General features: G+C 54.8%; 52 protein-coding genes, 3 tRNA genes and 1 pseudogene (2 of these 56 cut by a window edge). 37 read left to right on the top strand and 19 right to left on the bottom strand.

The window, feature by feature from the left end; genetic code table 11:
* Positions 1-290 carry the start of a methionine--tRNA ligase gene (gene metG / locus MWU64_RS08930; RefSeq protein WP_247063593.1) on the bottom strand. 1,744 nt of this gene lie to the left of the window's left edge, so the window shows 290 of its 2,034 coding nt (coding positions 1-290); its start codon is at positions 288-290; the stop codon falls past the left edge of the window.
* Between the two features lie 178 nt (positions 291-468).
* Here metG and apbC point away from each other — a divergent pair, with 178 nt between their 5' ends.
* The 4 genes from apbC (at position 469) to MWU64_RS08910 (ending at position 4,382) form a co-directional block, all read left to right on the top strand.
* Entirely contained in the window at positions 469-1,569 is a 1,101-nt protein-coding gene (gene apbC, locus MWU64_RS08925; RefSeq protein ID WP_247063591.1) for an iron-sulfur cluster carrier protein ApbC, read from the top strand.
* A 303-nt stretch (positions 1,570-1,872) separates the two neighbouring features.
* Positions 1,873-2,439, top strand: coding sequence for a dCTP deaminase (gene dcd, locus MWU64_RS08920; protein WP_247063590.1), 567 nt, complete (start codon positions 1,873-1,875; stop codon positions 2,437-2,439).
* Positions 2,436-3,035 (top strand): YjaG family protein, encoded by a 600-nt coding sequence (locus MWU64_RS08915; RefSeq protein WP_247063589.1) that lies wholly within the window; start codon positions 2,436-2,438, stop codon positions 3,033-3,035. The genes dcd and MWU64_RS08915 overlap by 4 nt, the downstream gene beginning before the upstream one ends.
* A gap of 63 nt (positions 3,036-3,098) precedes the next feature.
* Positions 3,099-4,382, top strand: coding sequence for a valine--pyruvate transaminase (locus MWU64_RS08910; RefSeq protein ID WP_247063588.1), 1,284 nt, complete (start codon positions 3,099-3,101; stop codon positions 4,380-4,382).
* Here MWU64_RS08910 and MWU64_RS08905 read toward each other — a convergent pair.
* The 3 genes from MWU64_RS08905 to purM all read right to left on the bottom strand — a co-directional run bounded on the left by MWU64_RS08905 (position 4,373) and on the right by purM (position 6,908).
* Positions 4,373-5,113 (bottom strand): DUF3108 domain-containing protein, encoded by a 741-nt coding sequence (locus MWU64_RS08905; protein WP_247063587.1) that lies wholly within the window; start codon positions 5,111-5,113, stop codon positions 4,373-4,375. The two genes, MWU64_RS08910 and MWU64_RS08905, sit on opposite strands and share 10 nt — an antisense overlap.
* A gap of 71 nt (positions 5,114-5,184) precedes the next feature.
* A complete protein-coding gene (gene purN / locus MWU64_RS08900; protein WP_247063586.1) occupies positions 5,185-5,847 on the bottom strand; it encodes a phosphoribosylglycinamide formyltransferase in 663 nt (220 codons plus the stop codon).
* A complete protein-coding gene (gene purM, locus MWU64_RS08895) occupies positions 5,844-6,908 on the bottom strand; it encodes a phosphoribosylformylglycinamidine cyclo-ligase (protein WP_247063584.1) in 1,065 nt (354 codons plus the stop codon). The genes purN and purM overlap by 4 nt, the downstream gene beginning before the upstream one ends.
* Positions 6,909-7,112: 204 nt before the next feature.
* Between purM and MWU64_RS08890 the strand changes: the two genes are divergently transcribed.
* From MWU64_RS08890 to MWU64_RS08870, 5 genes are read left to right on the top strand one after another with little or no spacing between them, the layout of a single operon-like run.
* Positions 7,113-8,393 (top strand): DUF2066 domain-containing protein, encoded by a 1,281-nt coding sequence (locus MWU64_RS08890; protein WP_247063583.1) that lies wholly within the window; start codon positions 7,113-7,115, stop codon positions 8,391-8,393.
* An 18-nt stretch (positions 8,394-8,411) separates the two neighbouring features.
* Positions 8,412-8,972 carry a CDP-alcohol phosphatidyltransferase family protein gene (locus MWU64_RS08885; RefSeq protein ID WP_247063581.1) on the top strand — a complete coding sequence of 187 codons (561 nt, stop codon included), beginning with the start codon at positions 8,412-8,414 and terminating at the stop codon, positions 8,970-8,972.
* Positions 8,951-9,667: a DnaA regulatory inactivator Hda gene (hda, locus tag MWU64_RS08880; RefSeq protein WP_247063579.1), complete on the top strand. Its 717-nt coding sequence runs from the start codon at positions 8,951-8,953 to the stop codon at positions 9,665-9,667. Before MWU64_RS08885 ends, hda begins: the two co-directional genes overlap by 22 nt.
* A 50-nt stretch (positions 9,668-9,717) precedes the next feature.
* The gene (locus tag MWU64_RS08875) at positions 9,718-10,515 is read left to right on the top strand and encodes a ParA family protein (RefSeq protein WP_247063578.1); all 798 of its coding nucleotides are present in this window, start codon (positions 9,718-9,720) and stop codon (positions 10,513-10,515) included.
* A 14-nt stretch (positions 10,516-10,529) separates the two neighbouring features.
* Positions 10,530-10,865 carry a YqcC family protein gene (locus tag MWU64_RS08870; RefSeq protein ID WP_247063577.1) on the top strand — a complete coding sequence of 112 codons (336 nt, stop codon included), beginning with the start codon at positions 10,530-10,532 and terminating at the stop codon, positions 10,863-10,865.
* Between the two features lie 16 nt (positions 10,866-10,881).
* On the opposite strand, the gene nadC is transcribed toward MWU64_RS08870, so the two are convergent.
* On the bottom strand, positions 10,882-11,721 hold the full coding sequence (gene nadC / locus MWU64_RS08865) for a carboxylating nicotinate-nucleotide diphosphorylase (protein ID WP_247063576.1): 840 nt from the start codon (positions 11,719-11,721) through the stop codon (positions 10,882-10,884).
* Positions 11,722-11,938: 217 nt separating this feature from the next.
* Between nadC and MWU64_RS08860 the strand changes: the two genes are divergently transcribed.
* The 4 genes from MWU64_RS08860 to MWU64_RS08845 all read left to right on the top strand — a co-directional run bounded on the left by MWU64_RS08860 (position 11,939) and on the right by MWU64_RS08845 (position 17,945).
* Positions 11,939-14,215, top strand: coding sequence for a DUF1631 domain-containing protein (locus tag MWU64_RS08860; protein WP_247063575.1), 2,277 nt, complete (start codon positions 11,939-11,941; stop codon positions 14,213-14,215).
* 115 nt (positions 14,216-14,330) lie between these two features.
* Positions 14,331-14,933: a 1,6-anhydro-N-acetylmuramyl-L-alanine amidase AmpD gene (gene ampD / locus MWU64_RS08855; RefSeq protein ID WP_247063685.1), complete on the top strand. Its 603-nt coding sequence runs from the start codon at positions 14,331-14,333 to the stop codon at positions 14,931-14,933.
* Positions 14,934-15,821, top strand: coding sequence for a regulatory signaling modulator protein AmpE (gene ampE, locus MWU64_RS08850; RefSeq protein WP_247063574.1), 888 nt, complete (start codon positions 14,934-14,936; stop codon positions 15,819-15,821).
* Positions 15,822-15,920: 99 nt separating this feature from the next.
* Positions 15,921-17,945, top strand: a complete 2,025-nt coding sequence (locus MWU64_RS08845; protein ID WP_247063573.1) for a methyl-accepting chemotaxis protein — start codon at positions 15,921-15,923, stop codon at positions 17,943-17,945.
* A 36-nt stretch (positions 17,946-17,981) separates the two neighbouring features.
* On the opposite strand, the gene MWU64_RS08840 is transcribed toward MWU64_RS08845, so the two are convergent.
* The 5 genes from MWU64_RS08840 to MWU64_RS08820 form a co-directional block, all read right to left on the bottom strand.
* Positions 17,982-18,539 carry a cob(I)yrinic acid a,c-diamide adenosyltransferase gene (locus tag MWU64_RS08840; RefSeq protein WP_247063683.1) on the bottom strand — a complete coding sequence of 186 codons (558 nt, stop codon included), beginning with the start codon at positions 18,537-18,539 and terminating at the stop codon, positions 17,982-17,984.
* Between the two features lie 27 nt (positions 18,540-18,566).
* Positions 18,567-19,451 carry a 2-dehydropantoate 2-reductase gene (locus tag MWU64_RS08835; protein WP_247063572.1) on the bottom strand — a complete coding sequence of 295 codons (885 nt, stop codon included), beginning with the start codon at positions 19,449-19,451 and terminating at the stop codon, positions 18,567-18,569.
* Between the two features lie 4 nt (positions 19,452-19,455).
* Positions 19,456-22,308: a valine--tRNA ligase gene (locus MWU64_RS08830; protein ID WP_247063570.1), complete on the bottom strand. Its 2,853-nt coding sequence runs from the start codon at positions 22,306-22,308 to the stop codon at positions 19,456-19,458.
* A gap of 343 nt (positions 22,309-22,651) precedes the next feature.
* Complete coding sequence (locus tag MWU64_RS08825) at positions 22,652-23,164, bottom strand: DNA polymerase III subunit chi (protein ID WP_247063569.1); 513 nt, start codon at positions 23,162-23,164, stop codon at positions 22,652-22,654.
* A complete protein-coding gene (locus tag MWU64_RS08820) occupies positions 23,154-24,644 on the bottom strand; it encodes a leucyl aminopeptidase (protein WP_247063568.1) in 1,491 nt (496 codons plus the stop codon). The genes MWU64_RS08825 and MWU64_RS08820 overlap by 11 nt, the downstream gene beginning before the upstream one ends.
* Positions 24,645-24,865: 221 nt before the next feature.
* On the opposite strand from MWU64_RS08820, the gene lptF reads away from it, so the two are divergent.
* Positions 24,866-25,969, top strand: a complete 1,104-nt coding sequence (gene lptF, locus MWU64_RS08815) for an LPS export ABC transporter permease LptF (protein ID WP_247063567.1) — start codon at positions 24,866-24,868, stop codon at positions 25,967-25,969.
* Entirely contained in the window at positions 25,962-27,023 is a 1,062-nt protein-coding gene (lptG, locus tag MWU64_RS08810; RefSeq protein ID WP_247063566.1) for an LPS export ABC transporter permease LptG, read from the top strand. Before lptF ends, lptG begins: the two co-directional genes overlap by 8 nt.
* A gap of 17 nt (positions 27,024-27,040) precedes the next feature.
* Here lptG and MWU64_RS08805 read toward each other — a convergent pair whose 3' ends face one another.
* A complete protein-coding gene (locus tag MWU64_RS08805; protein ID WP_247063565.1) occupies positions 27,041-27,577 on the bottom strand; it encodes an RDD family protein in 537 nt (178 codons plus the stop codon).
* Positions 27,578-27,717: 140 nt separating this feature from the next.
* Between MWU64_RS08805 and alaS the strand changes: the two genes are divergently transcribed.
* The 6 genes from alaS to MWU64_RS08775 all read left to right on the top strand — a co-directional run bounded on the left by alaS (position 27,718) and on the right by MWU64_RS08775 (position 32,511).
* Positions 27,718-30,348 carry an alanine--tRNA ligase gene (gene alaS / locus MWU64_RS08800; protein WP_247063564.1) on the top strand — a complete coding sequence of 877 codons (2,631 nt, stop codon included), beginning with the start codon at positions 27,718-27,720 and terminating at the stop codon, positions 30,346-30,348.
* Positions 30,349-30,453: 105 nt separating this feature from the next.
* The gene (locus MWU64_RS08795; RefSeq protein WP_247063563.1) at positions 30,454-31,692 is read left to right on the top strand and encodes an aspartate kinase; all 1,239 of its coding nucleotides are present in this window, start codon (positions 30,454-30,456) and stop codon (positions 31,690-31,692) included.
* A gap of 171 nt (positions 31,693-31,863) precedes the next feature.
* A complete protein-coding gene (gene csrA, locus MWU64_RS08790; protein WP_133005221.1) occupies positions 31,864-32,061 on the top strand; it encodes a carbon storage regulator CsrA in 198 nt (65 codons plus the stop codon).
* Positions 32,062-32,186: 125 nt separating this feature from the next.
* Positions 32,187-32,276 (top strand) — tRNA-Ser (locus MWU64_RS08785).
* Between the two features lie 60 nt (positions 32,277-32,336).
* A tRNA-Arg gene (locus tag MWU64_RS08780) sits at positions 32,337-32,413 on the top strand.
* A 21-nt stretch (positions 32,414-32,434) separates the two neighbouring features.
* Positions 32,435-32,511 (top strand) — tRNA-Arg (locus MWU64_RS08775).
* Between the two features lie 128 nt (positions 32,512-32,639).
* On the opposite strand, the gene MWU64_RS08770 is transcribed toward MWU64_RS08775, so the two are convergent.
* Entirely contained in the window at positions 32,640-33,176 is a 537-nt protein-coding gene (locus MWU64_RS08770; protein WP_247063562.1) for a DUF2058 domain-containing protein, read from the bottom strand.
* A 103-nt stretch (positions 33,177-33,279) separates the two neighbouring features.
* Between MWU64_RS08770 and dbpA the strand changes: the two genes are divergently transcribed.
* The 4 genes from dbpA to MWU64_RS08750 all read left to right on the top strand — a co-directional run bounded on the left by dbpA (position 33,280) and on the right by MWU64_RS08750 (position 38,293).
* Positions 33,280-34,653: an ATP-dependent RNA helicase DbpA gene (gene dbpA, locus MWU64_RS08765; RefSeq protein WP_247063560.1), complete on the top strand. Its 1,374-nt coding sequence runs from the start codon at positions 33,280-33,282 to the stop codon at positions 34,651-34,653.
* 217 nt (positions 34,654-34,870) lie between these two features.
* Positions 34,871-35,122 (top strand): OadG family protein, encoded by a 252-nt coding sequence (locus MWU64_RS08760; protein ID WP_114335687.1) that lies wholly within the window; start codon positions 34,871-34,873, stop codon positions 35,120-35,122.
* 41 nt (positions 35,123-35,163) lie between these two features.
* Positions 35,164-36,945: a sodium-extruding oxaloacetate decarboxylase subunit alpha gene (gene oadA, locus MWU64_RS08755; protein WP_247063558.1), complete on the top strand. Its 1,782-nt coding sequence runs from the start codon at positions 35,164-35,166 to the stop codon at positions 36,943-36,945.
* A 25-nt stretch (positions 36,946-36,970) separates the two neighbouring features.
* The gene (locus MWU64_RS08750) at positions 36,971-38,293 is read left to right on the top strand and encodes a sodium ion-translocating decarboxylase subunit beta (RefSeq protein ID WP_247063556.1); all 1,323 of its coding nucleotides are present in this window, start codon (positions 36,971-36,973) and stop codon (positions 38,291-38,293) included.
* Between the two features lie 54 nt (positions 38,294-38,347).
* Here the strand turns inward: MWU64_RS08750 and MWU64_RS08745 are convergent, their stop codons facing one another.
* The 4 genes from MWU64_RS08745 to MWU64_RS08730 all read right to left on the bottom strand — a co-directional run bounded on the left by MWU64_RS08745 (position 38,348) and on the right by MWU64_RS08730 (position 44,103).
* Positions 38,348-41,491, bottom strand: coding sequence for an error-prone DNA polymerase (locus MWU64_RS08745; protein WP_247063554.1), 3,144 nt, complete (start codon positions 41,489-41,491; stop codon positions 38,348-38,350).
* Positions 41,464-42,882 carry a DNA polymerase Y family protein gene (locus MWU64_RS08740; RefSeq protein ID WP_247063552.1) on the bottom strand — a complete coding sequence of 473 codons (1,419 nt, stop codon included), beginning with the start codon at positions 42,880-42,882 and terminating at the stop codon, positions 41,464-41,466. The genes MWU64_RS08745 and MWU64_RS08740 overlap by 28 nt, the downstream gene beginning before the upstream one ends.
* A 4-nt stretch (positions 42,883-42,886) precedes the next feature.
* Positions 42,887-43,576, bottom strand: coding sequence for a translesion DNA synthesis-associated protein ImuA (gene imuA, locus MWU64_RS08735; protein WP_247063550.1), 690 nt, complete (start codon positions 43,574-43,576; stop codon positions 42,887-42,889).
* A 275-nt stretch (positions 43,577-43,851) separates the two neighbouring features.
* Positions 43,852-44,103, bottom strand: a complete 252-nt coding sequence (locus MWU64_RS08730) for a hypothetical protein (protein ID WP_247063548.1) — start codon at positions 44,101-44,103, stop codon at positions 43,852-43,854.
* Between the two features lie 282 nt (positions 44,104-44,385).
* Between MWU64_RS08730 and MWU64_RS15475 the strand changes: the two are divergent.
* Positions 44,386-44,625: pseudogene (locus tag MWU64_RS15475) on the top strand (lipid A-modifier LpxR family protein); the annotation flags it as partial.
* Positions 44,626-44,688: 63 nt separating this feature from the next.
* Here MWU64_RS15475 and rlmF read toward each other — a convergent pair.
* Positions 44,689-45,618 (bottom strand): 23S rRNA (adenine(1618)-N(6))-methyltransferase RlmF, encoded by a 930-nt coding sequence (gene rlmF / locus MWU64_RS08725; protein WP_247063546.1) that lies wholly within the window; start codon positions 45,616-45,618, stop codon positions 44,689-44,691.
* 176 nt (positions 45,619-45,794) lie between these two features.
* Here rlmF and MWU64_RS08720 point away from each other — a divergent pair, with 176 nt between their 5' ends.
* From MWU64_RS08720 to MWU64_RS08705, 4 genes are all read left to right on the top strand, one after another.
* Entirely contained in the window at positions 45,795-46,937 is a 1,143-nt protein-coding gene (locus MWU64_RS08720) for a PQQ-dependent sugar dehydrogenase (RefSeq protein ID WP_247063544.1), read from the top strand.
* Between the two features lie 40 nt (positions 46,938-46,977).
* The gene (locus MWU64_RS08715) at positions 46,978-47,901 is read left to right on the top strand and encodes a M14 family metallocarboxypeptidase (RefSeq protein ID WP_247063542.1); all 924 of its coding nucleotides are present in this window, start codon (positions 46,978-46,980) and stop codon (positions 47,899-47,901) included.
* Positions 47,902-47,928: 27 nt separating this feature from the next.
* Positions 47,929-48,276, top strand: coding sequence for a 4a-hydroxytetrahydrobiopterin dehydratase (locus MWU64_RS08710; RefSeq protein ID WP_247063541.1), 348 nt, complete (start codon positions 47,929-47,931; stop codon positions 48,274-48,276).
* Positions 48,277-48,391: 115 nt separating this feature from the next.
* A complete protein-coding gene (locus tag MWU64_RS08705) occupies positions 48,392-48,820 on the top strand; it encodes a DUF4399 domain-containing protein (RefSeq protein ID WP_247063540.1) in 429 nt (142 codons plus the stop codon).
* 75 nt (positions 48,821-48,895) lie between these two features.
* Here MWU64_RS08705 and MWU64_RS08700 read toward each other — a convergent pair whose 3' ends face one another.
* A complete protein-coding gene (locus MWU64_RS08700) occupies positions 48,896-49,396 on the bottom strand; it encodes a lactoylglutathione lyase family protein (protein ID WP_247063539.1) in 501 nt (166 codons plus the stop codon).
* Between the two features lie 93 nt (positions 49,397-49,489).
* On the opposite strand from MWU64_RS08700, the gene MWU64_RS08695 reads away from it, so the two are divergent.
* From MWU64_RS08695 to yghU, 5 genes are all read left to right on the top strand, one after another.
* Entirely contained in the window at positions 49,490-50,359 is an 870-nt protein-coding gene (locus MWU64_RS08695) for a LysR family transcriptional regulator (RefSeq protein WP_247063538.1), read from the top strand.
* Between the two features lie 16 nt (positions 50,360-50,375).
* A complete protein-coding gene (locus MWU64_RS08690; RefSeq protein ID WP_247063537.1) occupies positions 50,376-50,630 on the top strand; it encodes a hypothetical protein in 255 nt (84 codons plus the stop codon).
* Positions 50,631-50,657: 27 nt separating this feature from the next.
* Positions 50,658-51,668, top strand: a complete 1,011-nt coding sequence (locus MWU64_RS08685) for a carbon-nitrogen hydrolase family protein (RefSeq protein ID WP_247063530.1) — start codon at positions 50,658-50,660, stop codon at positions 51,666-51,668.
* Positions 51,669-51,714: 46 nt separating this feature from the next.
* Positions 51,715-52,047: an MliC family protein gene (locus MWU64_RS08680; protein ID WP_247063529.1), complete on the top strand. Its 333-nt coding sequence runs from the start codon at positions 51,715-51,717 to the stop codon at positions 52,045-52,047.
* A gap of 359 nt (positions 52,048-52,406) precedes the next feature.
* Positions 52,407-53,279 (top strand): glutathione-dependent disulfide-bond oxidoreductase, encoded by an 873-nt coding sequence (gene yghU / locus MWU64_RS08675; protein WP_247063528.1) that lies wholly within the window; start codon positions 52,407-52,409, stop codon positions 53,277-53,279.
* A 29-nt stretch (positions 53,280-53,308) separates the two neighbouring features.
* Here yghU and ggt read toward each other — a convergent pair whose 3' ends face one another.
* Positions 53,309-55,069: a gamma-glutamyltransferase gene (gene ggt, locus MWU64_RS08670; protein ID WP_247063527.1), complete on the bottom strand. Its 1,761-nt coding sequence runs from the start codon at positions 55,067-55,069 to the stop codon at positions 53,309-53,311.
* A gap of 142 nt (positions 55,070-55,211) precedes the next feature.
* On the opposite strand from ggt, the gene purU reads away from it, so the two are divergent.
* Positions 55,212-56,066, top strand: coding sequence for a formyltetrahydrofolate deformylase (gene purU, locus MWU64_RS08665; RefSeq protein WP_247063526.1), 855 nt, complete (start codon positions 55,212-55,214; stop codon positions 56,064-56,066).
* Between the two features lie 126 nt (positions 56,067-56,192).
* On the top strand, positions 56,193-57,158 hold the start of the coding sequence (gene gyrA, locus MWU64_RS08660; protein WP_247063524.1) for a DNA gyrase subunit A. Its footprint extends 1,653 nt past the window's final position; 966 of the gene's 2,619 nt are visible here — the first part of the coding sequence; the start codon lies at positions 56,193-56,195; its stop codon lies beyond the right edge, outside the window.

The raw sequence follows: 57,158 nt of genomic DNA, 5'->3' as shown, positions 1-57,158 counted from the left end.
TTGTCGAACTGGATGAGGAAATCAGAAAAATCTTCCTGATGCTCCTGGCGAATCCGGTCAATTAACTGCTCAGGCGTAATGCCTTCGCGCTCGGCCCGCAGCATGATCGCGGTACCGTGGGCATCGTCGGCGCAAACGTAATAGCAGTTGTGGCCACGCATTTTCTGGTAGCGCACCCAGATATCAGTCTGAATGTATTCCAGCAGGTGCCCAAGATGGATGGGCCCGTTGGCGTAGGGCAGAGCGCTGGTAACCAGAATATCGCGCTGTTGATTGCTCGCTTGCGTCATGGTGATGTCCGAACCTTATGTTGATACGGGGTGGAAAGCCAAACAGGGTTTTGAAGACAATCAGAATTGATTGTTCCAGACGAAGACCCCATATGGTCAGAAACGGCCACAGATGATACCTTCCAAGCCATCAATTTTCACCTGCATTCAGGGTGATATGCATATTCCGGAGACCCCGATGACTCAGATTCCCCAAAAGACACTCGAAGACGCCGTACGCGAATACCGCGACCCGTACCTGAACAAAGACCTGTATGAACTCAGCGCGGTGAAAAATCTGACGGCAGACGAGCAGGGGAATGTCACCTTGATGGTCGAACTGCCATACCCTTCGAAAGGTATTGCTGGCGGCCTCAAACAAATCGTCGCCAACGCCATCGAATTCGTTGACGGGGTTGAAATCGCCGAAGTGCACGTGGCCCAAAAAATCCACGCCTGCAAAATCAATAAAGAAATCGCCTCGGTCCCCGGCGTAAAAAACATCATCGCCGTGGCCTCCGGCAAAGGCGGCGTCGGCAAATCCACCACCGCCGTCAACCTGGCATTGGCGCTGCACGCCGAAGGTGCCCGGGTAGGAATCCTCGATGCCGACATCTACGGTCCCAGCATCGGCATGATGCTGGGCGTACCCGAAGGCAAACGCCCGGACGTGCGCGAAAATAAATACTTCATGCCCATGCAAGCTCACGGCCTGCAAGCCAACTCCATGGCCTTCGTCACCACCGACAAAACCCCCATGGCCTGGCGTGGCCCCATGGTCAGTGGCGCCGTCATGCAGCTACTCCAGCAAACCCTATGGGATGAACTGGATTATCTGGTAGTAGACATGCCACCGGGCACCGGCGACATCCAGCTCACCCTTGCCCAAAAAGTCCCGGTCACCGGCACCGTCATCGTCACCACCCCGCAAGACATCGCCTTGCTGGACGGTAAAAAAGGCATCGAAATGTTCCGCAAAGTGGACATCCCGGTGATCGGCGTGATCGAAAACATGAGCGTCCACATCTGCAGCAACTGTGGCCACGAAGAACACCTGTTCGGCTGCGAAGGCGGCGCACGCATCGCGGAAGAATACGACACCACCCTGCTGGGTCAGCTGCCCCTGCACATGACCATCCGCGAACAAACCGACAGCGGTTCGCCAACCGTCGTTGCCGAACCGGATTCTGAAGTGGCTCGCCGCTATCGCGATATTGCCCGCAGAGTGGGTGCGGAACTGTCCACAATAGAGCGGAATCTAGGCGGAACCATTTCCAGTGTCTCCGTAGTTGAGCCTTAACCAAGTTAGATAGCTTGGGGGTAATAAAGCCAAAGATTGATCGCGCCATCAGGGACTACCGGCCAAAAATTTCGAAGGCCAAGGATGGCCTGAGAGAAGCGCACATGGATGTGCTCGTAGCGGTTTTTGGCCGGTAGTCCCTGATGGCGCAGCCACCCGCAGTTGCAGTTTCGTGAACACTGGTTCCAGTACAGAAACTTCTGAATCCAAAAGCGGGCTGATAAACTCCCAAGCCTTCGACACAACCCCAAGGACAAGGTAAACTACGCCCCAATTTTTCCCAGCTGGAAACGAGAATTCCCCATGAGCATAAAGTCCGATAAGTGGATCCGCCGGATGTCCGAACAGCACGGCATGATCGAACCCTTCGAAGCCGGGCAAGTTCGTGAAAGCGACAAAGGCCGCGTCATCTCCTACGGCACCTCAAGCTACGGATACGACGTACGTTGCAGCAACGAATTTAAAATCTTCACCAACGTACACAGCGCCACCGTAGACCCGAAAAACTTCGACGAAAACAGCTTCGTCAACTACACAGGCGACGTCTGCGTTATACCCCCGAACAGCTTCGCCCTGGCGCGCACCGTAGAGTACTTCCGCATTCCGAGAAGCGTACTCACCATCTGCCTTGGCAAAAGCACTTACGCCCGTTGCGGTATCATCGTCAACGTCACCCCGCTGGAACCAGAGTGGGAAGGTCAGGTGACCTTGGAGTTCTCCAACACCACCAACCTACCGGCGAAAATCTACGCCAACGAAGGCGTGGCACAGATGCTGTTCTTCGAATCTGACGAAATCTGTGAAACCAGCTACAAAGACCGTGGCGGAAAATACCTTGGCCAGACAGGCGTGACCCTGCCGCGGACATGAATGCCAACCAGTTTTTGAAAGCCGTTTCACAACTGCAGGGCTGGCGCGAATGCGCCTACCTGCTGGCCCTAGCCGAGCGCGCCTTCCCCAACTACGCCCTGTTCGCAGACGCAGTCGGCATGAAAAGCGGTGGCAAAATGCGCCAGTTGCTCGATCTTGCCTGGGGGACCTTGCAGTTGGACACCTCGGAAGCCGCGATTCCACAGTTGCTCAGCAAGCTCGAAACCCTCAGCCCCAACGTCGACGAGTTCGATGCCTACGGTGTGTACCCGGCGTTCGACTTCTGTCAGCTGCTGGAGCAAGCCTTGCTGAATCGTCTGAACCCGAACAAGCACCGGGCAACAGATGCGTCCCAGTTGGCCACTAAAACCGTCATGGATTTTGTTGAAATGTCGGAAGGTGAGGGCATGGATGATGACCAACTGATCCGGTTGTTCGAACAGCATCCCTTGCTCAAAGAAGACAAAATCTTCCAGCGCGACACGGTGCTCGCACTCAAGCGCCAGCGCGTACCCAGTGAAGACTTCATTGAAGAGCTGCGAAACGATGCCTCGAACGAAGGCATCAGCAATCTGGGTATCTCCCTCGATACCTGATTGCCGCAGCCCGCAGCAGAATTCGCCTACACTTCCTCAATCGCTTTAGAACGGAAAAGAGACATGAAACTCTCTGCTTTTGGTCGTAAGTTCACCGCCGATGCCGGCATCACTTCACTGATGGATGACCTGGGGAATGCCATGGCATCCGGTGAAGATATGATCATGATGGGAGGTGGCAACCCCGGCCATATTCCTGAAGTTCAAGAGCGAGTGCAGGCAATTCTGGCAAAGATGGCGACGGATGAAAATCAGGTACGGCGGCTGGTGGGTATCTACGATCCCCCTCAGGGTGAAAAGCAGTTCATTGCCTCTTTGGCAGAATTACTGAACGAAGAGTATGGCTGGGGGCTGACGCCCGAGAACATCGCGCTGACCAATGGTAGTCAGGCAGCCTTCTTCATGCTGTTCAATATGTTCGGCGGCGAGTACGGCAGTGGCCAGCGCAAACACATTTTGCTGCCGCTGGCGCCGGAATACATCGGTTATGCCGATGCGGGTATTGATCAGGACCTGTTCCATGCCGTACAGCCGGATATCTCGTTTACCGATGCTCATGAGTTCAAGTACCGAGTGGACTTCGATGCAGTTGAAGTGACCGGTGAAACCGGCGCTATCTGCGTGTCTCGCCCTACCAACCCCACCGGCAACGTTATTACCGATGAAGAGCTTGCCCGTTTGGAGGGTATGGCCCGTGAGCACGACATCCCGCTGATTGTCGATGGCGCCTACGGCACACCCTTCCCGAGCTTGTTGTTTGTGGATGCAAAGCCGACCTGGAACGAGCAGATAATCCTCTGCCTGAGTTTGTCGAAGCTAGGGTTGCCGGCCGCCCGCACCGGCATCGTGATCGCCTCTGCGCCGGTCATCAAAGCCTTGTCTGGTATCAATGCCATCATGAACCTGGCAACCGGCAGTTTTGGTGCCATGCTGGCAGAGCCGCTGGTTAAGTCTGGTGAAATATTGTCGCTAAGTCGTGAAGTGATTTGCCCGTTCTACAAGGCGAAAATGGAAAGAGCCGTGGAGGCGTTCCGGGTGGCAATGGGTGAAGACAGTTGCCGTTGGTACATCCACAAGCCTGAAGGGGCAATGTTCCTGTGGTTGTGGTTTCCGGATTTGCCAATTTCGAGTCTGGAGTTATATCAGCGCCTGAAAGAGCGGGGTGTGCTGGTGGTATCTGGCCACTACTTCTTCCCGGGATTGCCGGATGATGACTGGAAACATCGCCATGAGTGCCTGCGGGTCACCTATTCTCAGGACGATGAGCAGGTTGCAGCGGGGTTGCGCATTATCGCTGATGAGGTGAAGGCAGTGTGGGCAGAGCACGGCGTCGCGGGTCAGTCCTGAATCCGCGCATCTTTCAGCCGTAGCTCGTATTCACTGCCATCTGGCTCGACCTGAAGCAGGCGGGCCAGTAGATAGTTTTGCTCCGGATCAAACCACATCAAGGTTTGGCGTTTGGAGTCCTCTTCACGCACCTTCTCGGCTTTCAGGGTTTTCATGGTGTGGCCACGGTCGCTCAGGCTTTCTTCGGCAATCACAGCAAAGCGATCGGTGTCGTAGTCTCCTTTATCCAATACGCGATAGGTGATGTCCCGCTTTCCCGCTTTCAGGTCCTGATGCAGTTGCAGCTGGTAGCCCAAAGGATCCAGCGTGCCTTCCTCTAGCTGTACCTCAAACGGTTTGCCGCGATATTTTCCGGTGGCTATGCCGTTTTGCCAGTCGAAATCGATGGACTGCTTCCTGTCTTTGATCAGAAAGCCGGACAGCCGGTAGCGATAGCGTAAGGGGATCACGTGGCCGTTTTCCCATTTGAAAATCAGAGACTCATTGATGTCAGCGATGAACGAATCGACATCGGTGCGGTACAGCCAAACGTTGTTGCCCTGAGAGGTGAGCGTGCGGATGCCTTGGCCGTTCAGGCTTACGCCTTTGGACATAGACGCCGTGTAGCTGGCCTCGTAGGGGGTTAGTTCTGAGGTGTTGGATGTATCAGTTGAGGCGCTGGCTGCGAGGCTGAAAAACAAGAGCCCCGCGAGCAGCGAAAGAATTCTGATTGGCGCTTTGTAGCTTTGCATTCGAAGGCCTCTTCACGGTCTGTGCAAGTGACAGTCTAGCCGTTCCTGGCTCCGGGAGGATGACAATCTGTTCAGCTATCCGCGAGACGCATCGGGTTCGGCAGCAGTGATCCATCGAAATGAACGCCATTGGCGGCAAGCTGAATGCGCCCTTCGCAGAACCAGCGCAGAACGATCGGGTAGAGCAGGTGTTCCTGTTGCTGTACGCGCTCCGCCAGTGACTCCGGGGTATCGTCTTCGTTTACCCGAATTTCGGATTGTGCGATGACGGGGCCGCCGTCCAGTTCTTCTGTCACAAAGTGGATGGAAACGCCGTGCACTTTGTCGCCGGCTTCCAGTACCCGCTTATGCGTGTTCAGGCCGGTGTAAGCCGGAAGAAGCGAAGGATGGATGTTTAACATTCGGCCCCTGAACGCACGGACGAAATCAGACGTCAGAATGCGCATGAAGCCCGCCAGAACAATCACGTCTGGGTTGTGGCGGTGCAACTCGGCCATCAGGGAGGCGTCAAACGCCTCCCGTGAATCCGACTTCGTATGGTCAATCACGAAGGTGGGGATGTTGGCTTGGGCGGCGCGTTCCAGCGCGAATGCGCCGGGGCGGTTGCACCCTACAGCAATGATCTCGCCCGGAAAGTCCCGTTCACGGGTGGCTTCGATCAGTGCTTGCAGGTTGGTTCCGCTGCCGGATGCGAGAACAACGATTTTGGGTAGCGGCGCTGCGTCTGCCTTCATGCTTTCAGTAGCCCTGGCGCATAACGAACTTCAGAGGCGGCATCGCTGGCGTCTGCGTTTTCGATCACGCCGACCTGCCAAACGGTTTCGCCCAGCGCGTTCAGAGTATCGATGGCCAGATCTTTTTGGTCTTCGGGCACGCAGACAATCATGCCAATCCCGCAGTTGAAGGTGCGGTACATTTCTTCCGTGGCCACGCCACCGGCGTCTTTCAGCCATTGGAAGACAGGCGGCAGTTCCCAGCTTTCGGTGTCGATGGCGGCAACGGTGTTGTCGGGCAGAACACGGGGAATGTTTTCCGGAAGCCCGCCTCCGGTGATGTGAGACATGGCGCGCACGTCCACTTCACGAATCAGTTTGAGCAGGTTTTTCACGTAAATACGGGTGGGGGCCATGAGCGCATCGGCCAACGTGGCATCGCCCATCGGTTGGCTTAGATCGGCGCCGCTTACCTCGATGATCTTGCGGATCAGTGAGTAGCCGTTTGAGTGTGGGCCGGAAGAGCCCAAAGCCAGTAGTACGTCGCCGGACTGAACGCGGCTGCCGTCAAGAATGTTTTCACGTTCAACAACGCCAACGCAGAAACCGGCCAGGTCGTAATCATCGCCTTCGTACATGCCCGGCATTTCAGCGGTTTCGCCGCCTACCAAGGCACAGCCGGAAAGTTCACAGCCTTTGCCGATGCCTTCAACAACATTGGCTGCGATGTCTACGTTCAGTTTGCCAGTGGCGTAGTAATCCAGGAAGAACAGAGGCTCGGCGCCACCAACGATCAGATCGTTTACGCACATGGCGACCAGATCGATCCCGATGGTGTCGTGTTTTTCGAGTTGCATGGCGAGGCGAAGCTTGGTGCCTACGCCATCGGTGCCTGATACCAGCACGGGCTCTTTATAGCCGGCGGGGATAGACACCATGGCACCAAAACCACCAAGGCCACCGAGGACTTCGGGGCGGCGGGTTTTGGCCGCAGTGTTTTTAATACGGTTAACCAACTCGTTGCCGGCATCAATATCAACACCCGCATCGCGGTAGGTGAGGGAGGGCTTCTGTTCGCTCATGGAAAATAACCATTGGACTGTGGGTCTGGCCGCGGATTTTAACAGGTGCGCACGGGGGGGGCCAGCTGGTATTCCGCGATACGGGCACGATTCGTTGGTGAATCCACGGTTATCACCTAGAGCGGTGGCCGGCTTGCTACTCAGCCGACAGGCGATGGTGTATCCTGTGCGCCAATCATGGGAACGGCAGGGTGCTACATCTACATGACGAATTCAGTCAACGGGTATTCAGCGAAAATGAAGCGGGCAGTGCTGGTAACAATCGCGATGGTGTGTGCCTTGTTAGTCGGGTCGCCAGCCACAGCAGTGACCATTACCGGACTCTATAACGCAGATGTGCCGATCTCTGACTCCAGCAGTTCGAGTGTCAAGGCCGGGTACGAAGCGGGGTTGCGTGAGGTGTTGGTGCGCGTTTCGGGCAGCCGGGACGTGTTAGAGCTGGAGGGCATTGATCAGCTTTTGTCCAAAGCCGAGTCGTTGGTATTGGCTTACCAGGTTGGCCAAAGCCAGGGCCAGAGTCGCATGCAGATGAGTTTCGGCGCGGTTGGAGTGAATCGCGGCCTTGCGGCGCTTGATGCTCCGGTGTGGGGCGCTAATCGTCCGCTCACATTGGCGTGGATTGCAGTGGAAGATCGAGGACAGCGCCAGTTGATTACCGGGAATGCCGATGCGTCGTCGGAAACGGATAGTGGCGCTGAGTGGCGTCAATATTTCATGGCGGCGGCATCGGAGCGCGGGTTGCCAATGGTGTTCCCGGACTCGCAGTTTTCCGGCGACCGTTCTTTGTTATCAGACCTGTGGGGCCAGTTTGTTGATCGGTTGGAAGCCGCGTCTGAGGGCCAGGCTTATGACGTCATCACGCTGATGCGCATCAGTCGGTCCGGTGGGCAGTGGCGCGCTGGCTGGGTGTTTGACGGCATGGGTATGGATGCCAGTGAACGTTCAGCAAGTGCAGGTACGCCAGCAGAACTGGCTACCAAAGTTGTGGATCAGTGGGCAGAGTTCTACGCCAGCCGTTATGCGGTTGCCGCCGGTAATGTGGCAGATTCTCCGGCCGTTGACGTTGTGTTGGATGGTGTAACTTCTCTTGCGGATTATGGTCGAGTGGTGAAGGCGCTGCAGAGCATGACGCCGGTTCGCTCGGTGGGCGCATCGCGAATCCGTGACGAACGTTTGACCTTAGAGGTGGCGTTCTCGGGAGAGCTGAATCAGTTGCAGGAATACATAGCGCTGGATCCGCGATTTGTTGCCCAAAGCTCTGAGGATGCTGCGCCAGCCGAGGTGGCTGAAAGCCCGGAGGCAACGGGTGCTGTTGATCAGCGGGCGAATGAGGGCGTTGCGGAGGCCCCCGATGCCACCGGTCCCGCTTATCAGGCGTTGCCCGAAGGTGACGAGCAAGACGCGGCCGATGCCTTTGAGTCCCTCTATGAAGTGCTTTATTACCGTTGGCAAAGAGCTCCGGGGCGTGGCGATAGCAATTCATAAACAGACGGAGACTAATACGTGAGATCGCAGCAGTGGCGTTGGATACCCAATGCACTGACGTTTTTGCGGATCGTGCTGATCATTCCGTTCGCCGGAGCTTTGCTTGACGGAGGGTATCGCCTTGCGTTGGTGATTTTTGTGGTGGCAGCGCTGACCGATGCGATCGATGGCTTTCTTGCCCGAACATTTAACTGGAAGAGCCGGTTGGGCGCGATCGCCGATCCTCTGGCAGACAAGGCGCTGTTGATCACAACGTATCTGATGTTGACGATTACAAACGTGTTGCCCGTTTGGTTGTTCGCCTTGGTGCTGGGGCGAGATTTGATTATTGTGTGTGGAGGGCTGGCGTTCCATTACGGCGTAGGGCGTTTTGAAATGGAGCCGAGTATGCCGGGCAAAATGAATACCTTTATCCAGATCTTGGCTGCTTTGTTGATCATTATTCTTATGGCGGGTTTGTCTATGGAGCCCTGGATTCTTACCGCCAGTATCTGGGTTGTTGCTGTTTCCGCAGTGTTTAGCGGTGGCCATTACGTATTGGTTTGGGGTATGCGGGCATGGAGGGCAAAGCGGTCGTGATACCGTCTCAGATGATCCTCGGGGTCAAACTCAGGGATGACGCTCGTTTCGATAATTTTCATGGCGACAGGAATCGCGAAGCGGCTCGCCGCCTGGAAGCCATCTGTGACGCACCACAGGGGCTGCCAGTGGTTGTTGTCTGCGGAGATTCCGATACCGGCAAAAGCCATTTACTGCAGGCTGCCTGCAACAAAACCGATCAGTTTGGCCGGGCGGGTGTGTGCATCAGTATTGGTGAATTGCTGCCGTTTGGCCCCGATGCGCTGGACGGGCTCGACGTGCACCCGTTACTTTGTCTTGATGATCTGGACAAAATTGCCGGTAAAGCCGATTGGGAAGAAGCGATTTTTCATCTCTACAACCGGGTAATGGACCGAGGCGGCCTGCTGCTTGTCAGCCTGTCGGAAGTGCCCGGGTCGTTGCCGTTTGGTTTGCCGGATTTGGTATCGCGGTTGTCCCATGGGTTGTTGCTCCAGCTGGGGCTTTACCGGGACGAAGACCGGATGCACATTTTGATGGCCCGAGCTGAGCAGCGTGGTCTGGTTGTCAGCGACGATGTGGCCAACTTTATCATGCGGCGAGCGCCGCGGAAGCTCGGAGATCTGTTAGGCATTCTCGATAGGCTTGATGAGAACTCGTTGCAAGCCCAGCGGCGTCTGACCATTCCTTTTGTAAAAACGGTAATGGGTTGGTAGCGGCACAATAACAAAGAATTCAAAACTACAATGACGATTGGAGAGACGACATGAGACGGGTTGTATTCAACCAAAAAGGTGGTGTGGGAAAATCCAGCATTACCTGCAATCTTGCAGCCATCAGTGCTGCCCGGGGAAAGCGGACTCTGGTTGTTGATCTTGATCCTCAGGGAAACTCCACCCATTACCTGTTGGGCAAAGCCTCCACCGAACTGAAGGACACGGTGGCCGATCTGCTGGAGCAGACGGTTGCATTCAGTATGTTCACCCGGCGCCCGGATGAATTTGTGCATGCCACGCCTTTCGACAACCTTTATGTGTTGCCATCCAGCCCGGAATTGGATTTCCTGGAGCGTAAGCTGGAAGCCAAGCACAAGATCTACAAGTTGAGAGAGTTTCTGAAAAAGTTGGGCGATAGTTTTGATGAAATATTTATCGATACCGCGCCGGCTCTCAACTTTTACACCCGGTCTGCACTGATTGCCGCCCAACGTTGCCTGATCCCGTTCGATTGCGACGATTTCTCGCGGCAGGCGCTGTACAACATTTTGCATGAGATTCGTGAGCTGCAGGAAGATCACAACGAAGAGCTGGTGGTTGAAGGTATTGTGGCAAACCAGTTCCAGCCGAGGGCCAGCCTGCCAAAGCAATTGGTGCGGGAGCTGATTGAAGAAGGTTTGCCGGTGCTGCCAGTGCGCCTGTCCAGCTCGGTGAAAATGAAAGAATCTCATCAGGCACGTAAACCACTGATACATATGGCGCCCAAGCACGCGCTCACTCAGCAGTTCGAAGACTTGTACGGAGTGCTGCACGGTGAAGCGGTGGAGTTGGAAGCGCTGGCGGATTGATAGGGCGATTAATCATGGCTGAAAACCAGACACACGAAAGTCACGTTGCTGATAGTTTGCTTCAGATAGAAATTGAGCTCAGAAGTATGGGGGCGTGGCAAAAACAGCCGCTGCCGCCAGAAGCATTCGAAAGCACTCAGCCGTTTTGTCTGGATACCATGAACTTCACCCAGTGGCTGCAGTTTGTGTTCGTCGAGAGGATGAAGCTGCTGCTGGAAGCCGGGCAGCCGTTGCCGTCGGTTTCAGGCATCGCCCCGATGGCCGAGGAGTACTTCCGCGGGCGCAGTGAAAGTGGCGCCAAGCTTATTCTGGCGTTGGCGCGCATGGACAGTCTGCTGTCGGGAAAGTGACTGAGAAGCGTCTGGATTAATCCAGACGCATAGACAGGTCGATGGCTTTCACGTCTTTGGTGAGCGCCCCGATTGAAATGTAATCAACACCGGTTTCTGCAATGGGAACCAGCGTGTGTTCGTTGATCCCCCCTGACGCTTCAAGTTTTGCGCGGCCGCCAACGTGGTCTACCGCTTGCTTCATATCGGCCATCGAAAATTCATCCAGCATGATGATGTCAGCGCCAGCCTCCAGGGCCTGCTTTAATTCATCCAGCGATTCGGTTTCTACTTCGACGGGTTTGCCCGGTGCAATGCGGTGCGCTTCGCTAACGGCGGCCGCGATGGAGCCGCAGGCGGCAATGTGGTTTTCCTTGATCAGAAATGCGTCCCACAGGCCGATGCGATGGTTGTTGCAGTCGCCGCAGGTTACCGCGTACTTCTGGGCAAGCCGCAAACCGGGCAGCGTTTTACGGGTATCAAGTAACTGAACCTTGGTGTGAGATACCTTGGCCGCGTATTGGGCGCACTGGGTTGCTACGCCCGAGAGCATCTGCAGCCAGTTAAGGGCAGATCGTTCAGCGGTCAGAAGCGAGCGGGCCTTTCCCGACATCCGGAATATCACGTCGTTTGCCTGCAACTGATCGCCATCTTCGTGCAACCACTCCAACTCAACGTTTGGGTCGACCTGACGGAATACTTCGTTTACCCAGTCTTTGCCTGCCAGCCGGGCCGGTTCTCGCGTAATAACCCGGCCTTCGGCGTACTTGTCAGCAGGGATCAACATGGCGGTGATGTCGCCGTCGCCGATGTCTTCTCGGAGGCTTTGGGCAACGGATTCAATGCGGGCCTGTCGAAGCAGTTCTGGGGTGATCATGGTGAAGTTCCGGAAAAGTGAATGTGGGTTGATGGGCGGCAATTCTACTGCGCGCGAGAGCGTATTCAAAATGTCCTGCGCATAGCCTACAGAATGTGATGAAGTTCCGCCGTAAACAAAAGGTGACAAATTCTGACAGAAGGTGACAGGCAATGCCTATATGATGTAGTGACACCGTGTTTTACATTGTTTAACAGGTTTGGGACGGAGCAACGCCATGGCGCAGCACAATAAGGTCGTTCACTTGGGTGGCCAGACATCGGTGGGCAAGTTTTCGCTGCCGGTGGCGCTCGTGCGACTTCGCGATACCTCGGGGCACTCATTGAAATCCGTGCTTGCCGGATTCTTCGAAAAGGCTGACGACAGTTTGTTTGCGTTGGCTGACAAAGCCGGTTCCAACCAGGACCAGACCTCCTACTTCGATGCCATGCGCGAATTGCGTTTGCGGCGCAAAGCCATGACGGTTTCTATTCTGCAATACATCAGTCAGGCCTTTAACGAATTGGGGCGTTTTAATCCCGCTCAAAAGAATGAATCACTCGAAGAAATTGATCGAGACTCACTGAGTCTGTTGGATCACTCGGATCTTGAACAACAGGTCGCGCTGGATAACCTGACCAATCGATTACGCAATCGATACGCTGAAGCGCTTAGCCTGTTGGCGGCCAGGGTTCGTCACACCGTTCCAGACCTGTCCCTGACGGATGCCCAGATCCCGCTAAGCCCCGAGGTGTTGTGCGGTGGGATAGCCGAAGCCTGCGCCGATTTGGAAATCGATATTCGCGCCAAACTGGTGGTACTGAAATTATTCGAACGTCTGCTGACCGAAAAACTCGGAGCCTTCTATCAAGCCTGCAACCAGACCTTGATAGCGCAAGGGGTGTTGGCAGAAATGAAAACACCGCCACGAGCCGGAGCTAAGGCCCCGCGTTCGGCGCCAGCGTCAGAGCATACTGGGCAGGCTACCGGGCAGAGGCAGGAGTTCCAGCACAATCAGGCGGAAGTAACACCGACGTTAAGTGAGTTGAGCGCATTGCTGCATCAAGCTGATCATCAGGCCGCACCGGCGGAAAAAAACGGCACAAACGTAATAGACACAGAACAGTTGATCTTGCAGCTGAACCAGCTGCAATCGTCTGCCCAGAACGCGCAGAATGAAAAGCCGGTGCCTTTGCGGGATCAGTTAAAACCGGTGCTGCGTTCCGGGGAGGGGCAGAGTGCGTCGGTTGGTCAGGTGGATGATGATGTCATCAACCTGGTTTCGATGTTGTTCGAATTTATTCTTGAAGACCGGCAGCTGCATCCGGTCATGAAAGCGCTGATTGGCCGGCTTCAGATACCCGTACTGAAAGTGGCGTTGAGTGACCGAAATTTCTTCAACCGTGGCGGTCACCCGGTTCGCAAACTGCTCAATGACTTGGCGTTGGCGGCCATCGGGTGGAACGAGAAACGCCCGGGTGTGCGGGACCCGCTGCGCGACAAGATTGAAGAAGTGGTTGAGCGCGTGTTGTCTGAGTACAACGAAAATGTTGGGCTGTTCGAAGAGCTGGTGAAAGACTTTGGTCATTTCATGGATCTGGATCGCCGTCGAAGAGAGCTCGTTGAACAGCGGCTCAGAGATGCAGAAGAGGGGCGCGCGAAGCACGAACGGGCTCAGCAGGCTGCGGCTGACTTGATACGGCATTATGCCGAAGATCATGAACCTCCAGAGCCGGTTTTGCAGATTATCCATGACCCGCTTGCACGTTACCTCCAGTGGGTGGTTTTGCGTCACGGCGAGGACAGCCCGTTATGGGTGGCCGCCAGTGAGCTGGCGGGCCGGTTGATATGGAGTGTTGATCCTCGACCGGTGTCTCCCGACACGCGATCGGATTTGCTACGGACTATCCCGGTTGTGGTCGAGGGGCTAAGAACAGCGTTGCAGGAGATTTCCTGGGATCCCTTTGCTACCGATTCTGTGATCCGGGACTTGGAACTGGTACACGTTGATGTGTTGCAGAATTTGGTGACCGCACCGGTTGAGCCTGCAGAGCCCGAGGACGACATCGCCGAGCGTTCGGATGTTGAATTCGACGTCATTGTCGAACTTGAGCCTTCGCTCCCCGCCGTTGAAGAACCTTTTGCGGAAATAGCGCAAACTGACCCGGGTGAGAGCGAGGATGGCACGGAAGGCTCGGTTGAGATTATAGGCCAGGCTGAGGCGGTAGCGGTCGCTCAACAATGGCTGGATGCAGCCGATCAGTTGAGCGTGGGTTCGTGGCTGGAATTGAATAAAGAGGACGCGCGGGTTCGTTGTAAGTTGGCGGCCTTCATTAAAGCGACCGGAAAATACATCTTTGTCAATCGCAACGGCGCCAAAGTAGCGGAATACCTTCGTGACGACCTTGCGCTTGCGATGCAGGAAAAGTCGATTACCTTGTTGGATGATGGTCTGATCTTCGATCGCGCGCTTGAATCCATTATCGATAACCTTCGGCAAAACCGAAAAGATTGAGGTTGGTACCCACGTGGTAATTCGTGGCATCTGGGGGCGCTTTGTGATTCAATCAAACGACTTGAATCACTCATTGCCCTACGGATGAGCCTTGCCTAACACACGATCTGATCTTATCGAGCCGCCTATTTCTTCCGCTGAATTTTCCGGGCAGGTCAGCGCCCTCCGGGCTACGGGGCGTTTCCCTGATAGCCGTTGGTGTCCTTCGCCAAACTTCGGTGTCCGGCCCGATGGTGCGGCCATTACGTTACTGGTAGTGCACAACATCAGCCTGCCGCCCGGGCAGTTTGGTGGCCCCTACATTGAAGATTTTTTTTGTAACCGCCTTGATCGGCATGCCCACCCATACTTTTCCGAAATTGCGGATATGCAAGTGTCAGCTCACGCTTTGGTAAAGCGAGATGGATCGGTTGTGCAATTTGTCAGCTGCCTTGATCGTGCCTGGCATGCTGGCAGATCCTGCTTTGGCAATGAAGAAGAGTGTAATGACTTTGCCATCGGGATCGAGCTGGAAGGCACCGATGACACTCCCTATACCGAGCAACAGTATCTGGCGCTGGCCCGGCTTACGCGCCTGACGATGGCTGCCTGGCCCGCGGTAACCTCTGACCGTATAACCGGTCACAGTGATATCGCCCCGGGGCGGAAAACCGATCCGGGGCCAGCGTTTCAATGGCCCTATTTTAAAAGCCTTGTATCAGCCCCGGAGAACAACTGAATGGCTCTGGTGATTTTCCTGTTGGCGTACGTGATACGTCGCAAGCTGGACCGGCAAGGTGCGTTGTGCAGCGATGGTTTGTGGCGCCTCTGGTTTCAAAAGGGCGCGACAAGCAAAGCCGGCCACGAGCGATCTTTGCTCAAAGGGTACCTGCTGGTGATATTGCCCGCCATTTGTCTGTTGGTGGTAACGGTGCTCGCAGAACAACTGGGGTTTCGGCTTGCACTCTACCCGCTGGAGATCGTGTTGCTTGTTCTGCTGATGGGTGTACCGGGTTGGCAAGCTTCTCTTCAGGCCTATTCCGAAGCCTGGGGGCGAGGGGATATGCAAGGGGCATGGCACCACGTTAAGGACCGGCTGCCTGCGGATGAAAGGGGCGCTGCCTTATCTCCCGAAGCGATGCATTTGTCGACCTCCAGGATGCTGATTCTCAATGTGTTTGGTCGCTTTTTTCTGGTTGTGTTCTGGTATGTCGTGGGAGGCATTGGGGCAGCCGTGTTGGCGCGCGGCACCTTGGCGTTAGCGGAGCATTGGCCTCAGGCTGGGGCAAGGCCAAGCTATCAAAAAGCGGCTGACTGGATGGGTTGGCTGCCGGCAAGATTGCTGGCCTGCACGTTCGGGGTAGCGGGGGATTTGTCGGGTTGGTCCCGAAAAATCCGGCAGGCTGTGCCCGGCCTGCAAAAAACAACAGCAGAAGTGCTAATGATTTCCGCCAACGGGTCGTTAACCGGGTATGCACTTGATCCTGAACGGTTCTCGGAGTTGCATCCGGAAGACTGGCCGCGTTTCGGTGGCCGTAGTCTGATCGCCATCAGGGATTTGTTGAATCGCAGCATGTTGGTTTGGATCTGTGGCATAGCATTGCTGGTTATTGCAGGCGTGGTTTAAGTCCAATACCACTTTGGAGCGATTGAAACGCTCCAGCTGTAGGTGAAAATTAAAAAAATAACATTCATGGTTCGGTTTTCGAATCTGGGCGAGGGCGCTTTGAACTACATAATTAATCCAGCGATTGCGTTAATGAACCGGCTGCCGATGGTTTATAAGTTCAGCCTCATTAGCATTCTCTTTCTTGGCCCTATTCTGGTGCTGTCCTGGCTGGTCATCTCTGGCCTGAACCAATCTGTTCAAACCATGAACCGGAGCATTGACGGGTTAGTGGAGCTGCAGACGGCTGACCGCTTGCTGGCTGCGGCGATGGATTTTCGCGACTACAAAGCTCCGGCCATCCTCAAGGAAGATCCCGCGCTGGCCGACAAAGCCGATAGAGCTGCAAAGACAATTGATGCATTGCTGACAGATTTGGCCGAACCACGCCGTTCTTTCGATTTGTCCGGATCCTGGCAGGAACAGATTCTTGCGCTTCAGAACGATTGGCGTTCACTGCTTAAGAGCAACAGCTATCAGGGCAGCATGGATGCGCAATACAAGTACTATCAGGAATTTGTACAGAAAGTTCTGGCGGTGTTGCCGGCAACGATGGAAGTGTCGGGTTTAGGGCAGGACGCTTCCCGTGAGAACCAGTTGTTGCTCGGTTTGGTACGGGACGTTTTTCCGGATGCACGTAACGCCATGGGTAGCGCACGCTCATACGGTATTTTCTCGTTGGTAGAAGGCCAGGTAGGCTACGCCATGAGCGAGAACCTCAACGAAATCTTTGATCGTTTAACCAACCGGAGTTCGTTGCTTTCTCCCAGCCTGGTCGTCGCAAAAGAGGCTTCGTCTGAACTGGCTGATGCGCCCGCTCTGTCTCGGGTAGGCGGCAGCCTGCTTGTGGTTCGGGATGCGCTGGACATGCAGGTGATTACGCCTATGCGACTGGAAGCGCCGTGGCAAGATTACGATGCGACGGTGACGGCCCAAACAACGCACTTTGATGCTTTGACCGAAACGATCTTCGAGGTGGTTGGTGCCAATCTTGAACGCCGGCTGGCAAGTGAAACACGGCAGCGCACCATCATTGTTGTTTCTTTGATCGCGGTAATGCTGGTGGTGGTGTACCTGTATATCGGGTTCTTTATGTCGGTCCGGGTTGCTATCAACCGGTTCAGTTCTGCGGCCAGAAGTGTGGCCGCCGGTGATATGACAACTCATATCGAGCTTTCAAACCGGGATGAGTTGGGTGAGCTTACGTCCGAATTCAACAACATGACGGACAAGATCGCCGAATTGATCCGCTCTGTCAGTGCCACGACGGCCGATGTAGGTCTGCAAGCGGTGCGGGTTAACGATACCGCTGCCGCCAACAGCGAAGCGGTGGCGCGCCAGATGGATGAAAGCAGCCAGATCAATGAAGCCATGGGGCAAATGGTGGAAGCGGTCAACGAAGTCACGGAAAGCGCCCACCGAGTCGCTGACAGTGCCGGCAGCGCGGAGCGCGATACCGAAACGGGCCGGCAGGTGGTTGCCGGAACCGTCGAAACCATTCATAAGCTGGCCAGTGAGATAGCGGGTGCGGTAGAGGTGATCAACCGGGTCAACAAAGACAGCGACAACATCAGTCAGGTGTTGGTAGAGATTAAAGCGATTGCGGAGCAGACGAATCTTTTGGCTCTCAACGCGGCGATTGAGGCTGCGCGTGCGGGCGAATATGGACGTGGTTTCGCTGTTGTGGCGGATGAGGTACGTTCGCTCTCTCAGCGTACACACAAGTCCACAGAAGAGATCGAAGACATGATCTCTCGTTTGCAGGGGGGTGTGAAGGAAGCTGTATCGGCCATGACCAGCAGCCATGGCGCCACAGAGCTGACCGTGCAAAAGTCGACTGAAGTGACGCAGGCGCTGGATAGCATTGCCAACGGCATTTCAGAAATTGTCGATATGAGTCACCAGATTGCTCAGGCCGCTGAAGAGCAGTCTGCCGTGGCGAAAAACGTTAATGCCAACGTTGAAAGCATCGGTGAACTTGGCCAGAGCACGGCTGAAAACGCTCAGGAGACGTTGGATTCGTCTCGCCAGATGTCAGACCTGACCGCATCACTCCAAAAGCTGGTCGAGACGTTCAAAGTCTGAACCTGACGTTACATCGGGATTGCAAAAATCCGGTCCTCAGAGGCCGGATTTTTGTTGCTCCCAAAGAATTTCTTTTGCCCCTTCCCGGCGGGCGAGTACCCGTGATACCACGAACAGCAGATCCGAAAGACGGTTCAGATATTGTCGCGCACCGGCATTGATGTCTTCGTCCTGGCTCAGGCCAACTACAATCCGTTCAGCGCGGCGGCATACGGCCCGGGCTAAATGACACTGCGCGGCTGCGGGAGAGCCTCCGGGTAATATGAAATTCTTGAGAGGTGGCAGGTCTTCGTTGTGTTCGTCCAGCACTTGCTCGAGCCAGTTGATGTGTTTTTCACCAATCATCACGCTGCCCGGAATTGCGAATTCGCCGCCGATGTCGAACAGGTGGTGCTGAATGCGGCGAAACAGGTCCACTAAGGCATCGTCAGCAGGCAGGGTTTCAACCAGAATGCCGATATGGCAATTCAGCTCGTCGACGGTGCCCATGGCTTCTACGCGCAGAGCGTTTTTGGTGACGCGGTTGCCGTCCGCAAGCCCTGTGGTTCCGTCATCGCCCGTTCGGGTGTAAATCTTGGAAAGGCGGTTGCCCATAGTCATTGTGCTCCTGGTGAGGTCGGGTCAATGCAGTTGTTTTACTTGATCGGTGAGCATTTGGTTCACCGGGGTTTCGATGCCGGATTCAGCCCCCAGGCGCGCCAAATAGCCGTTAATGAATTCGATTTCAGTGGTCCGCCCGGCCAACCGGTCTGCCCGCATTGAGGAGGTATTGGTGGCGGTGCTAAGCGCGACCTTTTCTATGGCTTCTCGAAGTGCTGTAGGAGATCGTAGAGGTTGGTCGCTGGCCGTGAGGAGTGCGCTGATTTCGTGGCATAGTGGATCAATCCACCGTTGGTAAAACGAGTGAGTCAGAATCTTTCCGTTCGGGCAGTTCAGGATGGCGGTGAAAGGGTTGATACCGGCGTTGATGATCAGTTTCTGCCAGAGTCTGCTAAGAATGTCGGTTTCAGTGTTGATGCTCAGGCCGCTTGCGGCGAGTGTGGAAACGGTTTCTGAAAGGTGAGTTTCGCCAGTGGCCGTGAGTGCGCCAACCCAGGTTTCGCCTTGCCCGGCATGGACGGCCAGTGCGGATTCTGGGCGATTTGCACCTTCGGTGGTTGTCGCCGCAAGAACCGGGCGGCTGGGCCAGGTTTCAGCCACACGTTGCTGGCTGCCAAGGCCGTTTTGAAATAAAACAATCGGGGTGGTTTCGGGTAGTCGAGAAACTAACGGTTTCAGTGCGTCTAAAGTATCGCCGGCTTTGGTGGTGACGATCAGCAAGGAAGCCGGTTGAGCGTTGGAAAGCCAAGGTATGTGCACAGAGGCTTCCGGCCCGTGGATGGGCCGGAACCGGTAGGCTAGCGGTTCGAGTGATTGCTCTGGGCGGGGCACAAAAGCTACATGCCCGGCAGGGAGCTTGGCCGCCCAAAGCCGGCCCAGGGAGCCGGCGCCCAGAATCGCAATCATGGTCTTACATGGCCTCGATTTCGGCTCGCTGTGCACTCAACCGTTGCAGGCTACCTTGGGCATCGCGCAGTTTGCCTTTCTCTTTTTCGATCACTTCAGCCGGAGCCTTGGCAGTGAACTTCTCATTGCTCAGCTTGCCTTCAACCCGGGCGATTTCTTTTTGCAAGCGATCCAGTTCTTTGTCGAGGCGTTTGAGCTCGGCATCTTTGTCGATCAGGCCAGCCATGGGAACCAGAACTTCCATCTCGCCAACCAACTGAGTGGCACTCATGGGGGCTTTTTCTGAACCCAGCCATTCCAGCTTCTCAAGCTTAGCCAAGGACATAAGGAACTGACGGTTGGCATTCAGGCGGTGTTCGTCTTCGCTGTTGCCGCCTTTCAGGAATACCGGTACCGGCTTGCCCGGGGAAATGTTCATCTCGCCACGGATGTTGCGTACTGCGACGATAACGCCTTTCACCCATTCGATGTCGGCTTTGGCGGTGGCGTCCTGTTTGCTCTCTTCCGGCTGCGGGAAGGGTTGCAGCATGATGCTGTCGCCGCTCTTGCCGGCCAGAGGCGCAATGCGCTGCCAGATTTCTTCGGTGATGTAAGGCATCATCGGGTGCGCCAGGCGCAGGATGGCTTCCAGAACCCGTACCAGCGTGCGGCGGGTGCCGCGCTTGGCTTCAACGCTGCCGCTGTCATTGCTCAGGCAGGGCTTGGCCAGTTCCAGGTACCAGTCGCAGTATTCGTTCCAGATGAACTCGTAGAGCGCGTAAGCCGCCAAATCGAAGCGGTACTGCTCAAGGTGACGAGTCACTTCCTGTTCGCAGTGCTGCAGCTCGCTGATGATCCAGCGATCCGCCAGCGACAGTTCTACGGGCTCGTCGTTCACACCGCAGTCTTCGCCTTCGGTGTTCATCAGCACGTAGCGCGCGGCGTTCCACAGCTTGTTGCAGAAGTTGCGGTAGCCTTCCAGTCGTTTCATGTCCCAGTTGATGTCACGGCCGGTGGTGGCCATGGCCGCCAGGGTGAAACGCAGGGCATCGGTGCCGTGGGCCGCGATGCCTTCCGGGAATTCCTTCTTGGTGCGCTTACCGATCTTTTCGGCCAGCTTGGGCTGCATGAGATTACCGGTGCGCTTTTCCAGCAGTTCGTCCAGGCCGATGCCGTCGATCATGTCCAGCGGATCGATGACGTTGCCCTTGGATTTGGACATCTTGTCACCGTGTTCGTCGCGGATCAGGCCGGTCACGTAAACGGTTTTGAACGGAACTTGCGGGGTGCCGTCTTCGTTTTTCATGAAGTGCATGGTCATCATGATCATCCGGGCAACCCAGAAGAAGATGATGTCGAATCCGGTGACCAGCACGTCGGTGGGGTGGAAGGTTTTCAGGCGTTCGGTGATTTCCGGCCAACCCAAGGTGCCAAAGGTCCACAGCGCGGAGCTGAACCAGGTGTCCAGTACGTCGTCGTCTTGTTTCAGTTCCAGATCGGCGGACAGGTTGTGCTTTTTGCGCACTTCGTCTTCGTCGCGCCCGACGTAGATGTTGCCTTCGGCATCGTACCAGGCCGGAATCCGGTGGCCCCACCAAAGCTGGCGGGAGATACACCAGTCCTGAATGTCCCGCATCCAGGAGAAGTACATGTTTTCGTACTGCTTGGGCACAAACTGGATACGACCGTCTTCTACCGCTTCAATGGCGGGCTTGGCCAGGGTTTTGGCATCGGCAAACCATTGATCGGTGAGCATAGGCTCAATGATCAGGCCTGAGCGGTCGCCACGGGGTACGCTCAGTACGTGATCTTCAACCTGTTGTACCAGGCCTTCGGCTTCCATGTCGGCAACGATTTGCTTACGCGCCGCTTCGCGGGTGAGGCCGGCGTAGGCCGCTGGCATGCGGCCGTCGATGTCGCTGTTTTCGGTGCCGTCGCTGTTGAAGACTTCGGCAACGTCACGAATATTGGCATCCTGGGTCAGGACGTTGATCATCGGCAGGTTGTTGCGTTTGCCGACGGCGTAGTCGTTAAAGTCGTGGGCCGGTGTGATTTTGACGCAGCCGGAGCCCTTTTCCGGGTCAGCGTGGTGGTCGGCCACAATCGGGATTCTGCGGTTTACCAGCGGCAGCATCACGTGCTTGCCGATCAGGTGCTGGTAACGTTCGTCGTCCGGGTGTACGGCTACGGCGGTGTCGCCCAGCATGGTTTCGGGACGGGTGGTGGCGACCACGACGTAGTCTTTGCCGTCTTGGGTGGTTGCGCCGTCAGCCAGCGGGTAGCGCAGGTGCCAGAAGAAGCCTTTTTCTTCTTTGTTTTCCACTTCCAGATCGGAGATGGCGGTGTGCAGTTTCGGGTCCCAGTTGACCAGTCGTTTGCCGCGGTAGACGAGGCCGTCTTCGTATAGGCGGATGAACACTTCCTGTACGGCTTTGTAGAAGCCATCGTCCATGGTGAAGCGTTCGTTGTCCCAGTCTACGGAGTTGCCAAGGCGGCGCATCTGGCGGGTGATGGTTCCGCCGGATTCTTCTTTCCAGTTCCAGATGCGTTTGATGAATTCTTCCCGCCCGAGGTCGTGGCGGGTTTTGCCTTCTTCTGCGGCGAGTTTGCGCTCAACAACCATTTGGGTGGCGATGCCGGCGTGGTCTGTGCCGACGGTCCAGACGGTGTTGTTGCCCTGCATGCGCTTGTAGCGGGTGAGGGTGTCCATGATGGTGTGCTGGAAGGCGTGGCCCATGTGCAGGCTGCCGGTCACGTTAGGTGGCGGGATAGCGATGCTGTAGGACTGGCCTTCTCCGCTGGGGCGGAAGTACCCTTTGGATTCCCAGTTTTCGTACCACTGGCGCTCGATGTTTTCTGGCTGGTAGGTTTTTTCCATGGGTTTCTGCAGTGACCGTTGGTTGATTCACGATGGGGAAGTTTGAAACCGGCCATTATACATGGTCGCTTTGGTTCGGGCGAACGTTCAGCTTCCGGTGCTCGTATATTCATAGCCTGCTTGTTTGGGTGTTAGCGAAGTTGGGACAGGCTTTCCAAAAACCGCTACAAGCTCGTCCCTGAGCGCTTCTCTCCGGCCATCCATGGCCTACGAAATTTTTGGAAAGCCTGTCCCAACTACGCTTATCAAACTCTGGCTTATTGTCGCACCCAAGTTTGTGCTGTTTCGATGTGCTTGGAAAGTCGTGAGCTACCGTATGCCTTTTGATGGGCAAACGTGTTAGTCAGCGTTTTCGCATGTCGTGTACCCGCGCTTCGATACCCAGCTTTCTAAGCTGTTTGTAGTGGCCGCGAGCTTGGTTGAGTACCCCCGGGTCGTTGTGGGCGACCAGTGCCAGCCTTCGGTATTGGTCGGCCTGTTCAGGCAGGGTGGAGGACAGGATGATGACGGTTTCCCAATCAGCAGCGGCCGGGGGGTAGAGCAGGATGCCGACAGGGTCGGAGCATGGGGCGCTCGGATCGGTTGCGATGCTGTGGGGGATGAAGGCGTCTGGGGTGAAGTTCCAGAGCAGGTCATCGAGTTCTTGCGCTTGTTGCTGGTTTTCGCAGAGCACGCACACGCGGTCGCCTTGCTGCCAGGCTTTGTCCACGAGTTTGGCGGCGTGGAGGTTGCGGGCGGCTGGGGTGTTTTTGGCGAGGATGTGGAACCAGTAGCGCTGGTTTTTGGCATCCTGGCCGGAGTTGCCGGCAGCTGAGCTGCCGGGCTCCGGGGGATTGCTTGGGTTGTTACCCTGCATGGGACATCAGGTAGTCGACCAGTAGGGGAACCGGACGGCCGGTTGCGCCTTTGGCTTTGCCGGAGTCCCAAGCCGTGCCGGCGATGTCAAGGTGGGCCCAGCGGTATTCTTTGGTGAACCGGGACAGGAAGCAGGCGGCTGTGATGGTGCCTGCCGGGCGGCCGCCGATGTTGGCGATGTCAGCGAAATTGCTGTCGAGCTGGCTTTGGTATTCGTCCCACAGAGGCAGGCGCCAGGCTCGGTCGCCGGTTTTTTCGCCAGCGGCCAGCAGTTCGTTGGCCAGTTCGTCGTCGTTGGCGAGCATACCGGTTGCCTGGTGGCCCAGGGCGATGATGCAGGCGCCGGTGAGGGTGGCCAGGTCGATGACGGTTTCAGGGTCGAACTTTTTCACGTAGGTGAGGGCGTCGCACAGTACCAGGCGGCCTTCAGCGTCGGTGTTGAGGATTTCAACGGTCTTGCCGCTCAGAGTGGTGACGATGTCGCCCGGGCGTGTTGCTGAGCCGTCTGGCATGTTTTCAGCGGCTGCGATAACGGCAACGACGTTGATGCTGGGCTTGGTTTCGGCCAGTACTTTCATAGTGCCGAATACGCTGGCGGAGCCGCCCATGTCGTATTTCATTTCGTCCATGCCAGCGCCGGGCTTGAGGCTGATGCCGCCGCTGTCAAAGGTGATGCCTTTGCCGACCAATACGTAAGGTTTTTCGTCGGCTTTGCCGCCACGGTATTCCATCACGATCAGGCGAGGAGGCTGCGTGCTGCCTTTGCCAACCGCCAGAATGGTGTTCATGCCCATGTCGGCCATCTGCTTCTCATCCAGTATTTCGGTTTTGATGCAGTCGTGTTCTTTGGCCATGTTTTGGGCTTGTTCTGCCAGCCATACGGGGTGGCAAACGTTTGGCGGGGTGTTGCCCAGGTCGCGGGTGTAGTTCATGCCACGGCCGGTGGCCAGGCCCAGATTGAAGGCGTCTTTCTGGGTTTGGTCGGCGTCAGACGCTTGTACGACAACGTTGTTCAATTTACGGGCAGGTGGTTGCTCGCTCTTGAATCCGGTGAAGGTGTAGAGCTGCTCTTCCAGAGTGCGGCCAAGCAGGTTCAGGCGAGCGTCTTCGGAAGAGGTGGCTTCTGAACCCTGAATCTCGGTGTCGGTCAGGCAGATGAAGACGCTGTTGGATGGCCCGTCTTTAAGTGCGCCTACGGCGGCAATGAGCGCTTTACGGTAGTTGGCCAAATTGCGTTCATCATCTTTGCCTGTGCCGACGACAATCACACGCTGCCAAGGTTGTTCAGTCAGGGGCAAGGTGGCGACGGAGGCGTTTTTGCCGGTCAGGTCGCCGGCTTGTTCCAGTTGTTTGATCAGCCCTCCCAATGCCTGGTCTGCTGCTTTGGTGGTTTCCGGCCATTCACCATTTTCGGGCAATCCGATAACGAGGCAGTCGGTGTTGGTCGCCGTGATGGCTTTACTGCTCAGGCTGAAATTCATGACAACTCCTGTTGTGTGATTCGAGTGTTGGGCTTGGCCCAGCGTTTTGCATGTTCTCTAGGATTGGGGTTAAAGCGCGAATAATCAAGCAGACGGCCTATATTGCCTGAATGGCTTTAATGGTTGAGTGCTTTACTGTCATTCAGTGGCAAGGTTACATAGAATACGCGCAGTTTCCTGTATCCACCATCTTCTAATCGGGCGCCACCAGAGAGACTGATTTGACTATCATTTTCCGTTACCTCATTCGCCAGATCATGGTGAGCATGTTCGCCGTTTCCGGCATTTTGTTGCTGGTTTTCATGAGTGGCCGGTTCATTAAGTATCTGGGCAGTGCCGCCGAGGGTGAAATTGCCGCCGGCGTTTTGTTTGCCATCATGGGTTACCGTTTCCCGGGGTTTCTCGAGCTGATTCTTCCACTGGGCTTGTTCATCGGCATATTGCTGGCTTATGGTCGCATGTACCTCGAAAGCGAGATGACGGTGTTGTTTGCATGTGGCGTGAGTGAGCGTCAATTGCTATCAAAAACGCTGCTCGGTGCCTTGCCGGTCATGTTCGTGGTGGGCGCTATGAGCTTGTATGTATCGCCCTGGGGCATGAAGCAGGTTGAGCAGATTTTCAACGAGCAGCGCAAAGCTACCGAGTTTGAGATGCTGGCACCGGGCCGGTTCCAGGATCTTAGCTCCGGTACCCGGGTTACCTATACTGAGTCTTTGAGCGACGACAAGCGTCAGTTACAAGGCGTTTTTATTGCGGAATACGGCCGGGATGGCGAAGGGGTTACGTTGATTACGGCCGAAACCGGCTCGCAGCTGATTGACGAAGAAACCGGTAGCCGGTTTTTGATTCTTGAAGACGGCGGGCGTTTTCAGGGCGTACCCGGACAGCTTGACCACAGTGTGACACTGTTTGAAGCCTACGGTTTGAAAATTCAAAGTGGTGAAGCCGGCACTAAACAGCTGGAAGAGGGGATTTCAACTCTCGACCTTTGGTATTCGGATGACCCCGAAGATCGAGCGTTGTTGCATTGGCGAATTTCTCTGCCGTTGATTGTTCCCATTATCACCTTGTTGGCGGTGCGCCTGAGTCGAGTGAACCCGAGGCAGGGCCGGTTCTTCCATTTGCTGCCTGCCATGTTGGTGTACATCACCTATCTCGGTTTGCTGATTGTTGCCAGAGATGCGCTGGCGGATGGCAAGGTGCCGGAGTGGCTGGGCATGTTGTGGGTTCACGCACTGTTCTTGACGCTCGGCTTGTGGCTGCAGTTTGGCCCGGCGTGGCTGAATCGTCGTCGCCTTGAAAAGGAGGCGAAGGCCCATGCGTAAGATTGATAACTACGTAATGAGCACCGTAGGCGGCGCCATGTTTCTGGTGATGGTGGTGGTGCTGTCGCTGGATCTGATTTTTGCGTTTATTGCCGAGCTTGAAGACACTCGCAATGGCTATCAGACCATGGAGGCGCTCTGGTATGTCGCGCTGACATTGCCCCGTCGTATTTATGATTACCTGCCTTTGGGCGCTTTCATGGGGTGCCTGGTCGGGCTGGGAACCATGGCCAGCTCGTCTGAATTGACGGTGATACGGGCCGCGGGCGTCTCTCTGAAGCGCATCGTTTGGTCGGCCATGAAGCCGGCGTTGATCGTCGTATTGTTGGGTGTATTTATTGGTGAATATGTGGCACCAACCACCGAGCGTATCGCTCAGAGCGATAAAGCGGTTGCAATGGGTGCCGGCAAGAACGTCGCTGAAGCTCATGGGGTTTGGCATCGGGAAGGGGATACCTTCATGCACTTGAACGCGGTGCAGCCCGACGGTGTGTTGGTGGGCGTTTCTTTGTTTGAGTTTGACGACGAGCGGCAACTGACCCAATCCAGTTTCGCGCAGAAGGCAGCCTTTCATGACGACCACTGGATTCTTGAAAACGTCGTCACTACTCGCATTGAAGACGAGCGCACGGTTCGTGAAGAGCAAGCATCCTTGCGCTGGGATACCGGCTTGTCCCCGGAAGTACTGAGTGTGCTGATCGTGAAGCCTGAAAACCTATCAATGACCGGGTTGTTCACCTATGCCCAGTACCTTGGGGAGCAAGGCCTTACGGCCGCCCAATATTGGCTGGCATTCTGGAAGAAAGCGCTAATGCCGTTGGGCACGGCGGTTATGGTGCTGGTGGCTATTTCCTTTGTGTTCGGGCCGCTGCGCTCGGTCACTATGGGGTTCCGGGTGTTTACCGGCTTGCTGGTGGGGCTGCTGTTCAAGTATATGCAGGATCTTTTGGGGCCGATGAGTATGGTTTACGGTTTCAATCCGATGATTGCCGTACTGGCACCGATACTGATCAATGCGGCGGTTGGGGCTGTGTTAATGAGGCGGGCCGGCTGAGCCGGCCCAAAGGCAGGTTACTTCTTGGTGGGTTTGGGTAAGGCCACAACCACGCTGTCGGACATACGGTCGGTAATCGAAAGACCGTTGATCGGGTAAAACAGGGCGACGATGGCCGGTACCGTCAGTAGCAATGTGACCGCGCCAAGGTAGTGGCCGCCGAGCATAGCCAGAAAAACCACGGCCGATGCGGTGCCGTAGCGCAGCAGAGACTGCGTCCAGCTCACCGATGTGCCGTCCAGATTTTCGATGCGTACGCGCCAAACCTGCATACCCAAGGTCTGGCCCGCGCGCGTCCAGAAATAAGCAAAAAACAGGTACAGCACAAGGAACAGGACAAACGTTAGCCCGGGGTCACCGGATAGCTGGCCTGCTTCCGCCATTTGCTCATAGGTATCCCAGCCTGTTATCCAGCCGGCAATCATGGTGTAGACCCAAGTGGTGACCAATAGCACAGCAATGCTGATCAGGCCGTCGTAGATGATGGCCAATGCCCGCTTTAATGCTGTGGCTGGCGGTAATAGTTCCTCGGCGTCGTGGAAGCGGCGGGGCATGGGTTCTCCTATGAGGTTTCACGTTTTTCATGTTCTCGGCGTGTGCTAGAGTAGCGGATTTGCACACGCATGTAAGTATTCGTATTCAATCGCGGACCTGCCGGCTGCTCGGCGGGTTTCTGGAAAGGTATCAAAGGGCTATGAAAACCGCAGAGTTGCGACAGACGTTCCTCGATTATTTCAAACAGCACGGTCACGCTATTGTTCCAAGCAGTTCGCTGGTGCCAGCGGACGATCCAACCTTGCTGTTTACCAACGCGGGCATGAACCAGTTCAAGGATACCTTCCTTGGTCGGGAAGAGCGCGATTACACCCGGGCAACTTCAACCCAGAAGTGTGTGCGCGCGGGCGGCAAGCATAACGATCTCGAAAACGTGGGCTACACCGCCCGTCATCACACTTTTTTCGAGATGCTGGGCAACTTCAGCTTTGGTGATTACTTCAAGCGTGAAGCCATCAATTTTGCCTGGACCTTTCTGACCGGAGATGAATGGCTGAATTTACCGACAGAAAAACTGTGGGTGACCGTTTACGCCGATGACGATGAAGCCTTCGATATCTGGAATAGAGAAGTCGGCGTGCCTGCTGATCGCATCGTACGCATTGGCGACAACAAAGGTGCCCGCTACGCCTCCGATAACTTCTGGCAGATGGGTGATACCGGTCCTTGCGGCCCCTGCACCGAAATTTTTTACGACCATGGCCCGGATGTGTCGGGTGGCCCTCCCGGCAGCCCGGAAGAAGACGGTGACCGCTACATCGAAATCTGGAACGTGGTGTTCATGCAGTACAACCGCACTGCCGATGGTGAAATGCTGAACCTGCCTAAGCCTTCTGTTGATACCGGTATGGGTCTTGAGCGCATCGCGGCGGTGTTGCAGGGCGTGCACAGCAACTACGAGATTGATTTGTTCCAGGATCTGCTGAAAGCGGCTTCTGAAATTCTAGGTGGTGCAGCAACGACCGAAGCCTCTCTGCGTGTTGTAGCGGACCACATTCGCTCCTGCTCGTTCCTGATTGCAGATGGCGTTATGCCCTCCAATGAAGGACGAGGTTTTGTACTGCGTCGGATCATTCGACGGGCTGCTCGCCATGGTAACAAGCTGGGCGCGAACGGGCCGTTCTTCCACGAGTTGGCCAAGCCTTTGGCGGATCTGATGGGCGATGCCTTCCCGCAGCTGGTCAGCAGTTTGAAGCAGATCGAGAAGGTGCTGCTGCAAGAGGAAGAGCAGTTCGCTAAAACGCTCGACAAAGGTCTGCGTTTGCTTGAGCAAGACATTGCCGAGCTCAACGGTAATGAGATTCCTGGCGAAACGGTGTTCACGCTTTATGACACCTACGGTTTCCCGGTGGACCTCACCAACGACATCGCTCGTGAGCGTGGTCTGACTCTGGACTACGCCGGCTATGAAAAAGCGATGGAAGCCCAGCGTGAACGGGCGAGGGCGGCCAGTAAGTTCGGCATTGATTACAACGCCGAAGGCCTCAGCATTGAGGGTGAAACCGAGTTTACCGGTTACGATCACATCGATGGCAAAGAGCGCGTACGCTTGGTGCTGGTTGATGGCGAAGAGCGTAAGGCGGTTGTCGGTGATGATTGTGTGGTTGTGCTGGAGCGTACGCCGTTCTATGCCGAATCTGGCGGTCAGGTGGGTGATACAGGTCTTCTGACGTGGGAGGGTGGTCGCTTCGAAGTGGCAGATACGCGAAAAGACGGGGATAACCACCTGCACGTGGGGAAACTTGTTGAAGGCGAGTTGAGCCCGGGCCAAGAGGTGGATGCCCGTATCGATCACGAGCGTCGCGAGCGCACCAAGCGCAACCACTCCGCAACGCACCTTCTGCACGCGGCACTCCGAAAGGTGTTGGGTGAGCACGTTAATCAGAAAGGTTCACTGGTTGATCCGGACAAGCTGCGCTTTGACTTCTCCCATTTTGAAGCGGTTACACCCGAGCAATTGAAAGAAATTGAGCGCCAGGTGAATGAGCAAGTGCTTCAGAACACGCCGGTTGAAATTGACGTTACAGACATGGAAACCGCCCAGGAAAAAGGCGCCATGGCTCTGTTTGGTGAAAAGTACGGTGACGTCGTCCGCGTGTTGAGTATGGGGTCTGAACGATATTCAGTGGAACTTTGTGGCGGTACGCACGTGTCTCGTACAGGCGATATCGGCATGATGCGAATTACCTCTGAAAGTGGTATCTCCTCTGGCGTTCGTCGTATTGAGGCTGTCACCGGTTTGGGGGCGTTGGCATGGGTTGATGAAGTTGACAGCACGCTGCGTGAAACCGCCAAGCTTGTGAAGGCGACTCGGGAAACCGTGGTAGACAAAGTTCAGCAAACACTGGATCGCAACCGTCAGCTGGAAAAAGAAATCTCCGCTATGAAGGCGAAACTGGCCAGTTCGGCCGGTAGTGACCTGGCGGCTTCGGCTGTGCAGGTGGGTGACCTTAAAGTGGTAGCGGCCCAGATGGATGGTGCGGATCGCAAGTCTCTGATGGAAACCGCTGACCAGCTTAAGAACAAGTTGGGTGAAGGTGTGGTTGTGCTGGCTACTATCGAAGGTGGCAAAGTGGTGTTGGTTGCGGGCGTTACCAAATCGGCAATAGGCAAGGTTAAAGCCGGCGATTTGATGAAGCATTTGTGCGCCCAGGTTGACGGCAAAGGCGGTGGTCGCCCGGACATGGCTCAGGGCGGTGGTAATGATGCGTCGAAACTGGCGGATGCTCTGGCGGGTGTGCCTGCCTGGGTTGAAGGAAATATCCAGTAAGGCGCTGTTTTCCGAAGCGGGCACGGGTTTATAATTCGCTCGCTTAATACGATGGCGGGGCCTTTAGGTTCCGCTTTGGGTCCCCGGTTCGGAGTTTGGCTAAGCATGGCTCTGTTGGTTCAAAAGTTTGGAGGTACATCCGTCGGAACAACCGAGCGGATTGAAGCGGTGGCCGAGAAGGTATGTCGGTTCCGCAAAGAAGGTCATGATGTCGTTGTCGTGGTGTCCGCAATGAGCGGTGAGACGAATCGTCTGATCGCATTGGCCGGTGACATTATGGATGAGCCCACACCGCGAGAAATGGATGTGTTGGTATCAACCGGTGAGCAGGTCACCATTGCCCTGTTGTCCATGGCGCTGCAAAAGCGTGGTTGTGATGCGCGTTCATACACCGGTGGTCAGGTTCGTATTTTGACGGACAACAGCCACAATAAAGCTCGTATCAAGGATATTGACGCTCACCGCATGCAGGCTGATCTAGATGCTGGCCGCGTGATTGTCGTGGCGGGTTTTCAGGGCGTGGACGAGCAAGGAAACATCACGACCTTGGGGCGTGGCGGTTCCGATACCACGGCTGTTGCACTGGCGGCCGCTCTGAAGGCGGATGAATGTCAGATCTACACCGATGTGGATGGCGTGTATACGACCGATCCGCGTGTGGTAGACAGTGCACGGCGGCTGGATCGTATTACATTTGAAGAAATGCTCGAAATGGCGAGTCTGGGTTCAAAAGTTCTCCAGATCCGCGCTGTTGAATTTGCAGGTAAATACAACGTTCCATTAAGGGTGCTTTCCAGTTTTGAGGACGGTGAAGGAACCCTGATTACTTTTGAGGATGATACAGCCATGGAACAACCGGTTGTTTCCGGCATAGCGTTTAACCGTGACGAAGCCAAACTGACGATTTCTGGTGTGCCGGACACTCCTGGCAGTGCACTGGGTATTCTGAAGCCGATCAGTGATGCCAATATTGAAGTGGACATGATTGTTCAGAACGTTGGGCAGGATAACAAGACTGCCTTCACATTCACGGTAAATCGTCCGGACCTGAAGCGCGCTCAGGATATTTTGAATCGCATTTCAGAAGACATCGGTGCCGGTGAGGTTATTGGTGACAGCAAGATAGCGAAAGTCAGCATCGTAGGTGTGGGTATGCGCTCACATGCAGGTGTCGCGACGCAGATGTTTGAAGCGCTGTCCAAAGAGGGCATCAACATACAGATGATCTCCACATCTGAAATCAAAGTTTCGGTGGTGATCGATGAGAAGTATCTCGAGCTGGCCGTTCGTGCGTTGCACAGTACGTTCGGATTGGAAAATGCTGAGGTAGACGAGAACGCTTGAAAGCAGGATGCTAGCGGGCGAACTTGAGGGTCATTGGATATTTCTATCAGGAACTATTTTGGCATAAGTGTTATTGCGTCTATAGTTTGATAGGTGATCCCTTTATAAAAGCAATAAGTACAAAGTAGTGACAGTCGGAACAGATAGCTTTGCAATTAGGGAGTATGGAACATGCTTATTTTAACTCGCCGTGTTGGCGAAACTCTGATGATCGGTGACGAGGTAACCGTTACCGTTCTGGGGGTTAAGGGGAATCAGGTTCGTATCGGGGTGAATGCTCCTAAAGACGTGGCGGTTCACCGTGAAGAAATCTATCAGCGTATTCAGTCCGAAAAAGGCTCAGATGAGCCGGAACCGGGCAATAGTTGATCAGAAAAAAGCCGCTCAGGGACAACTTGAGCGGCTTTTTAAATTTTAGGGAAAAATGATTAGAAAAATATCGTGTCAACCCTATGAAAACAGAAAAGTTGTGGTAGTATACGCACCGTTCTCAAGGAGAGGTGGGTGAGTGGCTGAAACCAGTTCCCTGCTAAGGAACCGTACGAGCAATCGTACCGAGGGTTCGAATCCCTCCCTCTCCGCCATTTTCCTTCGGGAAAGTGAGAACAGGTTGAAGTTGCTTTCAACCACATGCGACTAGATGTGCGGCTGTAGCTCAGCTGGATAGAGTACCTGGCTACGAACCAGGCGGTCGGAGGTTCGAATCCTCCCAGCCGCGCCATTTTTCGCAAACAAGTTTTTAGCGGCTGTAGCTCAGCTGGATAGAGTACCTGGCTACGAACCAGGCGGTCGGAGGTTCGAATCCTCCCAGCCGCGCCATATTAAAGTCGAGCGCCCCGGATTGTGTAACCCACAGCCGGGGCGTTTTGCTTTCTGCGTTACCAATTATGAGGTGCGCAATAAAAAACCGCTTCGTTATTGAAGCGGTTTTTTTGTTTCTACGCTTACTACCACATGAGATCGTCGGGTATTTCGTAGCCGGCATAGGGATCGTCGTCGCCCTGGTCTTCCGCCGTGCGGTCGTGCAGAACCACCACGGCTGTTTCGTCCCGCTCCATAATCTTGCGAGCGACACCTTCAGCAACGAGTTCGTATTCGCCGTTAACAAAGACAACCGCTAAACGGCCGCGTGACAGTTGATCGACCATCTGGTCGTCTACGAAGATCTTTTTGATCTTTTTCTCGTGCACAAACTGATAAGACGTTTCTCCGCGGCTGCGATCGAGTCGATTGGTTTCGACCAGTTGGCGAATCTGCGCCTGAATGGCTTTTCTATCCGCTTCTTTCTGGCGTTCAAGGTTCAGTTGGCGGTCGCGCTCGGCTTGTTCAAGACGGGCCTGGCGTGCACGCTCCTCAACCTCGTTAACTTGTGTTGCGCCCTTGGGTTGTTGCTTGCGTTGTTTGCGCTTCTCAGAGCGAATAGTGCGGGCCTTTTTCTCGTCGGCAAGCCCGGCTTTGAGTAATTGATCCTGCAAAGACGCCATCAGTGACTCCGTAGATTCGTGATAAACTTAACCAAATTATCTCTAGTATACGCCGTCAGAGCGAACGCAATCACCCATCATTATTCACCCCACGGATTTTTCTATGTCTTCTTTTAAAGAGCTTGGCCTTTCTTCGACCATGCTGGCTAACCTTGAGCAGCTGGGCTTCGCGCAGCCGACCGGTATCCAAGTAAAAGCGCTGCCGCCGGCGTTGGCGGGCAAAGACGTCATCGCCATGGCTCAAACCGGAAGTGGCAAAACCGCTGCTTTCGGCATTCCACTGATTGAAAAGCTTCAGCCTAAGCGGTTCAAAGTTCAGGCGCTGGTGCTTTGTCCTACCCGAGAGCTGGCGGACCAAGTGGCCAAAGCATTACGGGAGCTGGCCCGGGCTAAAGAAAACGTCAAAGTACTGACTTTGTGCGGTGGTGTATCTATTGGTCCCCAGATCGGCTCGCTCAGCCATGGCGCCCACATTATTGTGGGTACTCCGGGGCGGGTTGAAGATCACCTGAGAAAGGGAACCTTGTCGTTGGAGAATTTGAGCACGCTGGTTCTGGATGAAGCGGATCGCATGCTTGATATGGGGTTTGAGGATGTTGTGGCAGGCATTCTTTCGCAAACGCCTTCCTCCCGGCAGACCTTGTTGTTCTCAGCGACGTGGCCGATGCCTATCCGCACCTTGAGTGAGCGTTTTCAGGTGGATCCGGAAGATGTTCGGATCGAGGTGAATGACTCGACCGCTACGATTGAAGAGCTGTTTTACGAGATTGCGTCCGGGCAGGAAGTGGATGCGGTGGCTGCGTTGCTATCGCGGTTCCAGCCGACGGCGAGTTTGGTGTTTTGTACAACCAAGCGGGACTGCGACGATCTGGCCGCGTCGTTGAGACAGATGGGGTTCGCGGCGTCTGCGTTGCACGGCGATCTGGAGCAGAGAGAGCGTGACAGCACGTTGGTGCAGTTTGCGAATCAAAGTTGCACCGTTTTGGTCGCGACCGATGTGGCGGCTCGCGGTTTGGATATTAAAGGTCTGCCGCTGGTTATCAATGCTGAGCCGGCACGTGACCCGGAAGTTTATACCCACCGGATCGGTCGTACAGGCCGTGCGGGCGAGCAGGGGCATGCGGTGACTTTGTGTACGCCAAAGCAGGGTCACAAGATCACTCGGCTGGAAAGTGCACGAGGCATGTCAGCAGAGTGGGGGGATACCGCTCAACTGCTTGCAGAGCCGGTTCGGCCTGTTGCTCCGCCGATGAAAACGCTGTGTCTTGCCGGAGGGCGTAAAGAGAAGGTTCGCCGCGGTGACGTGTTGGGTGCGTTAACGGGTGAGGCGGGCATTCCCGGTTCTGCGGTAGGGAAGATCGATCTGTTTGATTTTCAGTGTTTCGTAGCGGTCGAAGTGGCTTGGGCTGGCAAAGCATTGTCGCGGTTGGAGCAGGGAAAAGTGAAGGGGCGAAAAATGCGCGTGCGTTATGCCTGAATAGGGTGATTTGCCCGAGTGTATAGAACCGTTTTTTGCGATCTTCGCTCGGGAAATCCCTATAGAAAAATATGCTTTTGGTTGCTCCAGAACAATGAAACCGGTAAATTACGCAGGATTTTGCCTCCCGTTTTGATTTCACAAGCTACTAGGCATTTGTCTGGAAGAGGGTGATTGAGGCGGGGAAATCACAAACCAATACAGGTAGCTGTTCACTATGAATGAGCTGATGTCAAACGCCGTAGATTTGATGATCGCCGGTATGGGCTTCGTGTTCGCGTTTCTGGTTATTCTGGTATTCGCAACAGGCCTGATGTCGAAGATCATTCTGCGGCTTGCTCCGCCAGAGCCGGCAACCCCGGCCAGAACGCCACGTGCCAAGCCCAAGGCGCCAACGTCGGTTGACCCTGACACCGCCGAGGCCATTAAGAAGGCGATTGCACAATACCGGTCACGCCACAAGAAGTGACCCGGGAACGGATTAGAACCTTTTAACAGAAGGCTGACACGATGACTGACACGAAAAAACCGCTGGGGATTACGGACGTAATTTTACGTGACGCCCACCAATCCCTGCTTGCCACCCGCATGCGTCTGGACGACATGCTGCCGATTGCCGAGAAACTCGATCAAGTCGGTTTCTGGTCTTTGGAATCTTGGGGTGGTGCTACCTTTGACTCCTGCATTCGTTACCTGGGCGAAGACCCCTGGGAGCGTATCCGCGAACTGAAAAAAGTAATGCCTAACACGCCACAGCAGATGTTGCTGCGTGGCCAGAACCTGCTGGGCTACCGTCATTACGCGGATGACGTGGTAGAGCGTTTTGTAGATCGTGCTGCCGAAAACGGCGTTGATGTGTTCCGTATCTTCGATGCGATGAACGATCCTCGCAACTTGGCGACTGCTATTAAAGCGGTTCGTAAAACAGGAAAGCATGCTCAGGGCACTATTTCTTACACCACCAGCCCTGTGCACACTCTTGATATGTGGGTTGAGTTGGCAAAAGAAGTCGCCGACATGGGTGCCGACTCCATCGCCATCAAAGACATGGCCGGTATTCTGAAGCCCTACGTTGCCTACGACCTGGTCAGCCGCCTGAAGAAAGAATTGGATATCCCGATTCACATGCAGTGCCACGCCACCACGGGCATGTCTACTGCTACGGCGATCAAAGCTGCGGAAGCGGGTATCGACAACGTAGATACCGCTATCTCTTCCATGAGTATGACTTACGGTCATTCGCCCACTGAAGCAGTGGTTGCGATTCTGGAAGGTACCGACCGTGATACCGGCCTGGATCTGAACCTGCTTGAAGAAATTGCTTCCTACTTCCGCGAAGTTCGTAAGAAGTATGCGAAGTTTGAAGGTAGCCTGCGTGGTACAGACTCCCGAATCCTGATTGCTCAGGTTCCGGGTGGCATGCTGACCAACATGGAAAACCAGCTGCGCGAGCAGAACGCGACTGACAAGTTCGACGAAGTTCTTGCCGAAATTCCAAAGGTACGTGAAGACCTGGGTTACATCCCGCTGGTAACTCCGACGTCTCAGATTGTAGGTACTCAGGCTGTTCTGAACGTACTGACCGGTGAGCGCTACAAGTCTATCTCCAAAGAAACCTCTGCGATCCTGAAGGGCGAGTACGGCTCTGCACCGGCGCCGTTCAACAAAGAGCTGCAAGAGCGCGTTCTGGATGGTGCCGAAGCAATTACTTGTCGCCCGGCAGACAACATTGAGCCTGAAATGGACAAGTTGACTGCAGAGCTGAAAGGCCTGGCAGGCGAGAAGGGCATTAAGCTGGCTGAGCAGGAAGTAGACGACGTTCTAACTTACGCACTGTTCCCGCAGATTGGCCTGAAGTTCCTGGAGAACCGTGGCAATGCAGACGCTTTCGAGCCAGTACCAAGTGCTGACGACGTGGCTCCGGCCAAGAAAGCTGAAGGACCTGAGAACTACACCGTTGAGGTGAACGGCCAGAAGTACGTTGTTGCCGTTACCGAAGGTGGTGAAATCAGCCAGATCGAAGGCCAGGGCGGTTCCAGCGCGGCCCCGGCGGCGGCTGCTCCAGTACCTGCCGGCGGCGGTGAGCCTGTTAGCGCGCCGTTGAGCGGCAACATCTGGAAGGTTCTGGTTTCTCCTGGAGACACGGTTGAAGAAGGTGACGTGCTGATCATTCTCGAGGCCATGAAAATGGAAACCGAGATTCGCGCGTCCAAGGCCGGAACCATCGGTGAAGTCTTCATCAAAGTCGGTGATGCCGTCTCTGTTGATGATGAAATGCTGACAATCGCATAAGGGCCAGCATTCCATGGATAAGATAATGACGCTATGGACAGGCAGTGGCCTGTTCAACATAGAGTTTGGTCAGGTGGTGATGATCGCCATCGGCCTGCTTCTTCTGTTCCTTGCGATTCGTAAGGGCTTTGAGCCACTGCTGCTGGTGCCAATCGGTTTCGGCGGTATTCTGGCGAACATCCCGGAGGCAGGGCTGGCCCTGACTGCGGCGGAAAATGCGATTCATTTTGCACTGAAGAGCGATGCGACCCAGGTTCTGGCGGCATTGGCTGTTCCACTAGATGTTGCCTATCAAGCGGGGCAGGCGGTAACGCCTGAGCTGAAGGAAGCCTTCAAAGTAGCGGTTAAAGAAGCCAGCTATTCTGAAATGGCGATGGCGAACTCCCTTGCCCAAGACTTCGGCTACGGCAACGGTATGCTGTACAACTTCTACTCCGTGGTTATTGGCAGCACCATCGGGCCGCTGCTGATCTTTATGGGTGTAGGCGCAATGACCGATTTTGGTCCTCTGCTTGCAAACCCGAAGACCATGCTGCTGGGCGCAGCCGCTCAGTTCGGTATCTTTGGTACCGTGATTGGTGCCGCGTTGCTGGATTGGACTGGCGTTCTGGAATTCAACATTCTTGAAGCGGCCGCGATCGGTATCATCGGTGGTGCTGATGGTCCGACCTCCATCTATGTCGCCAGCGTATTGGCTCCGCATCTGCTGGGCGCCATTGCCGTATCGGCATACGCCTACATGGCCATGGTTCCGATGATTCAGCCGCCAATCATGAAGGCGCTGACCAGCAAGGAAGAGCGGGCTATTAAAATGAGCCAGCTGCGTCCGGTCAGCAAGAAGGAAAAGATTGTTTTCCCGCTGGTTGTTCTGATTGCTGTTGTACTGTTCCTGCCAGATGCAGCGCCGCTGCTGGGTATGTTCTGCTTCGGTAACCTGATGCGTGAATGTGGTGTAGTTGAGCGCTTGAGCGATACGGCCCAGAACGCACTGATCAACATCGTAACTATCTTCCTTGGTTTGTCTGTGGGCTCCAAGTTGATGGCTGACAAGTTCCTGGATGCTCAGACTCTGGGTATTCTGGGCTTGGGTGTTGTCGCGTTCGGTGTGGGTACTGCCTCTGGTGTTCTGATGGCGAAGCTGATGAACAAAGTCAGCAAAGACCCCATCAACCCGCTTATCGGTTCTGCCGGTGTATCTGCGGTGCCAATGGCAGCGCGGGTATCCAACAAAGTTGGCCTTGAGGCTAACCCGCAGAACTTCCTGTTGATGCACGCTATGGGCCCTAACGTGGCTGGTGTAATCGGCTCTGCGGTTGCGGCGGGTGTGATGATCAAGCTGTTGAGCTGATCTTTACTTCTAGCTGTACCAGAAAAACCCCGCTTCGGCGGGGTTTTTTTGTGTTCAGTGAAAATCTCTTGAATTGACCGGTAACGAGTTGATCAGGTGGCTCAAGTCCGAGAGTTTGCCGGCCATCACATGCACGATCTCTCCTTCCTTTTCGATAACCCCTTTTACGTGCAGTAGCCGAGCGGTGAGTAGCGGTTTGCGTTGTTGGCGGGCCGTTGCCAGCCAGACCACAACGTTAACGTTGCCGGTTTCGTCTTCGAGAGTGACAAAGGTGACACCAGCGGCTGAACCCGGTCGCTGGCGGCCGGTAACCAGACCAGCTACTTGCACGGGGATGCCGGGGCGGGTGGTCTTTAGTTGTTCGGCGGTCAGGCAGTGTTGGAGGTGACCTTGTTCCCGAAGCAAAGCCAAAGGGTGTCTTTGAAGTGTGAGGCCTTGGCTACGGTAATCCGCCAGAACGTTTTGACCTTCGCTAGGCTGCGGCAGCTGGCCGCATGGTTGTGGCTGGTAATCCGCTTCGGCCTCTTGAGCAAACAGTGCGGAAGGTTCTTCGTAATCCAATAACTGCCAATAGGCCTGATGGCGGTCTGAGGTAAAGCCGGCCATGGCGTTGGCTCCGGCCAGTAACTCCATATCACGTTGGTTGAGCCCGGCACTGGTGCGCAGTTCGCTGGCGGAGCGATAACCTTGCGTCGGACGGTTTTCATGAACGCACTGGCCGCCTTGGCGGGACAGGCCTTGAACAATTCTCAGCCCTAGGCGCAGGTGCTGATTTGGCCCCTCCAGCGAGTGTTCCCAGTGGCTGAAGTTTACGTCCGGGGGCAAAACGGTTACGTCATGACGGCGAGCGTCTTGTACCAATTGGCTTGGCGAGTAAAACCCCATAGGTTGGCTGTTGAGCAAGGCACAGTAAAACGCCGCCGGATGGTGGCGTTTGATCCAGGCGGAGACGTACACCAACAAAGCAAAGCTGGCGGCGTGGGATTCCGGGAATCCGTAACCGCCAAACCCGCATATTTGTTGATACAGGCGGTCGGCGAATTCCGGGTCGTGACCACGTTCCAGCATGCCGTTGATCAGCTTGTCCCGAAAAGGGGTGAGATCGCCATGGGATTTCCAGGCGGCCATGGCGAGGCGGAGTTTGTCGGCTTCACCGGCACTGAAGCCAGCAGCCACCATGGCCAGTTTGATCACCTGCTCCTGAAATATGGGCACCCCCAGTGTGCGCTCCAGCACCTGACGTATGGCATCGCTGGGAAACTCGACCGGTTCCAAGCCATGCTTGCGGCGAAGGTAAGGGTGAACCATGTCGCCTTGAATGGGGCCCGGGCGCACGATGGCCACTTCGATGACCAGATCGTAGTAAGTCTCGGGTTTTAGCCGAGGCAGCATATTGATCTGGGCGCGGGATTCCACCTGAAACACGCCAATACTATCTCCCTTTTGCAGCATGGCGTAGGTGTCGGGGTCTTCTTGGGGGATATCCTGAATGGTAAAGGGCGTGCCTTTTACGGTGCTGATCAGCTCCAGAGCTTTGCGGATAGCGGTTAGCATACCAAGGGCGAGGACATCCACCTTCATCAAGCCCAGGCTTTCCAGATCGTCTTTATCCCATTGGATGACGGTGCGGTCTTGCATGGCCGCGTTTTCGACCGGCACCAGTTCCGATAGTGGCCCGGCACTGATAACGAAACCGCCAACGTGCTGTGACAAATGACGGGGAAAACCCAGCAAGGTGTTCACCAACGTAAAGAATTGGTTGGCCACTTGGGGGTTCCGGGTCAGGCCTTTGTCCAGAATCTGCTGGCGCCAGTTGGTGGATTGGTCTCGCCAGTCGATGCCGTCCAACAGCTTTTCAACCAAAGCAGCATCGAACCCGAGCGCTTTACCTACATCGCGGATGGCGCTGCGGGGCCGGTACCGAATCACCGTTGCTGCCAAAGCCGCACGTTCGCGACCGTAGCGTTGGTATATATATTGAATCACTTCTTCACGCCGTTGGTGCTCGAAATCCACATCGATATCGGGCGGTTCGTCCCGGTCTTTCGAGATGAACCGCTCAAACAACAGCTCAACCTTGGCTGGGTTGACCTCGGTGATGCCTAGGCAGTAACAGACGGCTGAGTTCGCAGCAGAGCCGCGCCCCTGACACAAAATGCCTTGGCTTCGGGCAAACGCGACTATGTCGTGGATGGTCAGAAAGTAGTGCTCGTACTGCATCTCCGAGATCAGCCCCAACTCTTTGCGAATCAACGCCTGAACCTTCAGTGGTGTGCCGTTAGGGTATCGGCGACGTTCGCCTTCGTGGGTCAGGCGTTTTAGCAGGCCCGCAGGGGTTTCATCGGTTGGTACTAAATCGGGTGGGTATTCGTAGCGCAGGCTGCCCGGTTCAAACTCGCAGGCGTTGGCAATCTGAATCGTCTCGCGCAACCAGTTTTCGGGAAACAGTTTTTGCAGCACTGGGAGAGGGCGGAGGTAGCGTTCGCCGTTTTGGAACAGGCAGCGCCCGGCATTCTCCAGGGTTGTGTGATGCCGAAGGGCTGTGAGTACGTCTTGCAGGGGTTGGCGTTCCCGGCTGTGCATGTGGACTTCGCCGGTGGCGACTACCGGGATGCGTAGGTGATCGGCCAAATCCCGAATCTGAGCCAATTGTTGTTCTTCGCCAACTTCCAGAGTGCGGTTGGCGGCAATGCGTAACCGCGGCTCGAAAAGTCGAAGTAGCCATTCACCGCAAGCGAGGGTTTCAGAAAAGGTAGCGCTTTCCTGCGAGGGTGGGAGCCACAAACAAAAGCAGTGATCCAGCTCGTGAGTTTCAATATCTCGCGTGAAGAGTTGGTATTGGCCTTTTTCGGCACGGCGCCGGCCCGTGGTTATGAGTTTGCAGAGCTGGCCATAACCCTGACGATCTTTGGCTAACAAGATAAAGCGTGGAACGGCTGAGTCGGTAGGAGCATTGTCCAGCTCGAACCAACTGCCGGTTATGAGCTTCACCGGGCTGTCTTTCAGCGCGGCCCAGGCTCTGGGAATGCCGGCTACAGAACAAGCATCGGTGATGGCGATGGCGCTATAGCCTAGTTCCAAAGCTCGTTCGGCCAGCTCATGAGGGTGCGAGGCCCCGGTTAGAAAAGTGAAGTTACTGAAGCAGAACAATTCCGCATAGCCGGTATCCATCAGCCAAACCACCCATGAATAAACCATCCGTCCTGATGGTCCCGGAATACCCAGGCCACCTCGCCGCCCGGCAACTGTGCGATGTAATAATCCCGATGAACGCGCTGGCCGTCCCACCAACCACTGCTGATGCGCTCGGGGCCAGAGTGCCAGTGTGTGGGCATTTGATCCAACGATTTGGGGCCTTTCAGTAGCCATAACGGCCGGTGTGGCAAGAGGTTAGGCTCTGCTGCTTTCCTTTTAGAGGGTTTGCGAACCTCCTTGGCCGACCAGGCACATTCTGGCCGGTGGTCGTTGGAAGGCGACAGTTGCTTTAGTGCCTGATCTCCCAGCCGGGCCTGAAGGCGGCTGATCAGCGTGTGCCATGCTTCGTTCAGATCCTGAGTTTCGCCGAGCAAATCCTGCCCCGTCGGAGCCTCGCGGCCGGTAAATCGTTTGACGGTAAGAGAGAGTGCAATGACTGGCGAGCTTAAAGGCTGCTGATCAAGCTTCAGGCGGATCAGCTTTAAAAATCCGTCCGCCCGATGTTCCGGCCCGGTGGTTCGGATTTGAAAACGAGTTGGTTCTTGGTGCCGGTGCTGCAGTGCAAGCAGCAGGGTGTCGGTATCTTGCTGGCGCCAGCAGAGGTCTTCTTCCAACTCAGACAGAATTCGCTGCAACGAGAATAGAAGCCCTTGGGTGTGCTCCACTTCCTGAATGAAATCCGCCCGCTGCCTGAAAATATGGGGTGGTTGCCAAGGTGTTTTGGGGTCTGACCGGGTGCCCTGAATCTTCTGGACGGTGCTCAGCAGTTCTGGCGATAACCGCCGAGCCAATTCCGGAGCGGGCAGAGCGAATACATCGCCAAGGGTATTAAGCCCAAGGCGTTGCAGGCGGGTGCAGGGCTTCTTGTCAAAACCGGCGGCCTGCAGTGGTAAGTTACCAAGCGCTGCGAGAATGTGGTTTTTGTTTGCTGTGCATTCGCCTTTGCCGGTGAGCGCTAATAACCGGGCTGCCAATGGCGTGTGGCCAATGGCGATCCACGCGGTGAGCTGGCGCTCGGTCAAGGCTTGTTCCACGGTTTGCCAGATGGCCGGTAGGCCGCCATAAAGCTTTTGCAGGCTACTGACTTCTGCCCAAAGACCATCAGGCGATGCCAAGGTAATGTGCGCGGCGTAGTGGTACAGCCAGCGTGCCTGATCTTCCAGAAGCCAGGCTTCCTGTTTCGGATCTGCTTGCATGATGTGTAGGTTGGGCGCTAAACCAAGCGCGGTTTTCAGGCGCATACCCGCTTCTATACCCAACTCACGAGCGGCTGGGCAGGCTTGCATGATGGCTTGGCCTGTACCATCCACGATCACAAGAGCGCCTCCGGAATCCTGATTCCGTTGGACATGGTCCAGTAATAAATGTGGAAAATGCAGGTATAGCCAGAGCATAAAATTACCGTTGAGCCCCGGCCCACGGACCCTGAATTATGTGAGTGGAATCCTGACCGGAAAGGTTGGCCCGGTGCGCCATTGCGAGAGAGCAGCGCTGCCCCGGCCAGCTGCCTCGCCGTTTGATGATGTTGATCTTGAGCTCTTGGTGTTCGCCCGGAACGAGCTCCAGTCGTAAAGCGGCCGGTGAGTTTTGCCCGACATGGCGGCGGCTGCGGAAAAGTACACACACATTGCCGCCGGCTTCCGAGGCCAACTGCAAGCGGCGAACATCACGTCTGGCCAGCGTGCCCGGCCATGCAAGCACCAGCCCGGTAACCGGTGAGCGAAGGCAGTTTTCAAGAGTCCACAAAAAATCGTTTTGGTCTTTTGTTGTCACCATGACCACATGATCGAGATTTACGCCCTCCCGGGCCAAAGCCGGCGCGTAGGGGGTATGGGGCGGGTTTATCCAGAAGATGGTCTTGCCCTCATTGGATACCCTTTGCATAAGCGGTAGCACAAGGTGTAGCTCGCCAATACCGCAGGTGTCCAGCAGGCATTCGCTCAAGGCACCCTTTGGCCATCCCAGTCCGCCCAGTTGGTTGTCCAGCGACTGATACCCGGTGGGTTCCGCAGGTTGGGTGGTCTTTTTGTGCTGATGACCCTGCCATACTCGGGCATCCTGAAGCAGGTTGCTCAGTAGTTCGTTCATGGGGAAATTCTCCGAATACTGTTTATATATACAGTATTCTTAAGAGGTGCGGATTTCAACAGAACAGAGTGAATGTTTTGTTCTAAAACGTTTCAGGTTCAAAGTGGTTGGGGGGCTTATGAAGATGTGGGCTGCAGCGGGGGGAAGGGGGCCGGATTATTTAAGCTCTGTGGCCGGCTCGTGGGGCAGTACATGTTTCACACATTTGCATGAGTAATGAACTACCCCAAAAGCCGTGTGATGAGTAAAGGCTTTGTTCAAATCCTTCAAAACAATCAACCAAGCCCTTCTGTTTGTACCTCACCGCGAATGACGATCTGGCCGCTGTAAGGTGCCGGTGTCGCATTTTTGTGTTCAGCGAAACCCTCTCTGATCTCTCCCCGAATGACAGTTTGTCCGCTGTAAGGCGATGGCTGGGGCTGCTCCAGGTTGGTTTGATCTGATTTTCGATCCGCCAAGCTGGCATTTGCGGGCAGGGCGGCAACGGTAAAGAGGGACGCGAAAGCAACGAGAGCAAATTTACGCATGTCGGTATCTCCAGAATAAGTTGGTTTGAATCTTTCTCTGAATCGCCCGGTGAATCCGGATCAGATGCAGCGAAGTATGCGCCTCTGGAGTGCGCCCGAATAATTGTCAGTTGGCATGGGTTACATCACGCACAGTGATGTTTTGTTGTGGTTTTTTCAGATCGTTTTCTTGGGGGAGGTTTTTTTGTCCGTAAATATGCTTACATATAATTATAGGTGATGTTTTCAATACGTCGCTTTGATTAGTTCTGTGCTGAAAGCTTTATAAAAATACACGCCAACTTGGTTCGGGTTCACTACTTCTCGGAGTTGGCTTTGCGCTTTCAACACATCACATCTATCTTGGCTTCGGCCGCTTTTTTGTTCTCAGCTTCTGCACAGTCTGCTGACTCGGTGTTGGCGGTGTCTACCGATAACGATCTTTTTGCGCCGACCCAAACTGACAGGGACTACACCGCAGGGCTGGCGGTCACTTACGCGTCAAATTCTCGAAATTTTCTCAATAACCCAGCCGCTCGGGTGAGCCAGAATCTGGATAAGCTCGTGCATGCGGTGGGAGGAGTGGCCTTCGCCGCATGGGTGGCGTTACATGAAGGTCCAGGCCAGCACTCTCGTTACTTTGTTCCCCTGTGTCATTTCTATTTCCCGAACATCTACCGCCCCGAGCTTGCGAATCAATTTCGTTGCCGGCTTAACGTTGTCAGCCTTTGATACCAGACTGGTAAACCACCGGCATTGTTTGGAATACGCTACGCTCTCTTTTATGAGCTTTTTAAGAAACAGCTGCTCCCCGCCTTTACACCAAAGCTCTGCTCCCATGCCGCCGAAATTCAGAGTAGGGGATTGGCTTCGGGCTTTTTGTTCACCGCGGCTGCGAGCCAGGTTATTCAGTTTGAGCTGACTCCCTTTCAGGGCTTCATCGAGCGAGGCATGAAAGGGTGGGTTGCATACGCTGACGTCAAAGAATTCTCCGGCCTGAATGATGCCTTCAAAAATATGGTTTTTATCGGGTTGTGTACGCAGTGAGATCTGTTCTTTGAGTGATGGGTTGCGGGCGATGATTTCGGTTACGTTTGCCAGCGACTGAGTGTTGATGTCGCTGCCGACACATTGCCAGCCGTATATCTGGCAGGCTAATAGCGGGTAAATTCCGTTCGCGCCCGTGCCAATGTCCAGTAGTTTGATATTGGCTTTTTCAAGCCCGGGCAAGTCGGCTACGTAGTGGATGTAGTCGGCCCGGCCGGGGATGGGAGGACAAAGAGCGCCTTCCGGAATATCCCAGCCGACGATATTGTAATAGTGGCTTAGCAGCGCGGCGTTGAGGGTTTTTACCGCTAGAGGATCTGCGAAGTCGATGGACAGATTACCGTGCGCATTTGTCTTTACATAATGTGTGAGCGCAGGATGACGCTCTACCAATGCAGGGAAGTCATAGCCGTGATTGTGGCGGTTCTTCGGGTGCAGGTTCTTGCGAACAGGCTTGGCTTGGTTTTTACGTCGATGATGGCTGCTCACAGTAATGGGCCCGGGGCTTGAAAATAGAGTGTAGAAGGGATTTGGCTGAGCGAACAATTATAAGCTTAATGAACCTGTTGGGCATATTCGCGCAGAGTTGGTGTGTCGTCGTAGCTGCTTTGCTAATGTTGTTCCATACTTGTTTTTTTCACCTGCTCACCTTTGATGTGAGGCGAATGATGAAATCATCGCGATCAATACCGTGGCTTTTCCTGATTTTGGCTTTGTTTTGCTCCAGTGCCCTTGGGGATTCTGATGAGCGTGTCATTCAAGGGAATACGGGTTCGAGTTTTATTGCTGAGAGTTATGGCAAATTTGATGAACCTTGGGCCATGACCTTTCTTCCGGATGGGCGGCTTCTCATTACTGAAAAATCTGGTGTTTTGAATCTGGTCCGACTGCAAGATCGCAGTAAGCAAGCCGTTCGGGGGGTGCCCGAGGTGGCTTATGGCGGGCAGGGTGGCTTGGGGGACGTTGTTCTTCATCCGAACTTTCAGGAGAATCGCTGGGTCTATCTATCGTATGCAGAGGAAGGGCCTTGGAGGATCAAAGGCGCTGCGGTTGCCCGGGCCACGCTTAGTCTTGAGGCGGACCCGCCCGCACTTGAAAACCTCGAAGTCATCTGGCGCCAGACTCCGAAGGTTTCCGGCGGCGGGCATTACTCCCATCGACTTGCATTTGGTCCTGACGGGCATTTGTTTATCACCTCAGGTGACCGGCAAAAACTCGAGCCGGCACAGCATTGGGATCAGAATCTGGGCAAGGTAATCCGGATTCATCCGGACGGCTCCATTCCAGAGGACAATCCGTTTCAGGAGAAGGGAGAGCTCGCAAAATCTTTTTGGTCGCTCGGGCATCGCAATGTGCTCGGTATAGCGTTCGACAATCAGGGGCAGCTGTGGACCCACGAAATGGGCCCCAGACACGGCGATGAACTGAATCTGACAGTGGCCGGCGAGAATTACGGCTGGCCTCTGGTTTCCTGGGGGGATCATTACTCCGGCTTTCCCATTCCTGATCACGACACGCGCCCCGAGTTCAAAGCGCCGGAGGTCTATTGGGTGCCTACAGTAGCTCCTTCTGGCTTGGTGCTCTACGACGGTTCGATGTTTCCCGACTGGCAAGGTCAGGCTTTTATCGGAGGTCTGCGCTCTGAATCTCTGTTACGAATCCGAATTGACGGTCAGGAAGCCGAAGAAGTTGAGCGTTTCGACATGGGGGAGCGTATTCGAGAGGTTGAAGTGGGTCCTGAAGGTGCGCTGTGGGTTTTGGAGGATGGCTCAGGAGGTCGCCTGCTGCGCCTTGTCTGCAAGTGTTAGAATACCCGCAACTATTTAGTCACCGCAGGAGAAATTAGCCATGAATACAGCCCCTGACTCTTACCCCATAGGTACGCCCGGAACACCGTGGGGCGATGAGGAACGTGCTGAATGGTTGTCACAACAGTCTCGGCAGCGCAGCTATGAATCGGAAGTGTTGAGCGTCATCGAGCGGCTGAAAGCGGATTTTGACGTAGAGGAATACGGACGTTTGGAGTATGGCTCTGAGCGCTATCCGCTGATGGCGATTCGCAGTCGCGATTGGAATGACGATCTGCCGATTGTGCTGATCACCGGCGGGGTGCATGGCTATGAAACCAGTGGGGTGCACGGTGCACTGCAGTTTGTTGAGCAGTATGCCGCAGATTACGCGGGTCGTGTGAATCTTTTGGTTGCACCGTGTGTCAGCCCTTGGGCATACGAGCGTGTCCATCGTTGGAACGCAGACGCAGTCGATCCCAACCGTTCTTTCCATGAAGACAGCCCCGCGGGGGAATCGGCAGCCCTGATGCGTTTGGTCGCGCCGATTCGTGATCGTGCGCTGTTGCACATGGACCTGCATGAAACCACCGATACCGACGAAACCGAATTTCGTCCCGCACTGGCAGCCCGAGACGGCAAGCCATTTGAACCGGGCGATATACCAGACGGTTTCTATCTGGTCGATGACAGTGAAAATCCGCAGCCGGAATTTCAGCAGGCAATCATAGAAGCGGTGGAGCAGGTAACTCATATCGCACCTGCCGATGAGAAAGGCGAGATCTTCGGCTCGCCGGTCACGTCGCGTGGTGTAATCCAATACCCGCTCAAACAGCTCGGGCTATGTGCGGGCATCACGAACGCCCCATACCGGACCACAACGGAGGTTTATCCCGACAGTTCAAGGGCGACACCTGACCAGTGCAATGCGGCGCAGGTTGCTGCCGTGTGCTCGGGAATTGGTTACGCGATCGCGAACCGGTAAACGCACGATGATGTGGGAGGAAGGGCTGTGAGTGAACTGGCAAAGCAACAGTGCGAGGCGTGCCATAAAGGCGCGCCCAAGGTGACCGATGCAGAAAGGGGTCTTCTGCACGAGCAGATTCCGGATTGGAGCATTGTAGATACCGAGGGGGAAGAAACGCTGAGGAAAGTGTTCAAGTTTAAGAACTTTGCCCAAGCTCTGGTTTTCACGAATCGAGTGGGGGACGTGGCCGAGGCGCAAAATCACCACCCCGCTGTTCTTTTGGAATACGGCAAGGTGACGGTCAGCTGGTGGACTCACGCCATCGGCGGCCTGCATCGAAATGATTTTATTATGGCGGCTAAAACTGACGCTGTATTTGCCGTTCCAGAGTAACGCTCCTTCGGTTAGGCAGCGGTGCTCATCTTGGTCTAGCCTTGTTATGTTGTTGGTCAGGCTTTGTGGTCTTTATCAACACAGAGGGTAATAAACGGAGATAAGGGAGAGCGGCATGAAAAAAAGCACTATGACCTTGTTGTCGGCATTGCTGGTTGCACCGATGATGACTTTCGCTGGAAGCATGATGTCGGAAGCGCCAGACAAAGCGGAAGTTTACTTCGTTCAGCCCAGCGATGGGGCGACAGTTGGGCAAACCGTTAAAGTGGTTTTCGGCCTTCGCAATATGGGCGTGGCGCCAGCCGGTATTGATAAGAAAAACACCGGGCATCACCACCTTTTAATTGATACTGATGTGCCGGCTGATTTAAGTAAGCCGTTGCCGGCTACGGATAAGATCAAACACTTTGGCGGCGGCCAGACGGAAACCGAAATCGAGCTTGCCCCCGGTACTCACACCTTGCAGTTGTTATTGGGTAACCATGCCCACGTGCCTCATAGCACGCCCGTGGTCTCCGACAAGATCACCATCACGGTCAAGTAGCACATAACGGTGGTTGGCAGGTGTCTCAATGCACCTGCGCCACTGACCGTTTTAGATTCCCCGCGGGGCGGCGAATCAGTACGCGCCCTCACTGTAGATCAGCTCATAACTGTGGCTATAGATCTCCAGAATGTTACCGAACGGATCTTCCATGTAAATCATGCGGTAGGGCTTTTCGCCCGGATAGTAGTAGCGTGGTTTCTCCATGCGGCGTTTGCCCCCCGCGGCTACAATGCGCTCCGCCAGTTCCTCAACGTTCGGGTCTTGCACACAGAAGTGGAAAATGCCGGTCTTCCAGTACTCGAAATTGTCTTCAGGATTGGTTTGGTTTCTGAACTGAAACAGCTCTACACCAATTCGGTCGCCGGTAGACAAATGGGCGATCCGGAAACTTCCCCAGCCTTTTCCAAACACTTCCGTGCACATTTCGCCAATGGCGCTGTCGTCTTCTTCGATCTCGGTGGGTTTCATAATCAAATACCAGCCCAGAACATCCGTATAGAACTTAACGGCTTGCTCCAGGTCCGGTACGGATATGCCAATGTGTGAAAAATTTCTTGGATAAACGTAGCTCATTGCTTGTCCTCCGTTTGTGAATTAAGAGCAGGTTACAGAGGTTGGTTGATAACGTATAATTATCATTTGTCATAATTTTGATTAGGGTTTGTGATGATTAATGTTAACTGGTTGCGCAGTTTTTGCATACTCGTTGAAGAGGGGCATTTCACGCGTACTGCGGAGCGTCTCCACATGACGCAGTCAGGGGTAAGTCAGCATGTGCGCAAATTGGAGGAACAGCTCGGCACAGAATTGCTATTGCGGCAAGGAAAGCAGTTTTCATTGTCGGGAGCGGGTGAACGTCTGTACGCGGACGCTCAGGGTGTTCTTCTCGCTTTGTCCAACCTGGAACAGACTGTTGTGGAAGACCCACCGTATGAGGGCACTGTCCGGATCATGTCGCCGGGAAGTGTGGGACTTAAGTTATACCCTCAGGTGCTTGCCTTGCAGCAGAAGCATCCTAAGCTCGTCATCGATTATCGGTTCGCGCCCAATGCCGATGTGGAACAGGCAATCGCCGAATCTACCGTTGATATCGGATTCATGACAGCGAAATCGACTTTGGCGGAGGTAGGTTGTACGCCCATTGCGGAAGAGTCTCTGCTGTTGGTCACGCCTGCGACCACTGAAGACCCTGATTGGAAAACGCTGATGGCCCTTGGCTTCATTGATCACCCGGATGGAAGCCATCACGCGAATTTGCTTCTTGGTTCGAACTATATTGAGTTTCAGCACAGTAGCGTGTTTACGAAGAAAGGTTTCTCAAACCAGATTGGCTTGATTCTGGAGCCGGTGAGCAGAGGATTGGGGTTTACCGTATTGCCTGCCCATGCGGTTGAGGCTTTCCCTAGGCCCGAGCTAATCAAAGTCCATCAACTGGCCCGGCCGGTGAGGGAGACGCTTTATCTTTGCTCACTCCGCCACAGGCCTCTCCAAAAAAGAATGGAAACGGTCATCGCTGAAGCCAAGCGGTGGCTCTAAACGGAGGTTTCTGTCTATGAGCAGGTCCATGTTCTTCGGTATTTTTTCGTCCATTCTTGGTTTGATTGGGCTGATTTTCTTGTTTACGGCGAGTTCGAACCTGCCTGTGTATCAAAGGCCCGTTGAGGCATTCCAAGGCTTGGCATTTACGTTAGTGTGGGGGATGGGCGTTCCCGAAAGCCTGGGATACCCTGCCGCGGCTCTCAGTGTTTTGGCTGTGCTTGCTGTGCTGTTTGTGGTGGGAAAGAAGATTTCGGGATGGTTGGATTAGAACTCGCACACTCTCTGGTGAAAATACATGGAAAAAGTAATGCCGAGCGCAAGACGGCGCATTGCGGCAGTTCAGCTTGAAGCAGAATTGGGTGATGTGTCTGTCAATCTGGAACGTGTTGAGCGGCTTGCCAAAGAAGCGTTAACGGCAGGGGCCGACGTGGTGGCGCTTCCTGAATTCTTTACTTCGCGCATCGCTTTTGACCAGCGTGTGCACGATGCCGTTTTGCCCCCTGACAATGAGGCTGTGGATTTGCTCGTAAGCCTGGCGAAACAGTATGGCAGCTGGATTGGAGGTTCCATGTTGATTGCTGAGGGCGAGGAGGTTTATAACCGTTATTACTTCGTCGAGCCCGATGGCCAGATGCATACCCATGACAAAGATCTGCCCACCATGTGGGAAAATGCATTTTATGGCCCTGGTAAGGATGACGGTGTATTTCAAACAAGTTTGGGTGGTGTAGGCGCTGCAGTCTGTTGGGAGTTGATTCGAAATCAAACGGCCACGCGTTTGAAAGGCCGGGTTGGTTTGGTCATGAGTGGCACCCACTGGTGGACCCTGCCATCGAATTGGGGCAGGCTGGTAAATCGTGGGTTGGCAGCGTTAGGGCAGTATAACCGTTACCTGTCGGAGCAAGCCCCGAGCGAATTGGCCAGGCGTATTGGCGCCCCGGTTGTTCAAGCGTCCCACTGTGGGGCGTTTTCGGGTGGGTTCATGCTGGCCCCCGGGTTTTCAGCGTCGGTGCCTTATGAAACCCATTATGTTGGGTGTACCCAGATCGTTGATGGACGGGGCCAGATCTTGGCGCAGCGAAGTACCAGCGAGGGCCCGGGCATCGTTACATCTGAAGTGGATATTGGTTCGGTGCCAGAAACAGAGGAAACTACGGATCGATTCTGGCTTCCTGACCATGCTTTGCTGATGAAGGCGTACTGGCATCAGCAAAACATGTGTGGGAAAAGTTACTATCGAAAACACGGAAGAGCTGCTGGAGTGCTGGCTGCTAAACGCTATGAGGAGAGCTATAACCGTAAATAGTCGTTGCTCTGCCTCTGCGGTCTAATTATTGAAAATGGTGTTCTGAATGAAGATTTCTGTTCCGGTTTTGTTGTCATCGGTGTTTTTGTTTTCTGCCTGCTCAAGCTTTCAGCAAGGCGATGCCTTTGCGCAGAGCTACGAGTGTGAGAGCGGTGAAACAGTTGACGTTAACTATTTGTCTTCCGAGGCAGCAAAAGTACATTACAAGGGCTCGAGCTACGATATGGATATCGCCGTTTCCGCTAGTGGCGCCCGGTACGTCGGCGGTGGAATCGAATGGTGGGTGAAGGGCTCCGGGTCTGACTCGGAGGGTCTTTTGCTAAAGCATCGGGCAGGGGGAAGCTCCGGCGAAATTATCGACAGCTGTACGGCGCTTTAAGCCCCGTAAGTGCAGAACCGAGCAGTCGTTTTACTAAAAGCCTCGTGCCATTCCACGGCACTTCGCTCGCAAACAAAGGAGGGTATTATGAAAATATCCCGCTCATTTGCGGCAGTTGCCGTCATGTTGGCCAGTCCGTTGGTGTTCGCGGCCGATGGCTTGGTTACAACGACCCCGCTTTCATTGCGGAGCGTCACGGCGCTTCTGAATGTGGGGTTGTGCCTAAGCTGCAGAAAGCTTTGTCTGGAATTTCTGAGGCCACGGTCGCCCGTTGAGTCATTGTTTAGAGTCATTCCAGAGCGAATTTAACTAAAAATCGTTGTTTACAGATCGTTGTTTACAGGTTAAGGAGACAATTGATGAGCGATCCTACCTATACCCCACCTAAAGTCTGGAAGTGGCAGCAGGAAGGCGAAAGCAAATTTTCGAATATTAACCGCCCGGTTGCCGGCCCCACCCATGACAAAGAATTGCCCGTGGGCGAGCATCCTTTCCAGCTTTATTCTCTGGCAACCCCGAATGGGGTGAAAGCGACCATCATGTTCGAGGAGTTGCTTGAGCTGGGTATTAAAGAGGCTGAATACGATGCCTGGATCATCAATATCATGGAGGGTGATCAGTTCAGCAGCGGTTTCGTGGGCGTGAACCCCAACTCCAAAATTCCGGCGTTGATGGATCGGAGTGCAGACCCGGCGGTTCGGGTCTTCGAGTCTGGCTCCATTCTGCTGTATTTGGCCGAAAAATTTGGTCACTTTTTATCGAAAGATCCGGCTAAGCGGACGGAAACCATAAACTGGCTGTTCTGGCAGATGGGCAGTGCGCCGTTTCTGGGCGGCGGTTTCGGGCATTTCTATGCGTACGCGCCGGAAAAGTATGAATACCCCATCAACCGTTACGCGATGGAAGTAAAGCGACAGCTCGACGTGCTGGACCGTCAGTTGGCGGACAATCGTTATATTGTCGGCGACGAATACAGCATCGCCGATATGGCGATCTGGCCATGGTATGGCGCACTGGTGAAAAACATGGTGTACGAAGCGGCTGAGTTTCTGGAGGCGCGCACCTACACCAATGTAGTGCGTTGGGCGGAAGAAGTCGCACAGCGCCCCGGGGTAAGACGGGGGCGGATGGTCAACAAGGCTTGGGGTGATTTGTCGTCACAGCTGCATGAGCGCCATGACGCAAGCGATTTTGAGCTTCGGACCCAAGACAAGCTCGAGTCCGGCGAATAACGAAAGCGGCGTGCCGCTTTCGTGCTCGTTTAAAAGCCCCTAGCTGAAGACGTGCTGCGCCGGGCATCAGCGCCGCCATAGAACGTGCCGTCTTCGCCAACCATAATGCTTTGGATGGCCCCCATGGCGGTGTTGGTGGTCACCGTGTGGCCCTTCGCTTCAAGCAGGCTGATGGTGTCTGGGCTGATGCCTTGCTCGATGCGGATTTCATCCGGAAACCACTGGTGATGAATGCGCGGTGCGTTCACTGCGGTCTGGATGTTCATCTTGTGGTCAATTACGTTCATCAGCACTTGCAGGGTTGTGGTGATGATGCGGGAGCCACCCGGGCTGCCGGTGACCAGAAAATTTTTGTTGTCTTTGCGAACGATGGTGGGCGACATGGAACTGAGCATGCGTTTTCCGGGTTCCACTTTATTGGCCTCGCCGCCAATCAGGCCGTAAGCGTTCGGCACGCCCGGTTTGGCGCTGAAATCGTCCATTTCATTGTTCAGCAGAAAACCGGCGCCCGCCACCGTAATGCCTGAGCCGTAACTGAAGTTGATGGTGTAGGTGTTAGATACCGCATTACCCCAGCGATCTACGACCGAGAAGTGGGTGGTTTCAGGGCTTTCCCAGTCTGCGGGCTTGCCGTGCTTGATGTCGCTGGAAGGCCTGGCTTTGTCGGATGAAATTGTTTTTCTCAGCTTCGCCGCATATTCCTTGCTGGTCAGCCCTTTGAGGGGGACTTCAACAAAGTCTGTGTCGCCAAGGTATTGGGAGCGGTCTGCATAGGCGAGTTTCATGGCTTCGGCCATGTAATGAAGGGTGGCGGCCGAATTGTGACCCATGTCGCCGATTGGGTAACCCTCCAGAATATTCAGAATCTGCACAATGTGGGTGCCGCCGGAAGAGGGCGGTGACATAGAGAAAATATTGTAGCCGCGGTAGGTGCCATGCACGGGCTGGCGGATGGCTGGTCGATAATTTTTCAGATCATCCAAGGTGATCAGGCCGTCGTTGCGCTGCATCTCTTCAACGATCAGGCGCGCGGTTTCGCCTTCGTAAAACCCTTTGATTCCGTTGTCAGCAATGCGTTGAAGCGTAGCGGCCAGTTCCGGTTGCTTGAACCGTTCGCCGGGCTGAGGGGCTGAGCCATCTTCCTTATAAAAGGTCGCGTTGGTAGCTGGCCAACGTTTCAAGCGGCTGGCGGCACGCTCCAGGCCGATGCTGAACCGGTGAGGCACGATGAACCCGTCTTTCGCCAAGCGAATGGCCGGAGCAAGGGCCTCGCTTAATGAAATTGTGCCGTGTCGTTCCAGAGCAAGGGCCAGGCCGGCGACTGTGCCCGGAACACCTACTGCCAGATGGCTGAATCGGCTGCGTTCTTTCACCACGTTGCCGTCGTCGTCTTGAAACATGGCTTCCGTTGCGGCAGCGGGGGCGGTTTCCCGGTAATCAATCGCTTCCGGCGCCTTGCCGTCGCCGGGCGAGTACAGCAAAAAGCCGCCTCCACCAATGTTGCCTGATCTTGGTTGGGTAACGGCAAGGGCGAAGCCGGCGGTGACTGCCGCATCGACGGCATTGCCGCCGTTTTCCAGAACCTTCAGCGCTACGTCGGTCGCCAGAGTGTGGCTGGTGGCGACCATCCCGAGCTTGCCTTGCGCCGGGTGAAATCGCTCGCCCTCCAGTATCGCTTGATTGCTGGCGAACGATGAAAATGACAGCAAGCTGAACAGAATTGATGCTGTCAGGCTCCACAAGAGCCTTGGGCGAAGTTTAATGTTGGGGCTGTGGTAAGTGTCGTGCATGGGGAATCCTCGTTTCTGGCGGTCATATACGCTATCATAGCTGGTCATTTTTATAGGTGCGTGTTGATAGTTCCTCGTGCGTCATCGCTGGTGGTTTTCTAACGCATTCGCTTTCCCCGGATTCTAGTTAAGGAATGGCTTAATGGAGCATACCTATCGTCTTGTTATTTCCTGTCCGGACAGGACGGGAATTGTTGCCAAGGTGAGTAATTTTCTGTCCACCTATAATGGCTGGATTACCGAGGCGAGTCACCACTCAGACACTCAGTCTGGCTGGTTTTTCATGAGGCATCAGATTAAAGCCGAATCTATTCCGTTCGGGCTGGATCAGTTCCGCGCCGCGTTCGAGCCGATTGCTCGTGAGTTTAATATGCGCTGGCACATTGCTGATTCGGCCCGCCCGAAGCGTGTGGTGCTGATGTGCAGTAAAGAGTCCCATTGTTTGGCGGACCTGCTTCATCGCTGGCATAGCAAAGAGCTGAACGCTGAAATGGCGGCTGTTATCTCCAACCACGATGATTTGCGTCGCATGGTGGAATGGCATGACATTCCTTATCACCACGTCCCGGTGAGCAAAGAGAACAAGGCCGAGGCTTTCGCGCACATCGAAGAGCTGCTCGACAAGTATGAAGCTGATGTGGTGGTGCTTGCGCGCTACATGCAAATACTGCCAGCGGATTTGTGTGAAAAGTACGCCGGAAAGGTGATTAACATTCATCACAGCTTCCTGCCTTCGTTCGCCGGAGCGCGACCATACCATCAGGCATACGGCCGCGGCGTGAAATTGATCGGCGCGACTTGCCATTACGTGACTCAGGATTTGGATGAAGGTCCGATCATTGAGCAAGACGTGATTCGTATCAGCCACCGAGATTCGATTGAAGACATGGTCCGTCTGGGTAAAGACGTTGAAAAGAACGTTTTGGCGCGAGGGCTTCGATCGCACATTGAAGACCGCGTGATTACCTACGAAAACAAGACGGTAGTGTTTGATTAACAAGTCGCTACGGCTACCCCGGCCTTGTTGGGACTGTGGTATGCTGAGCGGCTTGATGAAGAATAAAGACGGGGCCGGGATACGGCCCCGAGACGACTTCCAGATAACGCAAAGGAACCTTTCTCGATGGGTGAATTAGCCAAAGAGATCCTGCCGGTCAATATTGAAGACGAGTTGAAACAGTCCTACCTCGATTACGCCATGAGCGTAATTGTAGGTCGAGCATTGCCGGATGTAAGGGATGGCCTCAAGCCTGTGCATCGTAGGGTGCTGTTCGCCATGTCCGAACTGGGCAATGACTGGAACAAGGCGTACAAGAAATCTGCCCGTGTGGTAGGTGATGTGATCGGTAAGTATCACCCGCACGGTGACTCTGCTGTATACGACACCATCGTCCGTATGGCCCAGCCCTTCTCGCTTCGTTACCCGCTGGTTGATGGTCAGGGGAACTTCGGTTCCATCGACGGCGATAACGCGGCGGCTATGCGTTACACCGAAATCCGCATGGAAAAGGTGGCGCATTCGCTGCTGGCGGATCTCGAGAAAGAAACGGTCGATTTCGTTGATAACTACGACGGATCCGAGCGTATCCCGGAAGTTATGCCAACCCGAGTACCGAATCTGTTAGTAAACGGTTCCTCCGGTATAGCTGTAGGTATGGCTACCAACATCCCGCCACACAACCTGACCGAAGTGGTTAACGGTTGCCTGGCCTTGATTGAAAACCCGGATTTGACCGTCGATGAGTTGATGGAATACATCCCGGGGCCGGATTTCCCGACACACGGCATCATTAATGGCCGCGCGGGTATTGTTGAAGCCTACCGCACGGGCCGCGGCCGCATTTACATTCGTGCCCGTCACGAGGTAGAGCATGACGCTAAGACCAAGCGCGATGCCATTGTCATCACCGAGTTGCCTTATCAGCTGAATAAATCGCGTCTGATCGAGAAAATCGCTGAGCTGGTCAAAGAAAAACGCCTTGAAGGCATCACCGAGTTGCGTGATGAGTCCAACAAGGAAGGCATCCGGGTTGTTATCGAACTTCGTCGTGGTGAAAACCCGGAAGTTGTCGTGAACAACTTGTTTGCC

Origin of the sequence: Marinobacter sp. S0848L (assembly GCF_023016065.1) — a bacterium.
GTDB lineage: Bacteria > Pseudomonadota > Gammaproteobacteria > Pseudomonadales > Oleiphilaceae > Marinobacter.
Note: the sequence above shows the minus strand (reverse complement) of the source record. Positions and strands in the feature narration are given on the sequence as shown.

Coding starts and splice junctions, on each gene's coding strand:
- MWU64_RS08915 (WP_247063589.1), top strand. CDS start 2,436: ATGAATGCCAACCAGTTTTTGAAAGCCGTTTCACAACTGCAGGGCTGG.
- MWU64_RS08840 (WP_247063683.1), bottom strand. CDS start 18,539: ATGGGCAACCGCCTTTCCAAGATTTACACCCGAACGGGCGATGACGGA.
- purN (WP_247063586.1), bottom strand. CDS start 5,847: ATGAAGGCAGACGCAGCGCCGCTACCCAAAATCGTTGTTCTCGCATCC.
- MWU64_RS08835 (WP_247063572.1), bottom strand. CDS start 19,451: ATGATTGCGATTCTGGGCGCCGGCTCCCTGGGCCGGCTTTGGGCGGCC.
- MWU64_RS08695 (WP_247063538.1), top strand. CDS start 49,490: ATGATTAATGTTAACTGGTTGCGCAGTTTTTGCATACTCGTTGAAGAG.
- MWU64_RS08875 (WP_247063578.1), top strand. CDS start 9,718: ATGAGACGGGTTGTATTCAACCAAAAAGGTGGTGTGGGAAAATCCAGC.
- oadA (WP_247063558.1), top strand. CDS start 35,164: ATGACTGACACGAAAAAACCGCTGGGGATTACGGACGTAATTTTACGT.
- MWU64_RS08805 (WP_247063565.1), bottom strand. CDS start 27,577: ATGCCCCGCCGCTTCCACGACGCCGAGGAACTATTACCGCCAGCCACA.
- MWU64_RS08870 (WP_247063577.1), top strand. CDS start 10,530: ATGGCTGAAAACCAGACACACGAAAGTCACGTTGCTGATAGTTTGCTT.
- MWU64_RS08680 (WP_247063529.1), top strand. CDS start 51,715: ATGAAGATTTCTGTTCCGGTTTTGTTGTCATCGGTGTTTTTGTTTTCT.
- MWU64_RS08745 (WP_247063554.1), bottom strand. CDS start 41,491: ATGGTTTATTCATGGGTGGTTTGGCTGATGGATACCGGCTATGCGGAA.
- MWU64_RS08750 (WP_247063556.1), top strand. CDS start 36,971: ATGACGCTATGGACAGGCAGTGGCCTGTTCAACATAGAGTTTGGTCAG.
- dbpA (WP_247063560.1), top strand. CDS start 33,280: ATGTCTTCTTTTAAAGAGCTTGGCCTTTCTTCGACCATGCTGGCTAAC.
- purM (WP_247063584.1), bottom strand. CDS start 6,908: ATGAGCGAACAGAAGCCCTCCCTCACCTACCGCGATGCGGGTGTTGAT.
- imuA (WP_247063550.1), bottom strand. CDS start 43,576: ATGAACGAACTACTGAGCAACCTGCTTCAGGATGCCCGAGTATGGCAG.
- alaS (WP_247063564.1), top strand. CDS start 27,718: ATGAAAACCGCAGAGTTGCGACAGACGTTCCTCGATTATTTCAAACAG.
- MWU64_RS08720 (WP_247063544.1), top strand. CDS start 45,795: ATGATGAAATCATCGCGATCAATACCGTGGCTTTTCCTGATTTTGGCT.
- ggt (WP_247063527.1), bottom strand. CDS start 55,069: ATGCACGACACTTACCACAGCCCCAACATTAAACTTCGCCCAAGGCTC.
- MWU64_RS08760 (WP_114335687.1), top strand. CDS start 34,871: ATGAATGAGCTGATGTCAAACGCCGTAGATTTGATGATCGCCGGTATG.
- MWU64_RS08770 (WP_247063562.1), bottom strand. CDS start 33,176: ATGGCGTCTTTGCAGGATCAATTACTCAAAGCCGGGCTTGCCGACGAG.
- MWU64_RS08715 (WP_247063542.1), top strand. CDS start 46,978: ATGAATACAGCCCCTGACTCTTACCCCATAGGTACGCCCGGAACACCG.
- MWU64_RS08740 (WP_247063552.1), bottom strand. CDS start 42,882: ATGCTCTGGCTATACCTGCATTTTCCACATTTATTACTGGACCATGTC.
- MWU64_RS08685 (WP_247063530.1), top strand. CDS start 50,658: ATGGAAAAAGTAATGCCGAGCGCAAGACGGCGCATTGCGGCAGTTCAG.
- MWU64_RS08830 (WP_247063570.1), bottom strand. CDS start 22,308: ATGGAAAAAACCTACCAGCCAGAAAACATCGAGCGCCAGTGGTACGAA.
- dcd (WP_247063590.1), top strand. CDS start 1,873: ATGAGCATAAAGTCCGATAAGTGGATCCGCCGGATGTCCGAACAGCAC.
- ampE (WP_247063574.1), top strand. CDS start 14,934: ATGGCTCTGGTGATTTTCCTGTTGGCGTACGTGATACGTCGCAAGCTG.
- lptG (WP_247063566.1), top strand. CDS start 25,962: ATGCGTAAGATTGATAACTACGTAATGAGCACCGTAGGCGGCGCCATG.
- csrA (WP_133005221.1), top strand. CDS start 31,864: ATGCTTATTTTAACTCGCCGTGTTGGCGAAACTCTGATGATCGGTGAC.
- MWU64_RS08905 (WP_247063587.1), bottom strand. CDS start 5,113: ATGCAAAGCTACAAAGCGCCAATCAGAATTCTTTCGCTGCTCGCGGGG.
- MWU64_RS08795 (WP_247063563.1), top strand. CDS start 30,454: ATGGCTCTGTTGGTTCAAAAGTTTGGAGGTACATCCGTCGGAACAACC.
- apbC (WP_247063591.1), top strand. CDS start 469: ATGACTCAGATTCCCCAAAAGACACTCGAAGACGCCGTACGCGAATAC.
- MWU64_RS08910 (WP_247063588.1), top strand. CDS start 3,099: ATGAAACTCTCTGCTTTTGGTCGTAAGTTCACCGCCGATGCCGGCATC.
- yghU (WP_247063528.1), top strand. CDS start 52,407: ATGAGCGATCCTACCTATACCCCACCTAAAGTCTGGAAGTGGCAGCAG.
- MWU64_RS08825 (WP_247063569.1), bottom strand. CDS start 23,164: ATGCAGGGTAACAACCCAAGCAATCCCCCGGAGCCCGGCAGCTCAGCT.
- nadC (WP_247063576.1), bottom strand. CDS start 11,721: ATGATCACCCCAGAACTGCTTCGACAGGCCCGCATTGAATCCGTTGCC.
- MWU64_RS08860 (WP_247063575.1), top strand. CDS start 11,939: ATGGCGCAGCACAATAAGGTCGTTCACTTGGGTGGCCAGACATCGGTG.
- hda (WP_247063579.1), top strand. CDS start 8,951: ATGGAGGGCAAAGCGGTCGTGATACCGTCTCAGATGATCCTCGGGGTC.
- MWU64_RS08890 (WP_247063583.1), top strand. CDS start 7,113: ATGACGAATTCAGTCAACGGGTATTCAGCGAAAATGAAGCGGGCAGTG.
- purU (WP_247063526.1), top strand. CDS start 55,212: ATGGAGCATACCTATCGTCTTGTTATTTCCTGTCCGGACAGGACGGGA.
- MWU64_RS08820 (WP_247063568.1), bottom strand. CDS start 24,644: ATGAATTTCAGCCTGAGCAGTAAAGCCATCACGGCGACCAACACCGAC.
- MWU64_RS08730 (WP_247063548.1), bottom strand. CDS start 44,103: ATGCGTAAATTTGCTCTCGTTGCTTTCGCGTCCCTCTTTACCGTTGCC.
- MWU64_RS08690 (WP_247063537.1), top strand. CDS start 50,376: ATGAGCAGGTCCATGTTCTTCGGTATTTTTTCGTCCATTCTTGGTTTG.
- MWU64_RS08705 (WP_247063540.1), top strand. CDS start 48,392: ATGAAAAAAAGCACTATGACCTTGTTGTCGGCATTGCTGGTTGCACCG.
- MWU64_RS08700 (WP_247063539.1), bottom strand. CDS start 49,396: ATGAGCTACGTTTATCCAAGAAATTTTTCACACATTGGCATATCCGTA.